The 55,904-nt window shown below is 61.5% G+C and carries 55 protein-coding genes (2 of these 55 only partly in view); 27 read left to right on the forward strand and 28 right to left on the reverse strand.

Annotated elements, in window-relative coordinates:
• The 4 genes from E5K00_RS14055 to E5K00_RS14070 all read right to left on the reverse strand — a co-directional run.
• On the reverse strand, positions 1-733 hold the 5' portion of the coding sequence (locus tag E5K00_RS14055; protein WP_210114321.1) for a hydroxymethylglutaryl-CoA reductase. Its footprint begins 824 nt before the window's first position; the window shows 733 of its 1,557 coding nt (coding positions 1-733); it begins with the start codon at positions 731-733; its stop codon lies beyond the left edge, outside the window.
• Positions 734-825: 92 nt separating this feature from the next.
• A complete protein-coding gene (locus tag E5K00_RS14060) occupies positions 826-1,629 on the reverse strand; it encodes an energy transducer TonB (protein ID WP_135463960.1) in 804 nt (267 codons plus the stop codon).
• A 197-nt stretch (positions 1,630-1,826) separates the two neighbouring features.
• The gene (locus tag E5K00_RS14065) at positions 1,827-2,246 is read right to left on the reverse strand and encodes a hypothetical protein (protein ID WP_135463961.1); all 420 of its coding nucleotides are present in this window, start codon (positions 2,244-2,246) and stop codon (positions 1,827-1,829) included.
• A 350-nt stretch (positions 2,247-2,596) separates the two neighbouring features.
• Positions 2,597-3,397, reverse strand: a complete 801-nt coding sequence (locus E5K00_RS14070) for a WG repeat-containing protein (RefSeq protein WP_135463962.1) — start codon at positions 3,395-3,397, stop codon at positions 2,597-2,599.
• Positions 3,398-3,591: 194 nt separating this feature from the next.
• On the opposite strand from E5K00_RS14070, the gene E5K00_RS14075 reads away from it, so the two are divergent.
• Positions 3,592-4,407 (forward strand): phytanoyl-CoA dioxygenase family protein, encoded by an 816-nt coding sequence (locus E5K00_RS14075; protein WP_135463963.1) that lies wholly within the window; start codon positions 3,592-3,594, stop codon positions 4,405-4,407.
• Between the two features lie 249 nt (positions 4,408-4,656).
• Complete coding sequence (locus tag E5K00_RS14080) at positions 4,657-5,442, forward strand: SDR family NAD(P)-dependent oxidoreductase (protein WP_135463964.1); 786 nt, start codon at positions 4,657-4,659, stop codon at positions 5,440-5,442.
• Between the two features lie 10 nt (positions 5,443-5,452).
• Here E5K00_RS14080 and E5K00_RS14085 read toward each other — a convergent pair whose 3' ends face one another.
• Entirely contained in the window at positions 5,453-6,103 is a 651-nt protein-coding gene (locus E5K00_RS14085; protein ID WP_135463965.1) for a phosphatase PAP2-related protein, read from the reverse strand.
• A 116-nt stretch (positions 6,104-6,219) separates the two neighbouring features.
• Between E5K00_RS14085 and E5K00_RS14090 the strand changes: the two genes are divergently transcribed.
• From E5K00_RS14090 to E5K00_RS14100, 3 genes are all read left to right on the forward strand, one after another.
• Entirely contained in the window at positions 6,220-7,542 is a 1,323-nt protein-coding gene (locus E5K00_RS14090; RefSeq protein ID WP_135463966.1) for an amidohydrolase, read from the forward strand.
• Between the two features lie 63 nt (positions 7,543-7,605).
• Positions 7,606-8,922: an amidohydrolase gene (locus E5K00_RS14095; RefSeq protein ID WP_135463967.1), complete on the forward strand. Its 1,317-nt coding sequence runs from the start codon at positions 7,606-7,608 to the stop codon at positions 8,920-8,922.
• 7 nt (positions 8,923-8,929) lie between these two features.
• Positions 8,930-9,796: an ATP-grasp domain-containing protein gene (locus tag E5K00_RS14100; protein WP_135463968.1), complete on the forward strand. Its 867-nt coding sequence runs from the start codon at positions 8,930-8,932 to the stop codon at positions 9,794-9,796.
• 220 nt (positions 9,797-10,016) lie between these two features.
• Here E5K00_RS14100 and E5K00_RS14105 read toward each other — a convergent pair whose 3' ends face one another.
• Complete coding sequence (locus tag E5K00_RS14105) at positions 10,017-10,781, reverse strand: SDR family oxidoreductase (RefSeq protein WP_135463969.1); 765 nt, start codon at positions 10,779-10,781, stop codon at positions 10,017-10,019.
• 298 nt (positions 10,782-11,079) lie between these two features.
• Here E5K00_RS14105 and E5K00_RS14110 point away from each other — a divergent pair, with 298 nt between their 5' ends.
• Positions 11,080-13,530: a M4 family metallopeptidase gene (locus E5K00_RS14110; RefSeq protein ID WP_135463970.1), complete on the forward strand. Its 2,451-nt coding sequence runs from the start codon at positions 11,080-11,082 to the stop codon at positions 13,528-13,530.
• A 220-nt stretch (positions 13,531-13,750) separates the two neighbouring features.
• Here the strand turns inward: E5K00_RS14110 and E5K00_RS14115 are convergent, their stop codons facing one another.
• Both E5K00_RS14115 and E5K00_RS14120 read right to left on the reverse strand, forming a co-directional pair.
• On the reverse strand, positions 13,751-14,485 hold the full coding sequence (locus E5K00_RS14115; RefSeq protein ID WP_135463971.1) for a hypothetical protein: 735 nt from the start codon (positions 14,483-14,485) through the stop codon (positions 13,751-13,753).
• A gap of 75 nt (positions 14,486-14,560) precedes the next feature.
• Positions 14,561-15,280, reverse strand: a complete 720-nt coding sequence (locus E5K00_RS14120) for a tetratricopeptide repeat protein (protein ID WP_135463972.1) — start codon at positions 15,278-15,280, stop codon at positions 14,561-14,563.
• A 213-nt stretch (positions 15,281-15,493) separates the two neighbouring features.
• On the opposite strand from E5K00_RS14120, the gene E5K00_RS14125 reads away from it, so the two are divergent.
• The gene (locus E5K00_RS14125; protein ID WP_135463973.1) at positions 15,494-16,381 is read left to right on the forward strand and encodes an alpha/beta hydrolase; all 888 of its coding nucleotides are present in this window, start codon (positions 15,494-15,496) and stop codon (positions 16,379-16,381) included.
• Here the strand turns inward: E5K00_RS14125 and E5K00_RS14130 are convergent.
• The 5 genes from E5K00_RS14130 to E5K00_RS14150 form a co-directional block, all read right to left on the reverse strand.
• Positions 16,378-16,887 (reverse strand): methylated-DNA--[protein]-cysteine S-methyltransferase, encoded by a 510-nt coding sequence (locus E5K00_RS14130; protein ID WP_135463974.1) that lies wholly within the window; start codon positions 16,885-16,887, stop codon positions 16,378-16,380. The two genes, E5K00_RS14125 and E5K00_RS14130, sit on opposite strands and share 4 nt — an antisense overlap.
• Before the next feature lie 47 nt (positions 16,888-16,934).
• Entirely contained in the window at positions 16,935-17,657 is a 723-nt protein-coding gene (locus tag E5K00_RS14135; protein ID WP_135463975.1) for a phospholipase D-like domain-containing protein, read from the reverse strand.
• Positions 17,658-17,671: 14 nt separating this feature from the next.
• Entirely contained in the window at positions 17,672-18,898 is a 1,227-nt protein-coding gene (locus E5K00_RS14140; RefSeq protein WP_135463976.1) for a glycoside hydrolase family 1 protein, read from the reverse strand.
• 392 nt (positions 18,899-19,290) lie between these two features.
• A complete protein-coding gene (locus E5K00_RS14145; RefSeq protein WP_167856896.1) occupies positions 19,291-20,259 on the reverse strand; it encodes a cation diffusion facilitator family transporter in 969 nt (322 codons plus the stop codon).
• Between the two features lie 66 nt (positions 20,260-20,325).
• Positions 20,326-21,267 (reverse strand): cation diffusion facilitator family transporter, encoded by a 942-nt coding sequence (locus E5K00_RS14150; RefSeq protein WP_135463977.1) that lies wholly within the window; start codon positions 21,265-21,267, stop codon positions 20,326-20,328.
• A 105-nt stretch (positions 21,268-21,372) separates the two neighbouring features.
• On the opposite strand from E5K00_RS14150, the gene E5K00_RS14155 reads away from it, so the two are divergent.
• Positions 21,373-22,827, forward strand: a complete 1,455-nt coding sequence (locus E5K00_RS14155; protein WP_135463978.1) for an APC family permease — start codon at positions 21,373-21,375, stop codon at positions 22,825-22,827.
• 25 nt (positions 22,828-22,852) lie between these two features.
• Here the strand turns inward: E5K00_RS14155 and E5K00_RS14160 are convergent, their stop codons facing one another.
• From E5K00_RS14160 to E5K00_RS14185, 6 genes are all read right to left on the reverse strand, one after another.
• Entirely contained in the window at positions 22,853-23,359 is a 507-nt protein-coding gene (locus tag E5K00_RS14160) for a GNAT family N-acetyltransferase (RefSeq protein ID WP_245328300.1), read from the reverse strand.
• Between the two features lie 102 nt (positions 23,360-23,461).
• Positions 23,462-24,664 (reverse strand): transglutaminase domain-containing protein, encoded by a 1,203-nt coding sequence (locus E5K00_RS14165; RefSeq protein WP_135463979.1) that lies wholly within the window; start codon positions 24,662-24,664, stop codon positions 23,462-23,464.
• Between the two features lie 115 nt (positions 24,665-24,779).
• Entirely contained in the window at positions 24,780-25,772 is a 993-nt protein-coding gene (hemB, locus tag E5K00_RS14170) for a porphobilinogen synthase (protein ID WP_210114322.1), read from the reverse strand.
• Positions 25,773-25,988: 216 nt separating this feature from the next.
• Positions 25,989-26,540, reverse strand: coding sequence for a hypothetical protein (locus tag E5K00_RS14175; protein ID WP_135463980.1), 552 nt, complete (start codon positions 26,538-26,540; stop codon positions 25,989-25,991).
• 65 nt (positions 26,541-26,605) lie between these two features.
• The gene (gene rocD / locus E5K00_RS14180; RefSeq protein ID WP_135463981.1) at positions 26,606-27,862 is read right to left on the reverse strand and encodes an ornithine--oxo-acid transaminase; all 1,257 of its coding nucleotides are present in this window, start codon (positions 27,860-27,862) and stop codon (positions 26,606-26,608) included.
• 91 nt (positions 27,863-27,953) lie between these two features.
• Positions 27,954-28,469: a DUF2314 domain-containing protein gene (locus tag E5K00_RS14185; RefSeq protein WP_135463982.1), complete on the reverse strand. Its 516-nt coding sequence runs from the start codon at positions 28,467-28,469 to the stop codon at positions 27,954-27,956.
• 133 nt (positions 28,470-28,602) lie between these two features.
• Here E5K00_RS14185 and E5K00_RS14190 point away from each other — a divergent pair, with 133 nt between their 5' ends.
• From E5K00_RS14190 to E5K00_RS14245, 12 genes are all read left to right on the forward strand, one after another.
• Complete coding sequence (locus E5K00_RS14190; RefSeq protein ID WP_135463983.1) at positions 28,603-28,785, forward strand: DUF5522 domain-containing protein; 183 nt, start codon at positions 28,603-28,605, stop codon at positions 28,783-28,785.
• A gap of 97 nt (positions 28,786-28,882) precedes the next feature.
• Entirely contained in the window at positions 28,883-29,122 is a 240-nt protein-coding gene (rpmB, locus tag E5K00_RS14195; RefSeq protein ID WP_022825070.1) for a 50S ribosomal protein L28, read from the forward strand.
• Between the two features lie 92 nt (positions 29,123-29,214).
• Positions 29,215-30,876, forward strand: a complete 1,662-nt coding sequence (locus E5K00_RS14200) for an aminopeptidase P family protein (protein WP_135463984.1) — start codon at positions 29,215-29,217, stop codon at positions 30,874-30,876.
• Between the two features lie 149 nt (positions 30,877-31,025).
• Positions 31,026-31,208 (forward strand): 50S ribosomal protein L33, encoded by a 183-nt coding sequence (rpmG, locus tag E5K00_RS14205; RefSeq protein WP_100337992.1) that lies wholly within the window; start codon positions 31,026-31,028, stop codon positions 31,206-31,208.
• 7 nt (positions 31,209-31,215) lie between these two features.
• On the forward strand, positions 31,216-31,377 hold the full coding sequence (locus tag E5K00_RS14210) for a DUF4295 domain-containing protein (RefSeq protein WP_073105196.1): 162 nt from the start codon (positions 31,216-31,218) through the stop codon (positions 31,375-31,377).
• 220 nt (positions 31,378-31,597) lie between these two features.
• The gene (gene ftsY, locus E5K00_RS14215; RefSeq protein WP_135463985.1) at positions 31,598-32,578 is read left to right on the forward strand and encodes a signal recognition particle-docking protein FtsY; all 981 of its coding nucleotides are present in this window, start codon (positions 31,598-31,600) and stop codon (positions 32,576-32,578) included.
• Between the two features lie 104 nt (positions 32,579-32,682).
• Positions 32,683-33,225 (forward strand): hypothetical protein, encoded by a 543-nt coding sequence (locus tag E5K00_RS14220; RefSeq protein ID WP_135463986.1) that lies wholly within the window; start codon positions 32,683-32,685, stop codon positions 33,223-33,225.
• Between the two features lie 156 nt (positions 33,226-33,381).
• Positions 33,382-34,695 carry a 30S ribosomal protein S12 methylthiotransferase RimO gene (gene rimO, locus E5K00_RS14225; RefSeq protein ID WP_135463987.1) on the forward strand — a complete coding sequence of 438 codons (1,314 nt, stop codon included), beginning with the start codon at positions 33,382-33,384 and terminating at the stop codon, positions 34,693-34,695.
• A 405-nt stretch (positions 34,696-35,100) separates the two neighbouring features.
• A complete protein-coding gene (bshC, locus tag E5K00_RS14230; protein ID WP_135463988.1) occupies positions 35,101-36,681 on the forward strand; it encodes a bacillithiol biosynthesis cysteine-adding enzyme BshC in 1,581 nt (526 codons plus the stop codon).
• A 224-nt stretch (positions 36,682-36,905) separates the two neighbouring features.
• On the forward strand, positions 36,906-37,484 hold the full coding sequence (locus E5K00_RS14235; RefSeq protein ID WP_135463989.1) for a 5-formyltetrahydrofolate cyclo-ligase: 579 nt from the start codon (positions 36,906-36,908) through the stop codon (positions 37,482-37,484).
• A 65-nt stretch (positions 37,485-37,549) separates the two neighbouring features.
• A complete protein-coding gene (locus tag E5K00_RS14240; protein WP_135463990.1) occupies positions 37,550-38,062 on the forward strand; it encodes an ExbD/TolR family protein in 513 nt (170 codons plus the stop codon).
• 21 nt (positions 38,063-38,083) lie between these two features.
• Positions 38,084-38,584, forward strand: a complete 501-nt coding sequence (locus tag E5K00_RS14245; RefSeq protein ID WP_135463991.1) for an ExbD/TolR family protein — start codon at positions 38,084-38,086, stop codon at positions 38,582-38,584.
• A gap of 6 nt (positions 38,585-38,590) precedes the next feature.
• Here E5K00_RS14245 and E5K00_RS14250 read toward each other — a convergent pair whose 3' ends face one another.
• The 4 genes from E5K00_RS14250 to mnmD form a co-directional block, all read right to left on the reverse strand.
• Positions 38,591-39,130, reverse strand: a complete 540-nt coding sequence (locus tag E5K00_RS14250) for a GDYXXLXY domain-containing protein (RefSeq protein ID WP_135463992.1) — start codon at positions 39,128-39,130, stop codon at positions 38,591-38,593.
• Positions 39,127-40,344, reverse strand: a complete 1,218-nt coding sequence (locus tag E5K00_RS14255; RefSeq protein WP_135463993.1) for a DUF2157 domain-containing protein — start codon at positions 40,342-40,344, stop codon at positions 39,127-39,129. Before E5K00_RS14255 ends, E5K00_RS14250 begins: the two co-directional genes overlap by 4 nt.
• A gap of 79 nt (positions 40,345-40,423) precedes the next feature.
• On the reverse strand, positions 40,424-41,311 hold the full coding sequence (locus E5K00_RS14260) for an archaemetzincin (protein WP_167856897.1): 888 nt from the start codon (positions 41,309-41,311) through the stop codon (positions 40,424-40,426).
• Between the two features lie 40 nt (positions 41,312-41,351).
• Positions 41,352-42,062 carry a tRNA (5-methylaminomethyl-2-thiouridine)(34)-methyltransferase MnmD gene (gene mnmD / locus E5K00_RS14265; protein ID WP_135463995.1) on the reverse strand — a complete coding sequence of 237 codons (711 nt, stop codon included), beginning with the start codon at positions 42,060-42,062 and terminating at the stop codon, positions 41,352-41,354.
• A gap of 20 nt (positions 42,063-42,082) precedes the next feature.
• On the opposite strand from mnmD, the gene E5K00_RS14270 reads away from it, so the two are divergent.
• Together E5K00_RS14270 and rlmN are read left to right on the forward strand one after the other, a co-directional pair.
• On the forward strand, positions 42,083-42,508 hold the full coding sequence (locus E5K00_RS14270) for a thioesterase family protein (protein WP_135463996.1): 426 nt from the start codon (positions 42,083-42,085) through the stop codon (positions 42,506-42,508).
• Between the two features lie 263 nt (positions 42,509-42,771).
• Positions 42,772-43,839: a 23S rRNA (adenine(2503)-C(2))-methyltransferase RlmN gene (rlmN, locus tag E5K00_RS14275; protein ID WP_167856958.1), complete on the forward strand. Its 1,068-nt coding sequence runs from the start codon at positions 42,772-42,774 to the stop codon at positions 43,837-43,839.
• A 63-nt stretch (positions 43,840-43,902) separates the two neighbouring features.
• Here the strand turns inward: rlmN and E5K00_RS14280 are convergent, their stop codons facing one another.
• Both E5K00_RS14280 and E5K00_RS14285 read right to left on the reverse strand, forming a co-directional pair.
• The gene (locus E5K00_RS14280) at positions 43,903-44,562 is read right to left on the reverse strand and encodes a spondin domain-containing protein (protein ID WP_135463998.1); all 660 of its coding nucleotides are present in this window, start codon (positions 44,560-44,562) and stop codon (positions 43,903-43,905) included.
• 85 nt (positions 44,563-44,647) lie between these two features.
• Positions 44,648-45,616 carry a YihY/virulence factor BrkB family protein gene (locus E5K00_RS14285; RefSeq protein ID WP_135463999.1) on the reverse strand — a complete coding sequence of 323 codons (969 nt, stop codon included), beginning with the start codon at positions 45,614-45,616 and terminating at the stop codon, positions 44,648-44,650.
• A gap of 143 nt (positions 45,617-45,759) precedes the next feature.
• Between E5K00_RS14285 and E5K00_RS14290 the strand changes: the two genes are divergently transcribed.
• Positions 45,760-46,599, forward strand: a complete 840-nt coding sequence (locus E5K00_RS14290) for a hypothetical protein (RefSeq protein WP_135464000.1) — start codon at positions 45,760-45,762, stop codon at positions 46,597-46,599.
• A gap of 3 nt (positions 46,600-46,602) precedes the next feature.
• On the opposite strand, the gene E5K00_RS14295 is transcribed toward E5K00_RS14290, so the two are convergent.
• Complete coding sequence (locus E5K00_RS14295) at positions 46,603-47,334, reverse strand: DUF3891 family protein (protein WP_135464001.1); 732 nt, start codon at positions 47,332-47,334, stop codon at positions 46,603-46,605.
• Between the two features lie 414 nt (positions 47,335-47,748).
• Here E5K00_RS14295 and E5K00_RS14300 point away from each other — a divergent pair, with 414 nt between their 5' ends.
• Together E5K00_RS14300 and E5K00_RS14305 are read left to right on the forward strand one after the other, a co-directional pair.
• Complete coding sequence (locus tag E5K00_RS14300) at positions 47,749-48,564, forward strand: TerC family protein (RefSeq protein WP_135464002.1); 816 nt, start codon at positions 47,749-47,751, stop codon at positions 48,562-48,564.
• A 222-nt stretch (positions 48,565-48,786) separates the two neighbouring features.
• A complete protein-coding gene (locus E5K00_RS14305) occupies positions 48,787-48,963 on the forward strand; it encodes a hypothetical protein (RefSeq protein WP_167856898.1) in 177 nt (58 codons plus the stop codon).
• A gap of 186 nt (positions 48,964-49,149) precedes the next feature.
• On the opposite strand, the gene E5K00_RS14310 is transcribed toward E5K00_RS14305, so the two are convergent.
• Together E5K00_RS14310 and E5K00_RS14315 are read right to left on the reverse strand one after the other, a co-directional pair.
• Complete coding sequence (locus E5K00_RS14310; protein ID WP_135464004.1) at positions 49,150-52,314, reverse strand: lantibiotic dehydratase; 3,165 nt, start codon at positions 52,312-52,314, stop codon at positions 49,150-49,152.
• On the reverse strand, positions 52,314-53,480 hold the full coding sequence (locus E5K00_RS14315; protein ID WP_135464005.1) for a lanthionine synthetase LanC family protein: 1,167 nt from the start codon (positions 53,478-53,480) through the stop codon (positions 52,314-52,316). Before E5K00_RS14315 ends, E5K00_RS14310 begins: the two co-directional genes overlap by 1 nt.
• Before the next feature lie 565 nt (positions 53,481-54,045).
• Here E5K00_RS14315 and E5K00_RS14320 point away from each other — a divergent pair.
• Both E5K00_RS14320 and E5K00_RS14325 read left to right on the forward strand, forming a co-directional pair.
• A complete protein-coding gene (locus E5K00_RS14320) occupies positions 54,046-55,263 on the forward strand; it encodes a hypothetical protein (protein WP_135464006.1) in 1,218 nt (405 codons plus the stop codon).
• 120 nt (positions 55,264-55,383) lie between these two features.
• Positions 55,384-55,904, forward strand: partial view of a peptidase domain-containing ABC transporter gene (locus tag E5K00_RS14325; RefSeq protein ID WP_317128881.1) — the start only. The gene runs 1,708 nt beyond the window's last position; only the first 521 of its 2,229 coding nucleotides appear in the window; the start codon lies at positions 55,384-55,386; the stop codon falls past the right edge of the window.

Here is a 55,904-nt window from a genome sequence, read left to right on the forward strand (position 1 = left end):
GCTGCATGGCGTCGCCGATGACGGTGCACTTCACGCCCCCGCAGAGGTTGAGCACCTGAATGCCGCGGTTGTAGCTGGCTACCAGCGTGCCCTCGGTGGTGGCCATCGGGATGAGGAAGTCGCCCTGGGCGTGCTCGCCGTTCACGGTCAGGGGGCCGGCCAGGCCCACCGGAATCTGGGCCACGCCGGTGAAATGCTCGCAGTTGCCTTGCAGCAGGTGGGGGTCGAAGGAGTAGTGCTTCAGGTGCTTGAACTCCTGGCCCGAAAACTCCTCGGCGAAGCGCTGCCGGGCCTGGATGGCGGCCTCGGAGTAGTCGTCCTGCTCCTGGCGCGGAATGCGGGTGCGGGTATCGGGAATGTTGACGATGGCGTCTTCCACTTCCACGTTCAGCTCGCCGAAGGGGTCGGCCGAGAACTGCACGGCCACGGTGTGAATGCCTTCCTTGAGGTGCTCGGTGGCCAAATGGAACGTGGCGGCCTGCCCGACGGGCAGCTCGAAGCCCGCGCTGTCGGCGTTGAACACCGTGGCGGGCCGCACGTCGCCCTCGCCCAAATCCAGGGCAATCTGCTCCGTGCCCAGGCGCTGCCCGTCAATCAGCACCGCGTCGATGCGGGTGATGCGCACCGTGTCGAGGCGGTTCTTGATGCTGAAGGCCACGCCCTCGGGCGTGTTGTGCAGGCTGCCGCGGGTATAGAGCAGCTTCAGGAGCATGGGGCTGGGCGTAAAGATCATAAGGCGCGAGGGTAGGGGTTCAGGTGGAACTATAGCGGGAGTAAAGTGCGAATTTTTCGGGGATTCAGCCAGTTCACGCCGACAAATACCGGCTATCGGCCGCCCGCCCGGCGCCTGCCTTTCGCCTTCGGGGCTGCGGCCTCCGCCTCCCGGCTGAAGGTGATGGGCAGGGTGTATGCAACGTTACTGGGCTTGCCGTTGCTTTGGCCCGGCGTCCAGGCGGGCATCTGCCGCACCACGCGCAGCGCCTCCGCGTCGAGCACCGGGTCGATGCCGTGCATGACCTTGGCATTAGCAATGGCCCCGGTGCTGGTGACCAGAAAGGTAATGAACACTTTCCCCGCGGCCTCGACGCTGTCGGGGTAGTGCAGGTTGTGCTGCATATACGCGTGCAGGGCTTTGATGCCGCCGGGAAAGGTCGGCATGAGTTCTATAGCGCCCGTATACACCTTCGTGCATTCCCCCGTGACAGGAAGGGTATCCTTCCGCCGGGCCAGTGGGCTCAGCTCCTCGGGCGTCGTCAGCCGCAGCTCCGTCGTGGGCCGAAACCGGGTGTTCAGTTCCGCCTTGCGCACCTGGGCCACGGCCTCTCGGGCGCTCAGCCCCAGCCCGCACACCAGCGTCAGGGCTACCACGAACCGCCGTAGCCGGGGCCGCAACCGGGGCGAAGCTGCGGGCAGCCCGGCGGCCAGCTGCTCCCGCCGAAACTGCCCGCACACCCGCCCGTCGGGAGAAGCGGCGCGGGCGGCGGCCAGATCGGCCTGGGTGCCGGCGGTGAAGTCGTGCACGGGGCGCTGGCAGCTGGCGCAGTAGTGGCCCTGGGCGGTGGGCGTGAGCTGCTCGGGGGCTACCGGGCAGGCCGAGAGGCGGACGTTGAGCAGGGGCAGGTTGAGCATCGGCGTAGGGAATAGGTAGATAAGCAGCGGTTAGAGGTAACGAAAGAACGGTGTAGAGACGCAACCTTGCGTCTCGTCGTTGAACGGAGGCCGTGCCGTGGCAACGACTATCGTTCAACGCTGGTCGTTCAGCGACGAGACGCAAGTATGCGTCTCTACAATCGTTCTGGCTGACCCGCCAGCAGGAGCGCCGGCCGCTACGGCGCGGCGGGCGGGGTTTCGTTGCGCGCCACGGCCAGCAGCCAGTCTTCGCCGAAGCGGGTGAGGCGGTACTGCCGCCACCGGCCCTGTTGCTGGTAGTGCAGCAGCCCGGCCCGCACCAGGCCGCCGTGGGCCCAGCTGCCCGCCACCCGGCCCACGCCGCCCAGGGCGGCCAGCTGGGGCGCGGTACGGGCCTCGTGGGTCAGAAAGGCGTAGAGCATGCGGGCCTGGGTGTGCCGGCCCCGGCTGTTGCGCTCGGGCAGCAGGCGGGCCAGCTCGGCTTCGAGACGTTGCAGGGTGCGCTGGGGCGTGAAGGTGTGCTCGTCGGCGGGCGGGGGCTGGCCCCGGCGGGCAATGCGGGCTTCGAGCGGGCCGGTGAGGTCGGCGGGGGTGGGCACGGGGGCTGAACTGGGCATCGGGGCAGGGATTAGCTTGCGGAAGATACAGCCGAAGCGGCAACTTCCTGCCCCTGGTTCGCCCCGCCCGCCCCGGTACGGCTCCCGCCGCCTGCCCAGGTCGCTCCTTACGCCTTGGTGTATCATAACCTCGTAAGCGTGTCTATAAACAAGAGGATAATGTGCAGTAAGCTTTTGTGCGTGTGCATACTGTACGCCTTGGCGTAAAGTACTCAATACGGCGTGTCTATAAACAACAGCTTCGCGTATAGTATGCACGAAAGCGTGTGCATAAAACAGGGCTTCGTGTATAGTAAGTAGTACGCACAAGGGCCGGCCGGGGGCTCGGGCGGGCGGCCGGCAAGCGGCGCTTAGTCGAAAAACTCCCGGCCGCGCACGTCGATGTAGCCGGTGCGGCCGTCGGGGGTCGTTACGCGGGCCACGCTGGCCACGAAGGGCTCGGCGGCGCTGTATTTGATGGGCACCAGCAGGCGGCCATCCTCGGCCAGGTAACCGAAGCGGCCCTGCTGCTCCACGATGGCGTAGGCGAAGTTGTTGGCCTCCACGGCCCGGATGGCGTCGTACTCGAGGGGCAGCGTGAGCGTGCCCTTGCTATTGATGACGCCCCACTTGGTGCCCTGGCGCACGAAGAGCAGGCCGTTGTAGTTTTCCTGAATCTCGTCGTAGAGGGCCGGCACCACGGCCTGGCCCACCGTGAAGCGGAAGCCGACCTTGCCGTTTTGCCGCACCATGTCGCCCTGGGTGAGAAACTCGGTTTCGGGCGCGGGCTCGGGCTCCTGCGTGATGCGCTGCCCGCTGGTCGTAATCTGGAAGGTTTCGCCGCCCAGCTCCACCGTGGCCCGGCCCTGCACGAAGGAGCCGGCCCGGGTGAAGTGCACGGGCGTAACGGGGTTGCCGCCCCCGTCGATGTAGCCGTAGAGGCTGCCGATGCGCACCCAGGCCACTTCCTGCACGAAGGGGCCGGCCTCGTCGTAGAGCAGGGGCAGCACCACGCGCCGGCTCTGGTCGGCGTAGCCCCACTTGGTGCCCTTGCGGCACGGAATCAGGCGGGCCGGGGCCTGCTGGGCCCCCAGCGGGGCGGCCAGCAGCAGCCCGAGCAGCAGCACAGACGCCGGTTTGAGGACGGAAGCGGGGAAGAAGAAGCCAGGCATTGCCCCTAAGATACGGCCTTGGCCCGAAACCCGAAACCCGAGTCTTCACGCGGGGTTCACGGCCGCCGCCGACCTTGGGGCCGCCCGGCCAGCGGGCCAACCGGCCTATTTGCCGGCCCACGGTGGTGCGGAGCGGGTTCCGGCGTTGTATCTTTAGCCCGTTACTGCCCCCGATTATCTACGACCCCAGCGCTATGAACCCAACCACACCCTACCCGCGCTTCACGCTGGAAGCCCAGCTTACGCCCGAGCAGCGCAGCTTCTTTCAGCAGTACGGCTTCCTGCACTTTCGCGGCTTTGCCAGCCCCGGGCAGGTGCAGGACATCCTGCGGGCCACCGCCACCATTCAGCAGCAGTGGCTGGCCGAGGGCCGCGAAAAGGTCAACGGGGTGCCCATCAAATACGGTCACGACGTGGATGGCTCCCGCATCGTGCAGCGCTTCGCCTTTGCCTCGCAGTATAGCCCCGTGCTGCACGAGCTGCTCCAGGACCCGCGGTTCGCGGCCCTGTTCCCGCTGCTGGAAGTGCCCGGCGGCCGGGTGGGCGAAAACGAGAAGGACGGCCTGGTTATCAACCACTACGTGAACGTGCCCGGCTCGGAGTTCAGCCAGATGGGCTGGCACACCGACTCGCTGCGCGACGTGTTCTACGGCAAGCGCATCGGGCCCATGCTGAACGTGGGCCTGCACCTGGACGACACCCCGGCCACCAACGGCGGCCTGCGCATCTTGCCCGGCACCCACCACCAGTCGCTGCGCGAAATGATTTTCCGCAAGAAGTACTTCAAGGACAACACTCCCGACCCGCAGGAGCTGGCCGTGGAAACCGAAGCCGGCGACCTGACCGTGCACGACGGCCGCATGTGGCACCGCGTGGCCCGCTCCCCGCTGGTGGGCGAAGCCTCGCGCCGCCGCGTGATGTACGTGCCCGTCATTGCCGGCAAGTACGCCCCCAAGCAGCCCGACAGCCCCACGCCCTTCTACCTGCGCTTCCTGCATCTGGTGAAGTAGTGAATGAGTGAAGTAGTGAATGAGTGAATGAGTGAATGGGTAAGGTGTGTCATTGCGAGCTTGCGAAGCAATCCGTCCTCCGCGCGGGTAGTCCCGCCCTTTTCCCTCCAAGCCTTTTCCCGTTGCAGCACGTAAGGGGCCTACCGGGCCACTCGGCCCCGCCGCGCCCGAACAGCACAGCACATTCCCCCCATCAGCACATCAGCACATTCCCCACATTCCCCACATTCCACACATTAGCACCTTATCATGTCTTACGCTCTTATTACGGGGGCTTCCCGCGGAATAGGCCGGGCGCTGGCCACCGAGCTGGCGCGGCGCGGCTACAACCTGCTGCTCACGGCCCGCAGCGCCGATCAGCTGGCGCAGCTGGCCGCCGAGCTGGGTCCGCGCCACGGGGTGCAAATTCACTTCCTGCCCCTCGACCTGGCCGAAGTGGGAGCTGCCACCCGCCTCGCCGACTGGGCCCGGGCCCAAACCGCCGAGCTGGCCGTGCTGGTGAATAACGCGGGCTATGGCCTGTGGGGCCGGTTTGCGGATTTGCCCCTGGCCGCCCAGCAGAACATGCTCCAGCTGAACATGCTGCTGCCCGTAGAGCTGACCCACCAGCTGCTGCCCCTGCTCCGGCAGCAGCCCAAAGCCTACATTCTGAACGTGGCCAGCACCGCCGCCTACCAGGCCGTGCCCACGCTCACGCTCTACGCGGCCAGCAAGGCCTTCCTGCTCACCTTCTCGCGCGGCCTGCGCTACGAGCTGCGCGACTCGTCGGTGTCGGTCACCTGCCTGAGCCCCGGGGCCACCACCACCGACTTCGCCGACCGCGCCGGCATGAGTGCCGGCCTGCAGGAAGTAGCCGCCAAGCTCTCGATGACGCCCGAGCAGGTGGCCCACGCCGGCGTCGTGGCCCTGCTCAGCGGCCAGGCCGAGGTGATTCCCGGTGCCCTGAACAAGGTGTCGGCCACGCTCACGGGCTTCGTGCCCAAGTCGATAACCGAGAAAATAGCGGCCAACATCTACGAGAAGCACCTGAAGTAGCCCCAGGCCCTCAGCGGCGCACGATGCGCCCCGCCAGCCAGAAGCTCAGCCCGGCAAACAGGGGCGCGGCCGCCACGTCGTAGCTGTAGTGGGCGTGCTGCACCAGCACCAGCAGGCCAATGAGGGCCGCCGCTAGCAGCAGGCCCCGGCGCAGCAGGCGCGGGCCCACGGCCAGGGCCAGCAGCACCACCGTGGCCGTGTGCCCCGAGAAGAACAGGTCTTTGGTAATGGGCGTGGCCGAGGCGTAGAACAGCTGGTCGACTAGCGGGTCGTGGAGCAGCACCAGGCCGGTGGGCGGCTCCAGGGGCAAGAGCCAGAGCGTGAGCAGGCGCAGCAGGTGCAGCAGCCCGTAGGCCCACAGAGCTCGCAGCAGCCGCAGCGGCCGGGGCAGTAGATACACCACGGCCACGGCCACGCTCACGTAAATCACCCCGAACGTCAGCCACGACACATCGTGGGCGGGCAGCACGGCCAGCAGCGGGTCGGGGAGCCGCACGCCGGGCCGGGCCTGAATGAAGGCGAAAAAGCGCGGAATGCTGGCCCCCAACGCCAGCAGCGCCGCCAGAATGCCGAGCAGGCGCCACCGGAAGGCGGGCTGCCGCCACAGCTGGGGCCAGGAGGAGGGAGAAGCGGGCGAAGAAGGAACGGCGGAGGAAGTCATGGAGGAAAGCGGGCCTTGGTACCTATAAAAGTAGGGCCTGCCGGGCAGTTTATAGGTGGTGGCTCTGGCTCCGGCATTGTACCTTGCCCGCTTATCATCGGCCTGCTTTTTTTCGGATGAAACAATCTTACCTGTTTGTGGCCGCCCTCGGCGTGGTGGGCACGCTAGCCGCGGCTCCCGCCGCCACGGCCCAGAATGCCGCCCTCGACGCCCGTATTGCCCAGCTGGCCGCGGCCGAAGAAGCCAAAGTCATTGCCTGGCGGCGCGACTTGCACGCGCACCCCGAGCTGGGCAACGAGGAAACGCGCACAGCGGGCATCGTGGCGGCCCACCTCAAAAGCCTGGGTCTGGAAGTGCAGACCGGCGTGGCCCGCACCGGCGTAGTAGGCATTTTGCGCGGGGGCAAGCCTGGACCCGTGGTGGCCCTGCGCGCCGACATGGACGCGCTGCCCGTCACGGAAGCTTCCGGGGTGCCCTTCGCCTCGACGGTGAAAGCCACTTACCTGGGCCAGCCGGTGGGCGTGATGCACGCCTGCGGCCACGACGCGCACGTGGCCATGCTGATGGGCGCGGCCGAGGTGCTCAGCCAGGTGAAAAAGGACTTGCCCGGTACCATCAAGTTCATTTTCCAGCCCGCCGAGGAAGGCTCCCTGCCCGGCGTGGAAGGCGGGGCCAAGCTCATGGTGAAGGAAGGCGTGCTCGATAATCCCAAAGTTGACGCCATCTTCGGCCTGCACATCAACGCCCAGACCGAAGTGGGCAACCTCTCGTTTCGGCCCGGCGGGGAAATGGCTTCCTCCGACCGATTCACCATTAAAGTCATCGGCAAAGGCGCGCACGGGGCCCGGCCTTGGAGCAGCGTCGACCCGGTGGTGACGGCCGCCCAGATTATCGTGGGGCTGCAAACCATCGTCAGCCGGCAGGTGAACCTGACCGACGACGCGGCCGTCGTGACGGTGGGCACGCTCAAGGGCGGGGTGCGCTACAACGTTATTCCGGCCGACGTGGAGCTGAGCGGCACCATCCGGGCCTTCAACAAAAAGGCCCAGGAGCAAATCTGGGCCGCTATCCGGCGCACGGCCACCGGCATTGCCGAAAGCGCCGGGGCCACGGCCGAAGTCGACATCGTGCCCTACGTGCCCGTGACCTTTAACGACCTGCCCCTGACGGCCAAGATGCTGCCCACGCTGCAAGCCGTGGCGGGCGGGGCCGCCCACGTGCAGGAAGTGAAAGTGAATACCTGGGCCGAGGACTTTTCCCTCTACCAGGAAAAGGTGCCCGGCGTGTTCGTCTTCGTGGGCGGCATGCGCAAGGGCGGCGACGTGGCCACCACCGCCGACCACCACACGGCCGGCTTCACCCTCGACGAAAGCGGCTTCACGCTGGGCGTCAAAACCCTGGCGACCCTGGCCGCCGACTATCTGAGCCTGAAAAAGTAGCGGGTTGGCAACTTTCCGCGCCCTTTCGTTTCTATCCCCCGATTCTCCCTGACCTTTCCGCCGATGAAACTAACCCATTACGCCCTGCCCGCCCTGTTGCTCAGCGCCCTGCTGCCGCCTGCCGCCACGGCCCAGAACGCCGCCCTCGACGCCCGTATTGCCCAGCTGGCCGCGGCCGAAGAAGCCAAGGTCATAGCCTGGCGGCGCGACCTGCACGCGCACCCCGAGCTGGGCAACGAGGAAACGCGCACGGCCGGCATCGTGGCCGCCCACCTCAAAAGCCTGGGCCTGGAAGTGCAGACCGGCGTGGCCCGCACCGGCGTGGTGGGCATTCTGCGCGGGGGTAAGCCCGGCCCCGTGGTGGCCCTGCGCGCTGATATGGATGGCCTGCCCGTGACGGAAAAGAACGAGCTGCCTTTCGCCAGCAAGGCCCGCACCACCTACAACGGGCAGGAAGTAGGCGTGATGCACGCCTGCGGCCACGACACCCACGTGGCCATGCTGATGGGCGCGGCCGAGGTGCTGAGCCAGGTGAAGAAAGATTTGCCCGGCACCATCAAGTTTATTTTTCAGCCCGCCGAGGAAGGCTCGTTGCCCGGCGTGGAAGGCGGCGCCAAGCTGATGGTGAAGGAAGGCGTGATGGAAAACCCCAAGGTGGATGCTGTGTTTGGGGTGCACATCAACGCCCAGACCGAAGTGGGCACGCTCAAGTACCGGGCCGGGGGCGAAATGGCGGCCTCCGACGTATTTACCATCAAGGTGAAGGGCAAGTCGGCCCACGGAGCCTACCCCTGGCTGAGCGTGGACCCGGTGGTGGTGGCGTCCCAGATTGTGATGGGCCTGCAAACCATCATCAGCCGCCAGACCCTGCTCACCGAGGATGCCGCCGTCATTACCGTGGGCATGATTCACGGCGGGGTGCGCAACAACATCATTCCCGAGCAGGTCGAGCTGACCGGCACCATCCGGACGCTCAACAAGGACATGCAGCGCAAGATCTGGGAGGACATCCGGCGCACGGCCACCAACATTGCCGAAAGCGCCAGCGCCACGGCCGAAGTCGACATCACCAACTACACGCCCGTGACCTTCAACGACCTGAAGCTGACCGAGCGGATGCTGCCCTCGTTGCGCACGGCCACCGGCAGCGCCGATAAAGTGGTGCAGCAAAAGGCCGTGACCGGGGCCGAGGATTTTGCCTTCTACCAGGAAAAAGCGCCCGGCCTGTTCGTCTTCGTCGGCGGCATGACCAAGGGCACCAACCCCGCCACCACCGCCCCGCACCACACGGCCGGCTTCCGCATCGACGAAAGCGGCCTGAAGCTGGGCGTAACGACCCTGGCCACCCTGGCCGCCGACTATTTAACCCTGAAAAAGTAAGCTGTAGATGAACATTGCCCTGGTTACCTGCGAAAGCCTCGCCCAGTACGCCGCGCCCACCGTCGAAGATGAAGATACCCTGCTCACGCGCTACCTGCGCCAGCAGGGCCATCAGGTAGCGCCCCGCGTCTGGACCAACCCGGCCGTCGACTGGGCCGGCTACGATAAGGTGGTCGTGAAGTCGCCGTGGGACTACTTCGACCGGGTCGACGACTTCTACGCCTGGCTCGACCGGATGGACGCTACCGGCATCGAGTTGCTGAATCCCTCGGCCATTATCCGCTGGAATGCCGACAAGAAGTACCTGCGCGACCTGGAGCAGGTCGGCGTGAAGATCGTGCCCACGCACTGGCTGCCCAAGGGCAGCACCGTGGTTATCGACGAGCTGTTCGACATTTTGCACAGCGACCAGCTGGTGGTGAAGCCGGCCGTGAGCGGCGGGGCCAAAAACACCTTCACCCTGACCCGCCCCGAAACCGCCGAGCGTCTGCCCGAGCTTACTGAGCTGGTGCAGCACGAAGACTTTCTGGTGCAGCCCTTCCAGCCCGAAATCCAGACCGAGGGCGAATGGTCGCTCATCTACCTGGGCGGTAAGTACAGCCACTGCGTGCTGAAAACCCCCAAGTCGGGCGACTTCCGGGTGCAGCACTACCTGGGCGGCGGCATCGAGCCCCGCGAGGCCCCGGCCCACCTGCGCCAGGCGGCCGACCAGATCGTCGCGCAGTTTGCCCAGGGCTGCCTCTATGCCCGCGTCGATGGCGTAGATGCCGGCGGCGAGTTCCTGCTCATGGAGCTGGAGCTCATCGAGCCCTTCCTCTACCTGGATTCCAGCGAGGGTGCCTTTGCCCGCTACGAAGCCGCTTTGCACCAGTAGCGTAGCTCTTGAGTCTGGTGTAATTGCGAGGCCGAAGCAATCCGTCCTCTGCGCAGTACGAAGTGACCTTTTATCAGAAAGCCCTTTCCCGCATGCGCAGGAAAGGGCTTTGCACTTCAGGACACTCGGCACATTTTAGAGGAAGAATTGCTTCGGCCTTCGGCCTCGCAATGAACGGGGGAAAGAAAGCCGTCCTCAACATCTGTCTAAACTTCTTGGGTTAGAAGCCATTCACGCTGAAGCCGCCGTCCACGCTCAGGGTTTGGCCGGTGATGTAGCTGGCGGCGGGCAAGCACAGGAAAGCCACGGCGCTGCTCACTTCGTCCGGCTCGCCGACGCGTTGCAGGGGTGTGCGGTCCAGCACCTGCTGTAGGTACTGCTCGTTGCTGAGCACCCCGGCGGCCAGCGGCGTGCGAATGTACCAGGGCGCAATGCAGTTCACCCGAATGTGGTCGGGGGCCCATTCCACGGCCAGGTTGCGGGTCAGCTGGATGATGGCGGCCTTGGTCATGCCGTACACCGAGCCGGTGCGCAGGTGGGTAAGGCCCGCCACCGACGACACGTTGACGATGCAGCCCTGGGCCCGCTTCAGCAGCTCGTAGGCCCCCTGGCACATGCCAAACACCGATTCCAGGTTGGTTTCCATCACGTGGCGGTAGTCTTCGGCGCTGTACACGGCCGTCGATTTGCGGATGTTGGTGCCCACGTTGTTGACCAGAATATCGAGGTGGGGCCACTGCCGGCTGAAGGCGTGCAGCAGGTTTTGGCGGTCGTCGGCCCGGCTCACGTCGGCCGTCAGGGCGTGGGCGTCCAGGCCCTGGGCGCGCCACTCGGCTACTTTGGCTTCCAGGTCGGGGGCGTGGCGGGCTACGGCAACTACGGTAGCGCCCAGGCGCAGCAGCTCCTCGGCCACAGCCGCGCCAATGCCCTTGGAGGCGCCCGTTACCAGGGCCGTGCGGCCAGCCAGATTCCAGCGGTTCGTCATACGTCAGAAAAAGAAAATGAGGGTGAAAACAGGCGGGAGAGTATAAGATTTTGGCATTCGTAAGCCGGTTGCCTAATCAGATAGGCAGCAAGTAAAACGGTTAAGCAAATGAAAATCTATATGTTGATGCAATACTGTTGTTTTAGGATATTATTGAAGCAATTGTAAATTATTACAAATTATTTGATGATATTGGCAGTAGAATGCGCCCTGACTTAGTAAATCGTCATCCGCTTTGTTGCTGGTGCAATGATCTGAGTTCCGTCCTTTTTTCTACCACTTCCAAACCACACAGTACATGACAAAAACTTACTCGGCTGCAGCCTTGCTGCTGCTCGGCGGTCTGGCTACGTCCTCTGCCTACGCCCAGGATTACTCCCGCGTTCAAAACAAAGTCCTTTCCGAGAAAGGCACGCCCGAGCTGATTGCCTTCCGCGCCGACGCGCCGGCCTACACGCTCAACGAGGCCCGCAAGGCCCTGGCCGACCAGCTCCAGCTGAGCACCAACGACCAGATGCTGCGTACCAAAACGGAAACCGACCCGCTGGGTTATGCCCACGAGCGGTACGAGCAGTACTACAAAGGCGTTAAAGTAGAGCACGCCTCCTACACGCTGCACGCCAAGAACGGCGCCGTGCAAAGCATGTCGGGCAGCTTCGAGCGCATCAGTGACCTGAACGTGACGCCCGCCCTGAGCGCCCTGACGGCGCTGCGCGCGGCCCTGCAGTTTGTGGGCGCCACGAAATACATGTGGCAGGATGCCCGCGAGGAAGCCGGCCTGAAAGAGCAGGAAAACAACCCCGCCGCCACCTACAAGCCCCAGGGCGAGCTGGTCATCGTGAACAGCCAGGAGTCGGGCAAGCCCACGCTGGCTTGGAAGTTCAACGTCTACGCCCAGCAGCCCCTGAGCCGCGCCTTCATCTACGTCGATGCCGTGAGCGGGGCCGTGGTGCTGCAGGATGCCATTATCAAGCATGCGGCCGCTACCGCCACCTTCGCCACGGCCTACAGCGGCACCCGCTCGTTGGCCAACGAAACGGTGGTAGCCGGCCAGTACCGTCTGCGCGAATACACCCGCGGCCTGGGCATTGAAACCTACAACTGCCGCAAAGGCAACAGCTACACCTCCGCCGTCGACTTCACCGACGCCGACAACAGTTGGACCGAGTACAACAACGCCAACTTCGACAACGTAGCCGGCGACGCCCACTTTGGCGCCCAGGCCACCTTCGACTACTGGAAGCTGGTACACGGCCGCAGCTCCTACGACAACGCCAACGCCAAAATCAAGAGCTACGTGCACTTCGACGATACTCCCGGCGACGGGGTGGGCTACGAAAACGCGTACTGGAACGGCTCGGTGATGACCTACGGCGACGGGGCCTCGCGCTTCCGCCCCCTGACGGCCCTCGACGTGTGCGGCCACGAAATCGGCCACGCCGTGTGCGAAAAGACGGCTAACCTGACCTACCAGAACGAGTCGGGCGCCATGAACGAAGGCTTCTCCGACATCTGGGGTGCCGCCATCGAAGAGTACACCGCCGCCAAATACGGCCTGACCAAGTCGACCTGGCTCATTGGCGAAGACATCGACAAGCAGCGCCCCGGCCTGCGCTCGATGAGCAACCCCAACGCCGAAGGCCAGCCCGACACCTACAAGGGCACTTACTGGAGAGCTACGACCACCTCGCCTACCTCTTCCAACGACTACGGCGGAGTACACACCAACTCGGGCGTGCTAAACCACTGGTTTTACCGCGTAGTAGCTGGTGGCAGCGGCACCAACGACATCGGCAGCGCCTTCAGCGTAACCGGTATCGGCATGGACGCTGCCGCTAAAATTGCCTACCGCACCGAAAGCGTGTACCTGACGGCTTCGTCGAACTACGCCTCGGCCCGCACCTATTCCATCCAGGCCGCTACCGACCTGTATGGAGCCGGCTCGGCCCAGGTGCAGGCCGTGACCAACGCCTGGTACGCCGTGGGCGTCGGCGCGGCCTACGGCGGCGGCGGTGGCGGCACGCCCACCACGCCCACGTACTGCACCTCGAAGGGCAGCAGCGTCGCCTACGAGTACATCGACTACGTAGCCCTGGGTACCCTGACCCGCACTTCGGGCGCCGACGCCGGCTACTACAACGGCACGGCCCTGACCTCGCCCACCCTGACCGGTGGTACCTCGCAGACCGTCAGCGTTAGCGCTGGCTTCACCGGTACGGCTTACTCGGAGTACTTCAAAGTGTACATCGACTACAACCAGAACGGCTTGTTTACCGATGCCGGCGAGCTGGTGGTAAACGCGGCGGCCAGCACTTCGACGGCCACCCGCGCCTTTGCCTTCACCGTGCCGACTACGGCCAAGAATGGCAAGACCCGCATGCGCGTCGTGATGAGCGACGCCTCGGCTACCACGAGCTGCAACGCCTACAGCTACGGCGAAACCGAAGATTACAGCGTGACCATCTCGGGTGGCACCGCCTTTGCCGGCGTCAGCGGCATCTCGGCCGGCAGCGTGTCCAACCGGTTCGACGTGTACCCGAACCCCGCCACGGACCGCCTCAACATTGCCCTGCCCAATAATGCCGAAGTACTTTCGGTGCAGGTGATGGACGTACGCGGCGCCCTGAGCACCGCCGCCCGCTACGAGGGCAACGGCCAGCTCAACGTGTCGGGTCTGGCCAAGGGTATGTACACCCTGACCGTGAGCGACGGGCAGACCACCTACCGCCAGCGCTTCGTGAAGGAATAACCCACGCCAGGTTTCTGGTAACCAGAAAAGGCCCGTCATCCGACGGGCCTTTTTTTGTGGATATGTTGCGGTAGGCAGTGTGCTGAGCAGCCGAGTGCCCAAGCTTTGCTGTTGCCGCAAAGCCGGAGAAAAGGGCTGTGAAGAGTTAAAAAGAACCGCCGCCGAAGCAGCTCTAGGCGGCTCCGGCGGCGGTTTTGGGTAGTGGACTCTGGTACCGGGCTTACCGCCAGGGCGAGTACTCGAGCTTGAGCTCCAGCAGGCCGTAGCCGTCGTTGCGGGTGGCGTTGCCGCGCTGGCTGATGTCGTCGAGGTGGTCGGTGGTGGTGAAGTAGTAGCTACCTTCGGCCGTGGCGTTCAGGTTGGGCAGCAGGCGAAACACGAAGCCCAGGCCCACCGGCGCTACCAGGGCCGTGGCCGGGTAGTCGTTGCGCTCCGAGGTCAGGAACACGGTGGTGGGCACCGGGCGGCCGTCGCCCATGTAGGCTTCGGGGGTGTAGAGCAGGAAGCCGCCGCCCACTTTCACGTAGGGCTTGATGAGGGCCCCGCCGCCCCGGGAATCGGCAAACTCGGCTTCGTCCCGAATCAGCTCGTAGCGCATGAAGGCCACCAACGAGCCATTGCTGCCCCGAAAGGCGTAGCCGCGCTCCGGAATCTGGTCTTTGGCGCCCAGCTTAAACAGGGAAAGCTCGGTGCCCAGCACCACGCGGGGCCGCAGCATGTAGAGCACGCCCACGCTGCCGCTGGGGCCGGGCAGGTTGTCGCCCAGGCTTTCGGCCAGGTCGCCGTTGTAAAAGGCCGCCCCGCCGCCCAGCGTGAAATAGACCGGGCCCCGGTGGTAGGGACGGGCCGTATTGGTAAAATGCCGGCGCCGCCGCTCGGGGCCCTGGGCCTGCGCGGTTTCAGCCAGAAAAGAGAAAAGCAGCAGGCTGCCAAGGAAAATCAGTCGAAAATTCACGGCCGGGTACAGTTGGTGAGCAGCCGGAATACGAACACCGGCGCGGTACCGTTGCTAACGGCCCCGGCCCCGGCTTTATTTGAACATGCCCTGCGGGTCGGGCATTTTGGCCGTCAGGTCGCTGATCAGGTCCAGGTCGAGGCTGCCTACGTTCAGGCTCCGGCCTTTGTGCACGGCTTCCCAGGCTTTGAGGTAGTCTTCGCGGTAGTACTGGATGCGGGCCATCTGCTGCCAGGCAAAGGCGTTGGTGGTGTCGGCGGCCAAAGCCTGCTCCAGGTGTTTCTGGGCCTGCTCCAGGTCTTTCTTTTTCTTGGTTTGCTGGTAGCGAATCAGGTAGCTGGTGCCCAGGTCGCTGAGCAAAAGCGAGTTGGTGGGGGCCAGCACCAGGCCCTGGGTCAGCAGGCTGATGGACTCGTCGGGCGTTTCGTTGCGGCTGGCCACGATGCCCAGGCCCCGGTAGGCATCGGCGTTTTTCTGGTCGAGCAGCCAGGCCAGGTTGAAGCGGTACAGGGCCGTGTCGGGCTTGTTTTCGTTGATGTACTCGTAGCCCTTATTGGAAAAGAACTTGCTGGCCTCGGCCCGGGACGGAAAGCTCTTATCGATGCTGGCCAGGAAAGCCGGGCCCATGAGCTGCTGGGCCGCCTCCGCCGACAAGCCCCCGAACAGCGGCAGCAGGCGGTTGGCGGCCGTGCCGGCCATGTCCGACTTGACCTTCACCTTGGTTTTGCGCTGCGCCTGCGCCGGGGCCGCCGCGAGAAGAACGCCACAGGCCAGGAGCACCAGATACTTTTTCATAGGAAACGCGGAAATAAAAACGGGAGTACGACGGGCCGCGGCGGGTTGCGCGGCTCCGGACAAATATAGCGCGGCCCTCGGCAACCCGGGCCGCCGCCGCCCGTTCGGGAAAGCGCGGGCCCGCCCCTGGGCAATCCGGGGGCGGGCTTATAAAGTATATAAGCGGGCGCCGGGTTCCGGTGCCGGCCTATAGCTTCGCCTTATCCCCTTTGCATGACGTTTTTCCGCTTGCTGGCCTTGCCGGCCGTTTTAGTTTTTGTGCTGCTGGCCCTGGTGGCCAACGAGTACGCCCAGGCCCGCCCCAGCCGCCGCACTTCTGATATTGCCTACGTGCCCACTTCCGAAGCCGGCTTCGACGCCAAGCGCCACCGCCTCGACGTGTATGCCCCGCGCAAAAAAGCCGCCGCGCCTTACCCGGTCGTGGTCTTCATTCACGGCGGCAACTGGGACAGCGGCAACAAGAACATCTACTCCTTTATCGGGCGGCGCCTGGCTAAGCAGGGCGTGGTGGCCGTGGTTATCAACTACCGCCTGGCCCCGCAGGTGCAGGTGCCCGCCATGGCCGACGACTGCGCCCGCGCCGTGGTTTGGACCTACCAGCACATAGCTGAGTACGGCGGCGACCCGAAGCGCCTGTTCACAATGGGCCACTCGGCCGGGGGCGGCCTGGCCGCGCTATTGGCCGCCGACAACCAGCTGTTCGCGCGCCGGGGCCTGGCGGCTAACCCCGTGCGCGGCGCCATCCTCGACGACCCCGCCGGCCTGGACATGTACGACTATCTGCGCAAGATGCAGTACGGCGGCGACGAGCAGTACCTGGTGCCCTTCGGCAAAGAACCCGCTGGCTGGAAAGCCGTGTCGCCGATGTACTTCGTGACGGCCCAGACGCCGCCCTTTCTCATTTTCGTGGGCGGCGAAACCTACCCGTCCATCAGCAGCAGCAGCGCCAAGTTTCGGCAGAAGCTGCAGCAGTTGGGCCGGGAGCCACAGTTCGCGGTATTGCCGGGCAAAAAACACGTGCCGATGGTGCTGCAGCTCTACTGGAAAAATAACGTGATATACCGGGAGCTGCTGAAGTTCGTGGGAGTTCCGGCCGCCTAGCCAAACAGCTCGGTTTGGGCGGCGGGCTGCTCGTGGGCCAGCAGCCAGCGTTTGCGCGGCAGCCCACCGGCGTAGCCCGTGAGCTGCCCGCTGGCCCCAATGATGCGGTGGCAGGGCCAGACGATGGCCAGCGGATTTTGCCCGTTGGCCGCGCCCACGGCCCGCACCGCGCCGGGGTTGTCGAGCAGGCGGGCCAGGTCGAGGTAGGAAGCCGTGCGGCCGTAGCCTACCTGCTGCAATACCTGCCACACCCGCTGCTGAAACGCGGTGCCGCCGCACACGTCGTAGCGCAGGGAAAAGTCGCGCAGCTCGCGCCCGAAGTAGGCTTGCAGCTGCCGGTGCGCCTCGCGTAGGCAGGTGGGCACGTCGGAGAGGGCCGTTGCCGAACGGACTCCGGGCTCGTCCAGAAACGTCACGGCGGCCAGGCCCGCGTCGGAACCTTGCAGCTCGAGCAGGCCGATGGGGGTGGGCAGATACGAAAAGGCGAAGTCGGGCGGGCTGGTCATCGGGTCGGGGGCAGAGGCAGCCGCAAGATACCCCGCCGGCCGCTGACTTACACGCCCCGAAACACGGCCATGTCGGCCCAGAGCCGGTCGAACTCGGTGCGGTAGCGCTGCACGGCGGTGGCGTCGTCGGTGATGAGCAGGTTTTCCAGGTTGTACATGGCCGCCGAGCGGGTCCAGTTGTAGCTGCCCGTCAGCACCAGGCGGTTGTCGGCCAGAGCAAACTTGTGGTGCATGTGGTTGGTCGAGCAGTCGGTCCGGATGCTCAGGCCGCTGGCATGCAGCTGCACGATGTCGGAGCCCTTGTCGTGCAGCTTGTCGTCGTCGGTGAGCAGGCGGATGGCCACGCCGCGCCGGTGCGCGGCCAGCAGCGAATCGGTAATCCGGTCGTCGGAAATGGTGAACACGCACACGTCGAGCTGGTGCGCGGCTTGGCTAATAAAGGTGCGGATGGCTTCCACGCACTCGGTGCCGGGGCTGAAATGCACGGTGGTATGGGCGGGCTGGGGCGGGGCCAGGGGCAGCAGCAGGGCGCTGGCCGCCTCCAGCCACTCCACCACGGCCTTGTCTTCGAAGGAGTTGAACCGCTCCCGGGCCATGGCAAACAGCTGCTGGCGCAGCGTGGTCAGCTGGGCGCCCTGCTGGCCGTGGGCCGCCAGCTTGGCCCGCAGCTCCCGGGCCTCGGCGGCCGACAGGGTGGAATCGGCAAAAGCTTGTTCGAAATGGCGCAGCAGGCCGGTGGTGTCAGCGGAGTTGGGCACAGAAGAGCTCATGCGTCAGGTTAGGTCTAGATCAAAGACAGGGAAAGCGCCGCCTCCGGCTCGGTAACCACCGGGTGGGGCGTGGGAATGGCGGCCGCCACGGTTTCCTGGGCTGCCAGCAGGGCCTCGGCGTAGGCGCGGTCCAGCACGCGGGTCAGGCCGGGCTCGGGGGCCGTGGTGTCCGCGTCCCAGAGGCCGGCGCGGTGCCAGGGCGTGAGGTGGTCCCAGTCGGGCCGGTCGATGATGGGGTAGAGGCAGGCCCCGAACACCGGCACGCCGGCCCGCAAAGCCGCCGCGCACTCCCGGCCGATCATGTCAATCCAGACGGGCCGGTCGATGCCGGGGTGGCTGGTTTCGGTGAGCACCACGGGGCGGTGGTAGCGCTGCCAGGCCCGGGCCAGCAGGAAGCTCAGGGGCCGGAAGCGCGGGTCGTTGAAGTCGTTGGCCCAGGGCAAGGTTTGGCGCGGCTCGAGCTGCCACTGGTTGTCGTAGTAATAGTTGAAACCCAGCAGGTCGAGGTATTCTTCGCGCCCGCCCAGGTCGGGGCAAAGGCGGCCGGCCAGCATGTCGACGGCCTGAAACTGGTTTTCGTCGAACTCCCGAACCCGCTGCCGGTGGGCGCGCGGGGCATTGGGCGCCGCCACGATGTGAATCAGGGGCTCGGTGGTGAGGATGCGGATGCCGGGGTCGGCTTCGCGCAACGCCGCCACGCCTTCGATGTAGGCCCGCATCAGGCCGCGCTTCACTTCCCAGCCCTGGCCCACGCAGTAGGGCGAGGTGCCGCGCACGTCGCCGCCCAGCCAGCTCATAAAGCTCACCTCGTTGATGGGCGTCACGATGAGCACGTCGTCGGGGCGCTGACTGCGGTAAAACTCCACGAAGGCCCGGCACAGGTGGGCAAAGCGGCGGGCAAACATCGGGTGCAGGGGCGTCAGGTCGTCGGGGTAGCCGAAGTGGCACAAATCCCAGATCTGCTGAATGCCGTTGCGCTGCCCCGCAGCCAGCATCTCCCGCACCGTGCTCCAGTCGTACTGATAGGCCGTTTTTTCCACCTGGCTCCAGCGGATGCCTTCCCGGACGGTGCCGATGTTGAAGGGCTGCAAATCCTGGTAGTCGGCGTCGAGGCGGTGCAGGTGGCCGGTCACGTGCAGGAAATCGACCCGGTGGCCAAAGGCGTTCAGCTGGTCGGTGCATTCGTAACCGCCCATCCAGAAGGTGCGAAAGGGGTTGACGTGCGTAGCGGAAGAAGTCATGGGCGCGGTAGGTTAGCTGGCAAAAAAAAGCAGCCGCCACCCCCAGCCGGGCGCGGCTACCACCTACTGTACCTCAAAACGGCGGCATAGGTTGGGCCTGGCCTGGCCCGGTAGCCCGCCGGGTGGCCAGCTGCCAGCCTCATCTTGCCCGCTTGCCAGCTCCGGCGCGGAACCGAAAAGCTCACCAAGTATTCAGGTATACAGCAATAATATCTGTGTAAACTGTATACCTGTCCTGGTATACAGTATTCGTAATTATACAGAGTGTATACCAGATGGGTAGACAACTAAGCAAAAATCCGTGCCTTGTATACTTATTAGGTATGCAAGAGACGGATTTTACGATGGTTGTCTACCCGCCCGCCAGTTGGCGCGGCGCGTTACTGCGGCGCTTAAATCTGCGGGGTGACCTGGTTGGTGGGCTGTACCGTGTCGCGTGATTTCTCCGTCAGGCTCTTGGCTTCCACGAAAATGCGCTTGAACTCGGGATGCTTGGTGCGCAGCGTATCCTGCATGGCGGCCACGGCCTGCTCCACCTCCACGGCCGAGAGGTGGTCGTGGAAGTCCACGTCGAGGGCCAGCACCACGTCGGTGGGGCCCAGGTACATGGTCAGCGGGGGGCGCACCTGCTCTACGCCAGGCTGCTGGCCCACCAGGCGCATCACGCTGTCGATGGTGGCATCGTCGACGCCGGTGCCCACCAGCAGGCTGCGCGTGCGGCTTACCAGAAACACGGCCACCAGCATCAGCAGCAGCCCGATGGCCACCGAGGCGCCGCCGTCGAAATAGGGGTTGTTCAGGGCGTGGCCGAAGTACACGCCCAGCAACGCCAGCACTAGGCCGACCAGGGCCGCCAGGTTTTCGAGCACCGAGGCGAATACCGCCGGGTCTTTGCTGGTGCGCAGCTGGCCCCAGAAGCTTAGCCCGGTGCCGCTGCCGGCCTGGCGCAGGGCTTTGGCCGCCAGCCAGAAGGCCCAGCCCTCGAACAGGATGGCCACGCCCAGCACGATGTAGTTCCAGAGCGGATCGGTGAGGGGCTCGGGGTCCAGGATGTGCTTGATGCCCTCGTAGAATGACATGCCGCCGCCGATGGCGAAGATGAGCACGGCCACGATCAGGCCCCAGAAATACTGCTCCTTGCTGCGCCCGAAGGGGTGGCGCTTGTCGGCCGGCTTCTGGCTTTGCCTGATGCCGTAGAGCAGCAGCACGCCGTTGCCGCTATCCACCAACGAGTGAATGCCCTCGGACAGCATGGCCGACGAGCCGGTGAAGTAGGCGGCCACGAATTTGCTGACTGCAATGCCGACGTTGGCCGCTATGCCCCCAAACAGGGCGGTTTTGGACGAGTTAGGATCTGCCATGGAAGGTGATAGTAGCTGCGGGCCCGGCAAATGGGCCGGCGGTGAAAGTAGGGAGGGCCCGCCGAACTACGCCCGGTCGGGGGCGGTTGGCGCGGGGTGGGCGGCCAGGGTTTTGGCTTCGATGAAAATGCGCCGGAACTCGGGGTGGGCGGCCCGCACCGCGTTCTGCAGCCGCTCCACGGCCTGCTCGACCTGGGCCACGCTCAGCTCCCGCCGAAACTCCACGTCCAGGGCCAGGAAGGCGTCGGTGGGGCCCAGGTACATGGATAGCGGGTTGCGCACCTGGGCCACGGCCGGGTCGGCGGCGGCCAGGGCGCTGAGGCCGGCCAGCGTGGGCGCGTCCACGCCTTCGCCCACCAGCAGGCCCTTGGCTTCGCGCAGCATGAAGATGGCCATGAAAACCAGCAGCAGGCCAATGGCCATCGATGCCACCCCGTCGAGGTAGAGGTTGTGGAGCAGATGCCCGAAAAACACGCCGGCCAGGGCAATGACCAGGCCCACCAGGGCGGCCAGGTCTTCGAGCAGAATGGCGAATACCGCCGGGTCTTTGCTGGCCCGCAGCGCCTGCCAGAAGCCGACGTTGCCCCGGGTTTTCTGAAACTCGCGGAAGGCCAGAAAGCAGGCAGTGCCCTCAAACACCATTGCCAGGCCCAGCACCCAGTAGTTCCAGGTGGGGTCGGTGAGGGGAGCGGGCTCCTTGATATGCTCCCAACCTTTGTAGAGCGACAGGCCGCCGCCCACCGAAAACACCAGCACGGCCACGATAACCGTCCAGAAATACAGCTCCTTGCTGTGGCCGAAGGGATGCTGGGCGTCGGCGGGCCGCTCGCTACGGTGCAGGCCCCACAAAATCAGCAGGCCGTTGCCGCTGTCGACCAACGAGTGGATGCCCTCGGAGAGCATGGCCGATGAGCCGGTGAAGAAGGCCGCCACGAATTTGGAAATAGCAATGGCTACATTGGCGCCAATGGCCCCGTACACTACCAGCTTAGACGAGCTACCTGCCATTATCAGGAATGAGGAAAAAAGGAAGTACCGGTGGTACGCGCCCCGCCGAGCCGGGGTTGGTGCCGCCGGCTGAACATTCTGCTTTTATCCGACTTTTACGCCCCTATGACCTCTACTTCTACCGACTCCACCACCACCGCGCCCCCGCTGCGCCGCCGCCTGGGCCTGGTGCAGGCCACCGCCCTGAACATGATTGACATGGTCGGCATCGGGCCCTTCGTGACGCTGCCGCTGGTCATGGGCTTTATGGGGCCCTACTTCCTGCTGGCCTGGCTGGTGGGCGCGGGCCTGGCCGCCGTCGACGGGCTGATCTGGAGTGAGCTGGGGGCGGCCTACCCCGAGGCGGGCGGCAGCTACAAGTTTCTGAAGCTGGCCTACGGCGAGAAGAAGTGGGGCCGGCTCATGTCGTTTCTCTACGTGTGGCAAACCCTGATTCAGTCGCCGCTGGTGCTGGCCTCGGGGGCCATTGGCTTTGCCCAGTACTTCAGCTACCTGGTGCCCCTGCCCCAGTGGTGGCAGCCCAAGCTGGTGGCCGGCAGCGTGGTGCTGCTGCTCATCGTGCTGCTCTACCGCCGCATCGAAGACATTGGCCGGCTGGGCGTGGCCCTGTGGGTGGGCGTGCTGGGCTTGATGGCCTGGCTGATTTTCGGGGGCGTCACGCACCCCAACCACGAGGTGGCCATTCTGCCCGCGGACGGCTTAAGCAGCCTGCTTTCGTGGCAAGACGGGCACCTGACGGGCCTGCTGGTGTCGGCGGCCATGGGGCAGGCGGCCGTCAAAACCATCTATTCCTACCTCGGCTACTACAACGTGTGCCACCTGGGCGGCGAAATCGTGAATCCCCAGCGGGTGATTCCCCGCAGCATCTTTCTGAGCATTCTGGGCATTGCCGCTCTGTACCTGCTGCTAAACTGGAGCGTGGGCACCGTTATTCCGTGGCAGGAGGTGCAAGCCTGGCAAACCGGGGCCGGCGACAAGTCGCAGTTTATCATCAGCGTGTTCATGGAGCGCCTCTACGGGCCGGTGGCCGCCAATGCCGCCACCGGCCTGGTGCTGCTGGTGGCCTTTGCGTCGCTGTTTGCGGTGCTGCTGGGCTACTCGCGCATTCCCTACGCCGCCGCCGCCGACGGCGAGTTTCTGCCCGTCTTCGCCAAAACCCACCCCACCAAGCACTTTCCGCACGTGTCGTTGCTGCTGCTGGGCGGCGTGGGCTTCGTGTTCAGTCTGCTCTTCAAGCTGGGCGAGGTTATTTCCGCCATCCTGGCCATGCGCATTCTGGTGCAGTTCGTGGGCCAGGCCGTGGGGCTGATGCTGCTGCGCCGCCGGCGCGGCACGGCCTCCCTGCCGTTCAAAATGCCGCTGTACCCGCTGCCGGTGGTCGTGGCTATTGTGGTGTGGCTGGCCGTTTTCGGGGGCATCGCGCCCGCCGAGGTGGCCTGGGGCGGGCTGCACTTCAAGCTCTACTTTCAGCTGGCCGCCCTGGGCATGATGACGCTGGGCGCCGGCGTGTTTCTGCTCTGGAGCCGGCGGCTGAAGCGCTGGCCGTTCGAGCGGGTGTAGAAGCACGACTAGAGGCCAGAAGCCCTTAATCCAGCCGCTTCTCGTAGCAGAAAAACCGCAGCCCCGGCCGAAACGCCAGCGTAATTTTCCCCGCAAACCGGTAGCCCAGCTTCGGGAACAGCCGCTGGGTGGCCGCGTTTTCCGAGTTGGTATCTACCCGCAGCGACGCCAAGCCCCGCGCCCGGGCCAGCGCTTCGGCCTGCCCCAGCAGAGCTGCCGCCACGCCCTGGCCCTGGGCGGCCGGGTCCACGGCCAGCCGGTGCGTCACGATGGCCGTTTCGGTGGGGTCCCAGTCGGCCTGGGCGTACTCCGCGTCCTGGTCCTGGGTGAGGGCCGCCACGCCCACCACCTGCCCCGCCAGCTCGGCCACCCAAAGCTGGTCGTGGGCAATGTCCTGGCGGAAAACCTCCGCGTTGGGGTAGTCGGCCGACCATTGCTGGTTGCCGCTGGCCTGCATCAGCGGCACCACCCGGCGCACCAGGTCGAGGATAGCGGGTAAGTCGAGGACAGAAGCGGGGCGGATATGCAGCATGGTAAAGAGCAGTAAGCAAAATAGGAGGCCAAAAAAAGAACGCGCCCCGGCGCGTTCCTAATTTTTCGGATGAAAACCCGGCCCAGCCCGGAGCGGCTTCTTTTAGCGCATCATTTCGTGCTGTCCGTTCAGCGTGCTGATGTTCATGAACAGGGTAGGCCGCAACAGTTTGCCGGTGCGCAGGTATCGGGCCATAAACTCCTGGCTGTTCTGCAGCTTGCCTTCGGCTTCCCGCAGCAGCTGCTCCAGTTGCCTGGCCGAGGTTTTATACGTCGCGTCGTGGAAGTGGACGGCGCTCAGCCGCGTCCGGGCCTGGGCGAAATTATCGGCAATGGGCGGCAAAATCTGTTGCAACTCGGCATCCGTTTTCTTGGGCTGAAACTGCCGATTAAAGTAATCATAGAAGCCGGAGAGCGTATTAACCCCGTCGTTGTAGAAGTTTTGCGCCTGGTTCAGCAGCCCGATGTTGTAGTTTTCTTCCAGTATGATATTAGCAGCCAGGTAGCTGTAAATATGGTCGTTCCGCACCCCGTTGTGCTCGATGCGGCGGTTGCTGGCGTGCAGGCGCTCAACAAAGCCTTGCTTCTCGTACACCGCTATGGAATCGGCTACTGCGAACGGCCGGGCTGCCGGCGCCGGGGCCAGACCCTGGTAAAAATGCTGCGCCGTGCGGGGCGTGGGCAGCAGCTGCCACAGCGGATCGAACGGCATGTGGGTCCGAATAAAGGCCGTGGGCTTGGCGCGGTAAAAATCGTTGCTGAAATAGGCCACGAATCGGTTATTGTCGACGTAGCCCGAGCTCCAGGTTGGGTCCATCAGCGTCCATTGCCCGTCGATGCGGGTGGCGCACCAGGCGTGCTGAAGCGGGGAGGCCACCCCAACCGTGTGGCGCACAAAGCCCGTCACGACGTAGGTTTTTACGCCTACCGCGTTGGCCAGAGCGCTGTAGAGCTCCGCGTAGTGCCGACAGACGCCCACGCGCTTGGTCAGGGTTTCCTGCACCACTGCGTCCGATTCGCGGGTGAAGTCCAGCGAATACATATTGGCCACGTCGTAGCGAATGTTGCGGGCCACCCACCCGAAAGCAGCGCGGGCTTTATCGGCTTCCGTGGTAAAAGCGGCATTGATGTAGCGTACCAGGCCCCCTACCGTGCGCGCCGATGAGTCGGGTACCTGCTTCATTTTGGCATCCACGGCCTGGTAGATGTCGACGGCGGCGGGCCTGGGCTTGGCCTTCTGGGCCCGGGCAGCGGCGGTGCTCAAGCCCAACAGCAACGCAACCAGCAGATAGCGGTAGAGAGTCATAGAATAGGCGGCCAATTCATTAAGTATCAATTGGCCAACAACAAAGTTGGGCAAATTCCGCGGAACCGGCCGCGAAATTTGCCCACCACTTGCAGCCGATTACGCCGGGCTGCTTCTACCCGCGGCGCAGCACTTCGGCGGCTTCCTTAGCGAAGTAGGTCAGGATGGCGTCGGCGCCGGCCCGCTTGATGCTGAGCAGCACTTCCATCATGGTCTTTTCGCCATCGACCCAGCCGTTCTGGGCGGCGGCCTTAATCATGGCGTACTCGCCCGAGACGTTGTAGGCCGTCACGGGCAGGTGGGTGTGCTCTTTCACCGCGTGGATTACGTCGAGGTAGCTCAGGGCGGGCTTCACCATCACCATGTCGGCGCCTTCCTGCTCGTCGAGGGCCAGCTCGCGCAGGGCCTCGCGCTTGTTGGCCGGGTTCATCTGGTAGCTTTTCTTGTCGCCTTTCTTCGGGGCCGAGTCCAGCGCGTCGCGGAACGGGCCGTAGAAAGCCGAAGCGTACTTGGCCGTGTAGCTCATGATGCTCACGTGCGAAAAGGCGTTGCGGTCCAGCACGTCCCGGATCCAGGCCACGCGGCCGTCCATCATGTCAGAGGGGCCGATGATGTCGGCGCCGGCGCGGGCCTGGGCCAGGGCCATCTGGCCCAGCACTTCCAGGCTGGCGTCGTTCAGGATTTCGCCCGACTCAGCATCGACCACGCCGTCGTGCCCGTCCGAGGAGTAGGGGTCCATGGCCACGTCGGTCATAATCACCACGTCCGGGAACTGCCGCTTGATGTCGGCCACGGTTTTCAGGTACAGCCCCTCGGGGTTGGCCGATTCCTTGGCCAGCCGGTCCTTCAGTGCGTCGTTGATGCTGGGGAAGGGCGCAAAGGCTTTGATGCCCAGCGCCACGGCCTGCCCGATTTCGTCGATGAGGCGGTCGGCGGTGAAGCGGTAAATGCCCGGCATCGAGCTTACTTCTATCGTCTGGTTCTGGCCCTCAATCAGGAACAGCGGGTAGATGAAGTCGTTGGTAGTCAGGTTGGTTTCCTGCACCATGTTGCGAATGACTTCGGACTTGCGGTTACGCCGAGGGCGGTGAGTGGGGAGAATAGCCATGGATACGTTTGGGAAGATTCAACCGGGCAAAACAACGCCGGCAAAGATAAGGTTGCGGCAATCAGGAATTGGCTCTGGCCTCAGGTGAAAGCAGCGGCGGTGCCGGCGCCGGAATCTGCCGGCTGACATTCAGCGGTTCGGGCCGAAACACAAACGCCACTTGCTCACTGCGGCCGCCCGCCAGCAAGGTCGGAAACAGCAGTAAGCCCGCTCCGGCTACATATTGAAAAACTCCTGGAAGATTTCCAGCCAGGCGTGCGGCCCGCCGAAGCTCAGCACCAGGAAGTAGTAGCCGGCAATAACCACGGCCGCGCCCACGCCCAGCCCCAGCCAGCCCCCGATCAGCAGCCCCAGCGTCACCCCGCCAATAATAAGCAGGGAGCCCAGGATGGCGTGGAAAATATCGGAGTCGTCGGCCACCGGCCGCTGCTTGCGCCCGGGCTTGTGGGCGCGGCGGCCCTGGGTTTCCGGCTTGGCCACGCGGGCCAGCAGCCGGGCCGGGTGTACGCGGGGCAAGGCTCGGGAACGGGCGGGTACCGGCTTTGCCGCCGGGGCCTGCGCTGCCGCCGCTTCGGTAGCTGCCGCCGCCGACTCGGAAGCAGCCAGCGTGGTTTCGGGTGCGGGTGCGGGGGCGACAACCGTAGCAACGGCAGCGGCCGAACCCGGACCGGCGGCCGGCTGAAAGTCGAAGGCAGTCTTTTCGCTGCGGCAGCCCAGCAGCAGGGCGAAGGAAAGAAGTAGGAAGCGGCTTCCGGAAAGTAAATTCATCGGCAAAAAATAAGCGGACCGCCAAGATAAGGCGGTCCGCTCGGGTTTACGGGAAAGCCGGGCGCTTAGAAGGCCAGAATCACCTCCTCGATAATGTCGCAGGCCTCGTGCATCTGCTCCTCGGTAATCACCAGGGGTGGGGCAAAGCGGATAATGTCGCCGTGGGTGGGCTTGGCCAGCAGGCCCCGCTCCATTAGGCTCACGCACACGTCCCAGGCCGTGCGGCCGTCGGCGTGGGGCTTGATAACCACCGCGTTGAGCAGGCCCTTGCCGCGCACCAGCTCCACTACCTCCGGGCGCTTGGCCATCACCCGGCGCATTCTTTCGCGGAACACTTCGCCCTGGGCCTTGGAGTTGCTGATCAGGTGCTCGTCGTGCAGCACGTCGAGGGCGGCGCGCAGCACCACGCAGGCCAGCGGGTTGCCGCCGAAGGTAGAGCCGTGCTGCCCGGGCTGAATGGTGAGCATAATCGTATCCGAGGCCAGTACCGCCGACACCGGCATGGTGCCGCCCGACAAGGCCTTGCCCAGAATCAGAATGTCGGCGTGCACGCCTTCGTAGCACACGGCCAGCAGCTCGCCGGTCCGGCCCAGGCCGGTCTGGATTTCGTCGGCAATGAAGAGCACGTTGTGCTGCTTGCACAGGGCGTAAGCGTGGGCCAGATAGCCATCCGAAGGCACCATTACGCCGGCCTCACCCTGAATGGGCTCCACCATGAAGCCGCAGACGTGCGGATCTTTCAGGGCTTCTTCCAGGGCCGTGAGGTCGTCGTAGGGCACCACCTGGTAGCCGGGCATGTAGGGCCCGAAGCCGCCGGTGCTGTCGGCGTCGGTGCTGAAGGAGATGATGCCGGTGGTGCGGCCGTGGAAGTTGTGCTCGGCCACCAGAATGCGGGCCTGGTTGGGGGCAATGCCTTTTTCCTGGTAACCCCACTTGCGGGCCAGCTTCAGGGCCGTTTCCACGGCTTCGGCCCCCGAGTTCATCAGCAGGGCCTTGTCGTAGCCAAACAGCTCACAGAGCTGCTTTTCGGCCGGGCCGAGCTGGTCGTTGAAAAAGGCGCGCGAGGTCAGGGTCAGCTTCTGGGCCTGCTCCACCATGGCCCCCACGATGCGCGGGTGGCAATGGCCCTGGTTCACAGCCGAGTAGGCCGAGAGGAAATCAAAATACTGCTTGCCTTCCACGTCCCACACGTGCACGCCCTCACCCCGGCTGAGCACCACGGGCAGGGGGTGGTAATTGTGGGCGCCGTAACGGTCTTCCAGGGCCATTAGCTCCTGGCTGCGGCTGGTGGTGGAGGCGGGTGAGGTGGGAGTAGCGTGCATGGTGGGAGGGAGTTAAGCCAACGAAAGAAATTCAGCTAGCCCAAAACTACGCAAAAGCCCGCAAGGCGTTGAAAGCCCGCCAAGAAGCGGCTTACTCACCCAGCCGGTCGAGCCGGCTCTGAATGTCCAGAAACTTGCCTACGTAGTTGCCTTCCTCCGAGCCTTCGGCCCGCACGATGGTCCAGTCGTACACGGCGCTGGTCGTAAATTCCAGGGTTTGGCCGGTGCTGTAGCCTTGCACGGTCTGCAGGGTGTTGGCAATGGTGCCCTGCACGTAGGTGTCTTCCCATTGCGTGACCTGCACGAACACCTGCTCAAACTTGCCGTCGGCGTCCACCACGCGGGTCGTCAGGTAGAAAGTTTCGCCCGGCTTGAGGCCCGCCTCGAAGCGCTTCTTAGCCTGGGGCAGGGTGCGAAGGGCCTCCTTCATGGGCTTGGCAATGAGCTGGTCAAACAAGGCCATCGACTGGGCCGGGTCGACCGAGCCGGCCTCGGCTCCGGTGGCCGCGGCTACGGGTTTGTCGGGTTGCATCTGCTGGGCCCGGGCCGGCAACCCAAGGCCGGGCAACAGCAACAACGACAGAAGAGCGGCGCGGAGGAAAGACATGGCGAAGCCGGCGGAAGTCTGATTCTGGCGGGTGTTCCAAGGTACGAAAAGAGCGTCGTTTTGGCTGGCCCCGGCCGGTCCGCGCCGCGCGCCGCCTGGGCCGGCGGCCGATTTGGTGGTACCTTGCCGGCCTATGGCCCTCCAACCCCAACCCCTGCAGCCGGGCGACTATTACCTCTCGCCGGAAGGTTTTATGGTGTTTACCGAACAATATCATTTACGCCGCGGATTCTGCTGTAAAAGCGGCTGCCGGCACTGTCCGTGGGGTTTTGCCAAGGCCCGCAAGGCTGCCTCCGGGCCGGGCCGCCGGGGCTAACCGCTTATTTTTCAGCGCGCCGGTTTGTTACTGTCGTACAAATACCGATATTTGCGTCCCTTTTTCCAGCATTGAAACCTCTAAGTCCCTCGATATCATGGCACGAGTTTGTGATCTGACCGGCAAGCGTACCCGCGTAGGCAACAACGTTTCGCACGCCAACAACAAAACGAAGCGCAAGTTCTATCCGAACCTGCAGAAGAAGCGCTTCTACATTCCCGAGGAGGATTCCTGGGTTACGTTGAAAGTAGCTACGAGCACTATCCGCACCATCAACAAGAACGGCATCATGTCGGTCCTGAAGAAGGCAAAAGAGCAGGGCTTCATCGTTTACTAGATTTTTCCGGAAGCCCGGAGTAGTATCTTACGGCCAATCCGCTGATTGCCGCGCACGCAACGTGCCGGTGCGTTCAGCGTCTTTGCTGCCGTATGCTCTACTCGCTTCTGTCTAAATCGTCCCGGGTTTCCCTGGCCGTCGCCCTGACGGTTTCATTGGCTGGCTTTCCGTCGTCGGTAGTGCGCGCTCAGCGGGCTGCCGCTCCCGACCGTCCCACTGATTTCCTGGACCCCGCATTTCACCGGCAACGGAGAGAGCTGCTGCGCCAAGCGCTGCCGGCCCGCTCCGTTGCCGTTTTGTTTGCGGCCCCGGTCCGCAACCGGGCCAATGATGTGGATTTTATCTACCACCAGAGCCCCGACTTCTACTACCTGACCGGCTACACCGAGCCCCATTCGGTGCTGGTCCTGTTCAAGGAGCCCCAGACCATCGGGGGGCAGAGCGGCGTCACGGAAGCCCTGTTTACCCAGCCCCGCGACCCGCAGCGTGAATCCTGGACCGGCCGCCGCCTGGGTGCGGAGGGCGCTAAGCAGCAGCTCAAGCTCCAGTACACGGCCGACAACAAGGCCTTTGCCGAGTCGGGTATCAGGTGGGCCGACTTCAGTCAGGTGCTGTTCTCGGATATTCCTGCCGACGTGCGCGACGACGCCCGCGACCCGGCCGACCTCTACAACCTCGTGGCCGACTTCCGTCGCCAGGCTGGCATCCCCACCGATTACAACCCGGCCGTGGCGGAAATGCGCACCCTGATTCAAAAGTACGGGGCCATCAACGCGGCCAACTTGGTGCCGTATGTGGAAAGCCAGAGCAAAGCCATTACGGCCGTCGCCCAGGACGCCTACATCCAGGCCTACCGCCAGGCCACGACCGATGCCGAGCGGCAGAAGGCCATTGCCAACAAGCCCGCTGCCGGCCGCTACGACGGGGCTACCTTGGGTGACGAGCTGAGTAAGCTGCGCGAAATCAAGACGCCCGAGGAAATAAAGCTGCTGCGCCGCGCCGTGCAGATTTCCGCCACCGGCCAGCAGGAAGTAATGAAGGCGCTGCGGCCCGACCTGTCGGAAAACGCCGTGCAGGGCATCCACGAGTTTGTGTACCGCACCTACGGGGCCGAGTTTGAGGGCTACCCCAGCATCGTGGGGGCCGGGGCCAACGGCTGCATCCTGCACTACGAAACCAACGACAAGCCCCGCCTCGGCAACGACCTGATCTTGATGGACTGCGGGGCCGAATACCACGGCTACTCCGCCGACGTGACCCGCACGGCCCCGCCCAGCGGCAAGTTCTCCCCGGCCCAGCGCCAGATTTACGATCTGGTGCTGGCCGCCCAGGACGCGGCTTTCAAGGAGTGCAAGCCCGGCAGCGAGTTTCAGGCCCCCCACAAGGCGGCCCTACAAGTCATCACCGACGGGCTGCTGAAACTGGGCCTGATTAAGGACGCGGCGGAGGTGCGCCGCTACTTCCCCCACGGCACCAGCCACTACCTGGGCCTCGACGTGCACGACCGGGGCACCTACCAGCCCTTGCAGCCCGGCACGGTCATTACCGTGGAGCCCGGCATCTACATTCCGGCCAATAGCCCCTGCGACCCGAAGTGGTGGAACATCGGCGTGCGCATCGAAGACGATATTCTGATTACCAAATCGGGCTACGAAAACCTGTCGGCTGGGGCCCCGCGCACGGTGGCCGAAATCGAGGCGACGATGGCCAAATCCAGCGTACTGGATAATTTCAAGCTGCCGGTTTTGAAGTAGCTGCTGCTGAGCGGATAGCGGAATACAAGAGGGTTAGCGCAGATTTCGAGGTAAAATCGGAAAAATCTATGCTACTATTTGGTTGATGGTTTGACAATTCCGAAAACACTTGTACCTTTGCAGTCCTTAATCCAAAACCCCAAGTCGAGATGGCTAAGAAAGGAAACCGGGTGCAGGTAATCCTGGAGTGCACCGAGCACAAGAACTCGGGTATGCCGGGCACCTCGCGCTACATTACCACCAAGAACCGTAAGAATACGCCTGAGCGTGTTGAGTTGAAGAAGTTCAACCCCGTGCTCAAGAAAATGACCGTCCACAAGGAAATCAAGTAATTGAGCGATGGCTAAGAAAGTAGTAGCAACCCTGAAAGTAGCAGGCGGCAAAGACTGGGCAAAAGTCATCCGCGCTGTAAAGTCGCCCAAAACCGGCGCTTACACCTTCCGCGAGGAGATGGTACCCGTTGACAAAGTGCAGGAGTTTATTGCCTCCGGCACGAAGTAATTCGGCGCCTCCGGGCTGCTAGAATGAAGTGAAGAAGTCCCGCCGCCGTGGGACTTTTTTGCGTGTTAGGGTTTTTATGGTGCGTAGTGCTTCGTTGGTAGTGCTTGGTACGAAAGCGCGCGGAAAGAGCGAGCTTGCATCAGCAAACGCCCGCTTGAGGGCTACTGCCCGGCCGGGTATCAACACTACGCACTAAGCACCACGCACTAAGCACCACTAAATGGGACTTTTCGATTTCTTTAAGAAGGACAAAGAGAGCAAGGAACAGCAGGAGTCGCTGGACAAGGGGCTGGAAAAAACCAAAACCAGCTTTTTCGACCAGCTCAGCAAGGCCGTAGTCGGCAAGGCGACGGTCGACGAAGCCGTGCTCGACGACCTGGAAAGCGTACTGGTGCACGCCGACGTGGGCATCGAAACCACGGTGAAGGTCATTGACCGCATCGAGAAGCGCGTGGCCCGCGACAAGTACGTGAGCACCTCGGAACTGGACCGCATCCTGCGCGAGGAAATTGCAGGCCTGCTCGACGGCAACAGCGGCGCTACCGGCTCCCGCGCCATCCTCGACCGGGCCGACAACACCGGGCAGCCCTTCGTGATTATGGTAGTGGGCGTGAATGGCGTGGGCAAAACCACGACCATCGGCAAGCTGGCCCACCGCTTCCACTCGGCCGGCAAGAAAGTCGTGCTCGGGGCCGCCGATACCTTCCGGGCCGCCGCCGTGGATCAGCTCATCATCTGGGGGCAGCGCGTGGGTGTGCCGGTTATTTCGCACGGCATGAACACCGACCCGGCTTCGGTGGCCTACGACGCGGTACAGAAAGGCGTGGAAATGGGCGCCGACGTGGTCATTATCGACACGGCCGGCCGACTGCACAACAAGGTGAACCTGATGAACGAGCTCAGCAAGATCAAGCGGGTGATGCAGAAGGTGATTCCCGATGCGCCCCACGAAGTACTGCTGGTACTGGACGGCAGCACGGGGCAGAATGCCTTTTTGCAGGCCAAGGAGTTCACCAAAGCCACCGAGGTATCGGCTTTGGCCATTACCAAGCTCGACGGCACGGCCAAGGGAGGCGTGGTGATTGGCATTTCCGACCAGTTCAACATTCCGGTGCGCTACATTGGGGTGGGGGAGAAGATGACCGACTTGCAGCTCTTCGACCGGCATACCTACGTCAACTCCCTGTTTTCGAAGAAGTAAGAGTTGTTGTAAGCCAGAAACCAGTATTTTGATGCCCTGTCGGTTTTATCCGGCAGGGCATTTTCTTTTATCCGAGTGTCTATCTACCCCTATCTGTATAATCCATGCCGCGTATTTCTCCTTCTCCTTTCAAATGGATGCTGACACTTATTCCAGTGTTGTTCAGCGCCTGTCTGCCTTATACCAATCGGACAAGCTACTCCGCGCACACCATTATGCCAACTACGGCAACGGTGGCAGACTCCACGCAGCCGATTGTGGCGTTTGATCTACGTCGAGAGTTAACCTCCAAAGTCTATCCGCTTGTGGGCTACCTGGGAGAAAAGGGAGATTTTTCCTTGAGCGTACAGCTCTTCGGCGCCGGAGCGAAGCGTTACAACGCATTCGTACTAAAGAGCATGGAAATAGCGTCGGGAGGGAAGGTACATTTTGCTACTGCTGACTCCAGCTTTATTCACTTCCAGCTTTTCCGGGAAGAAGATAATATGCGGTATCATAAGTCAGGCTACGTTATTGCGCTGGCAGATACCGTAAAGAAGCCATCACTTCGGGTAACGTATGAGTTGGTTAGCAATAACGGGCGGAAGTTGTACGAGTTCAACGGACGTTTATCAATAGATAGAAAAAGAGGACTGGATGGCTACTAATAATCAGCAGTAGTGGCCTGAGCACGAAAGGAACGTTCACAGTAGGAAAAGGCGTTGTCGGGTTCGTACCTTTGCGGTCCGAATTTCGCTGCGGGCCGTAGCGGGCAAGTTTCTCACCTCTAAGAAATTGCCCAGCCGCCCGCCTACTCTACGCATATGAAAGTAAGAAGCCAGCTGGCCAATAAAGTCAACGTCATTACCCTGGGCTGTTCCAAAAACCTCGTCGACTCGGAGGTGCTGATGGGGCAGTTGCAGGCCAATAACTTCGAGGTAACCCACGAGGCCGAGAAATCGGATGCCAACATCGTGATTATCAACACCTGCGGCTTTATTGACAACGCCAAGCAGGAAAGCATCGACACCATCCTGCGCTACGCCGACGAGAAAGAGGCCGGCCGCCTCGACAAGCTCTACGTGACGGGCTGCCTCTCGCAGCGCTACAAGGACGACCTGGAAGTGGAAATTCCGCAGGTCGATGCCTACTTCGGCACCCTGGAACTGCCCCAGCTGATGAAAACCCTGGAGGCCGACTACAAGCACGAGCTGGTGGGCGAGCGGCTCATCACCACGCCCCGGCACTACGCCTACTTCAAGATTGCCGAAGGCTGCAACCGGCCCTGCTCGTTCTGCGCCATCCCGCTGATGCGCGGCAAGCACGTGGACCGGCCCATCGAAGATCTGGTGAAGGAAGCCAAGCGCCTGGCTGGCATGGGTACCAAGGAGCTGATTCTCATTGCTCAGGACTTGACTTACTATGGGTTGCAGCACTACGGGGAGCGGAAACTGGCCGACCTGCTGCGCAACCTCTCCGACGTGAACGGCATCGACTGGATCCGGCTGCAGTACGCCTATCCGTCGCAGTTTCCGCTGGATGCGCTGGACGTGATGGTGGAGCGCGACAATATCTGCAAGTACCTGGATATGCCCTTGCAGCACATCAGCGACAACATGCTCAAGACCATGCGCCGCGGTATCAGCAAGCGCCGCACGGTGGAGCTGGTGGATACCATCCGGCAGCGGGTGCCCGATATTGCGCTGCGCACCACGCTCATTGCCGGCCACCCCGGCGAGACGCAGCAGGATTTCGAGGAGCTCTACGACTTCGTGGAGCAAACCAAGTTTGAGCGCCTGGGCATTTTCACCTATTCGCACGAAGAAAACACCCACTCCCACACCCTGGCCGACGACGTGCCCGCCGAAGTGAAGCAAAACCGCGCCGACCAGATTATGGAGCTGCAGCAGGGCATTTCGATGGAGCTCAACGAGCAGAAGGTGGGCAATACCTACAAGGTGCTGTTTGACCGCAAGGAAAGCGGCTACTTCGTGGGCCGCACCGAGTTCGACTCGCCCGAAGTCGACAACGAAGTGCTGGTGCCGGCTACGCCTGATACGTACGTGTCCATCGGCGGCTTTGCCAACGTGCAAATCACCGACGCTTCCGACTTCGACCTGTACGGCAAGCTGGTATAACGACTGCCGTTTCCCGCGCGACAGAAAAAAGCTGCCTTCTCAGGCAGCTTTTTTTCGTCTGGACCGGCGGCGGCGGTGGCCCCGCGTCCAGTAAAGCACCAGGCCGATAACGGGCTGAGTGAGTACGGTATGGAACCAGCGGCGCTTTTCCCAGCGTCCGGGAAACTGGCCCCGTTGAATGTAAAGGAGCGTGTATAGCCAGGGCAGGGGCACTACGATGAGCAGCCACAACCCCAGGAGCTGAAACAGATTCATGCGGCTGCGGTTTGACACCTATTCAAGACGGACGTAAAGCCTGGTGAACAGCAAAACCTGCCGCCAGGTGCGCCCGGCCGCGCCGGAACCTGCCGCTGTGCTGTACTTTTTTTCCGGACCTTGCACCGCCAATAGTCTTCCTCCTGCCTTATGCCCCTGCATCATCTGAGCTACGCCGCCACGGGCGCGTTTTCATCCTTTCTCGCCGATTACATAAGCCAGAAGCCCGAGCTGCAGCCCTATTATCACCGGTTTCCGAAGCTGGAGGAGTTTGGGGCCCAGATAGCGGAAAAGCAGGCCGCTTACTCTCCCGAGGCCCGGCAGCGGCTGGTAGCGGCCCTGCGCGAGCAGTACCAGGGCCTGGGCGACATCAACCCCGCCGTGGTGGCCAACCTGGAGCTGCTGGGCAAGGAAACGACTTTCACCGTCACGACCGGCCACCAGCTCAACCTGCTCACCGGCCCGCTGTACTTTATCTACAAGATTGCCACGACTCTCAAGCTGAGCCGGCAGCTCAAGCAGCAGTACCCCGAGTACGACTTCGTGCCCGTGTACTGGATGGCCACCGAGGACCACGACTTTGCCGAAATCAACCACTTCCACCTGTTCGGTAAAAAGCACGAGTGGAATAGCGAGCAGGTCGGTGGGCCGGTGGGCCGCCTGCGTCTGGATGGCCTGCAAGAGCAGGTGCTCGACCAGTTGCCCGCCGACGTGCCGGCGGCTTTCCGCGCAGCCTACGCGGCCGGCGGCACCCTCGCCGAGGCCACCCGCCGCCTGGTGCACGCCCTGTTTGGCGAGTACGGCCTGGTTAGCATCGACGGCGACAGTGCCGCGCTGAAGCAGGCTTTGGTGCCGGTGCTGGAGCTCGAAATCCGGGAGCAGGCTTCCAATAAGGCGGTGCAGGCCACGAATGCCCGGCTGGAAGCGGCTGGCTACAAGCCCCAGATCTACTCCCGCCCGCTCAACCTGTTTTTCCTGACCCCGGAAGGCAAGCGGGAGCGAATCGAGCAGGAAGGCGACTGTTACGCCGTGCGCAACACCGAGCTCTGCTACACCCAGGACGAGCTGCTGACCCTGGCCCGCACCCAGCCCGAGTGTTTCAGCCCCAACGTGGTGCTGCGGCCCCTGTACCAGGAGCTGCTGCTGCCCAACCTGTGCTACATCGGCGGCGGCGCGGAAGTGGCCTATTGGTTTCAGCTCAAGCAGGTGTTCAGCGACAACCACGTGCCCTTCCCGATGCTGCTGCTGCGCAACTCGGCCCTGTACCTGGGCAAGGCCAACGCGGGCAAGCTGCGCAAGCTGGGCCTCACGCCCACCGACGTATTTCGGCCCCTGCCCGAGCTCAAAAAGCAGGTGGGCGCCGCGCTGGGGCAGGAGGAAATCAGCCTGCGGGAGCAGCAGCAGGCCCTGGCCGCCGCTTTTCAGCAGATAACCGAGCTGGCCCAGCGCCTCGACCCGACGCTGGTAAAAACCGTGGCCGCCGAAGCCCAGAAAACGGCCGGGGGCGTGGCGGGCCTCGAAAAGCGCCTGAGCAAAGCCGCCGAAGCCAAGCACGAAACTGCCTACTCCCAGCTCACGGCCCTCAAAGACAAGCTCTTTCCCGGCGGCGACCTGCAGGAGCGCGTCGACAACGTGCTGTCCATTCTGATCAACAACCCCGGGTTTATTCAGCAGCTGCTGGACGCCTTCGAGCCGCTGGCGCTGGAATTCGCCATTGTAGAGGAGGAGTAAGCCCCCGCCCGGCCCAAACTTTACGACAGGCGCCTCCGGTACTTCCGGGGGTGCCTGTTCTGCGTTATATTAGCCCGGATTTATCCAGTACCGCTCCCCGCCACCCGTGTGCATTGCTTTTCCGTTTGGGCGATGCTGCTGCCTGATGCGCAGCTAAAACCATTTTTTACGTAACAGATCCAGACGGATTTCCTTTCCCGCACCTTTTAGCGCCCTGCTTTTATATGTTGAAAAGTGAACTGCGCCGGCAGATGCTCTCCTGGCGGCGGGCCATGTCGGACCTGGAGCTGGTGAGCCGGAGCCAGCAGGTGGCTGCCCGCCTGTTCAAGGAAACCTACCTGACGCAGCTGCGGACGGTGCACGTGTTTCTGCCCATTCAGCGGCAGCGCGAGCTGGATACCTGGGGCATCATCCGCCGCTTCTGGCGCGACTTTCCCGAGGTGCGCGTGGTGGTGCCCGTGATGCAGGAAGACGGCCTTTCGCTGCGCCACTACCTGCTCACGCCCCAGACCGAGCTGGTGGAAAACGCCTGGGACGTGCCCGAGCCGCTGCATGCCACGGAAGTAGCGCCCGAGGAAATCGACGCCGTGCTGCTGCCCCTGCTGGCCTTCGACGAGGCCGGCAACCGCGTGGGCTACGGCAAAGGCTTCTACGACCGGTTTCTGCAGCAGTGCCGCCCCGACGTGCTGCTCATCGGCCTGTCGTTGGAAGAGCCCGTGCTGCGCATCGCCGACGCCTGGGAGGGCGACGTGCGCCTGCACTGCTGCGTGACGCCCACCCGGGTGTGGCGCTTCGAGCGGTAGCCGCCTACAACAAAGCAGGTCCGCCGGCCGTTGCCCGAACGTCAGGTTTCTCTATCTTCCGAGCTATGGCCAACGTCCCCACCACCTTGCGCTCTGCGCACCGTAATTTCCGCCGTATCCTGCACCCGGATATGACCCCGATGGTGGGCCTGGGCTTTCTGCTGGTCACGTTTTTTCTGCTGGCCGCTGACTTCGTGAAGCCCACGGTCATGCAGCTGACGATGCCAATGAATTATCCCCGGGATGCCAATGATTCATTCTGTCCTGGATTCGATAATAGCCTCTCGCTCATCCTGGGTAAGAATGGGCGGGTACATTACTACCGGGGAGGGCTGTTTTCGGACGAACTGCCTGAGCTACATACTATCCTTGGCGGGGCGGCGGGGCTGCGGCGGTTTTTGCTTGATGCTCGCCAGAAAGACCCAAGAGTCCTTGTTCTTATCAAGCCGTCGGATAATGCCACATACCGCGACTTGGTGGATGCGCTGGACGAAATAAATATTACCGACCAGAAGCGCTATGCAATAGTTGATCTGTATGATCTTGACTATGCCCTACTGAAGCAGTATAATCTGTAATTTGAGTTTACTCACGTCGATATGAGTCCCAACTCTCTAAGGCTACCAAAACGGCGCGGCATCCTGCACCCGGATATGACCCCGATGGTGGGCCTGGGTTTTCTGCTGGTGACGTTCTTTCTGCTGGCCGCTGACTTCGTGAAGCCGACCGTGCTGCCGCTGGCAATGCCCGTGAAGCCGAAGATGGATGAAGAACAAACGCAGTGGGGGCCCTGTGGTGGAGCAATGACGGTAATCCTGGGCAAGGACAACAAAGTGTATTATTACTACGGCCTGCTGTCGGTAGATGGCAAGCCCGAGCTGCACTCTACCGACCTGACGGCTACCGGGCTGCGGCAGGTTTTGCTGAAGGCAAAGGCGCAAGAAGGCAAGTTTGTGGTATTAATCAAGCCGTCGGATGAGGCCCAGTACCGCAATATGGTTGACGTACTCGATGAGATGAGCATCACGGAGCCATACCGCTACGCGCTGGTAGACATGGCTCCGGGTGACTACGACCTGCTCCGGCAGCACAATTTGTAGCCGCCGCTACTTCCTCACTTCCCCGACCTGCGTAATGCGGGCCTGCCCCCAGGGCGCCACGCTGACGCGCACGAGCAGGGGCCGCCGGGCACCGGCTTTTTCCAGAGCCGCGCCCGAGTTTTCGGGCACGTAGTACCGCTCCAGGTTGTAGCGCAGCCGGATGCCCTGCCGCCAGCTGTCCGTGACCCAGCCGCGCAGTACGGCCTGGTCGGGGGCGGCGGGCGGCTCGGTGGCATACACGCCGGCTGCTTCGTAGGCGCCATTAGTAGGCTGGAGCAGCACGTAGACTGCCTGGTGCTTTTGTGGGGGCTCCGGGCCGCGCCACAGAGCGGGCTGCACCTGGCTGATGGTGTAGTTCAGGCGCAGGTAGTCGCCGTAGAGCAGGTCGCGCGGGTCGACGGGGGTGGTGCGCAGCGTGATGGTGCGGCCCAGCGCGGTGGTGGCGTAGCCGGCCCCGGCCACGGCCAGGATGAACAGCATCTGGGCGGCTACGGCCAGCCCTACCAGGCGGCGGTGGGTGAGGAAGGAGGTCGTCGGGTCCGTCATGGCTGGGGCTGTTTGGCCGATAGGGCCCGGGCGTTGCGGCGGCGCAGAAACCAGCTCAGGCCCAGCAGCAGCGCCCCGCCCAGCAGGAAAAACAGCGACTTATCCATAAAGGCCCAAGTCAGCTTGAAGTAGGCCACCATCGTGGTCAGAATAAACAGCACGGTGCCCAGCGTCACGCGGTCCGCGTTGTTTTCCTGGTGGGCCCGCCACAGCACCGACCCCGAATAGGCATAGAGCACCACCAGCGTGGCCACGGCCAGGGCCAGCCCACCGTGCAGATAGAAGCCCGGTAGCAGCAGCAGCCAGTCGGTGGCACTGCCTAGGCGGCCGCGCCGGTACTTGCCGGCCAGGGAAATGGCCAGCACCAGCAGTAAGGCGCCGATATACGCCAGGAAAGGCGGGCGCAGCATGCCGGCGTAGGTGTCGGCCTCGCCATAGAGGGCTAGGCCGAGCGTAAACAGAAACGCCGCCGCCAGGGGGGGCGTTTGCAGGCCCCGGGCGGCGGGCCGGTCGGGCTGCCAGTCGCCCAGGGCGTAGGTGAGCATAGCCGGAATAAAGAACCAGGTGATTTTGGCGTGCAGGTGGCCAATGAGCAGGCCCGCCTGCCAGAGCAGGCTGCTGGCCAGCACCAGGCCCAGCAGGCCGTCGGGGCGGCGCCACCAGTAGTAGCCCAGGCCCCACACCGTGAGGGCGGCCGTGAAGTAGCTGAAGCTGCCCAGCTGTCCGGTACTGTAGCCCTGCACGATGCCGCCGATGCAGGCCGTCAGAATGAACAGGGTGCGGCTGCGGTAGAGGTAGGTAAGCACGGTGCCGGCCAGCACCCAGGCCAGCAGCCCGGTGGCGTCGTAGCCGATAAGCTGGTACAGCTGGCTGGTCAGGATGATGCCGCAGCCGAACAGCACCAGCCCCAGCCCGACGAGGCCCATGCCCAGGGCTTCGTTGCGGCGGCGCAGGAAGTATTCGCCGCCGGCGTAGGCCCCGCCCATACTACCCAGCAGCAGCAGGAGCCGCAGCCACTCGGGCAGGCCCTGCCAGTTGGCCGCCACCACGCTCAGGGCACTCAGGCCCAGCAGCAGGCTGCCCAGCAGCGGCAGCAGCCCCACCACGCGCTCCTCCTCGGGATACAGCGCCAGGAGCTGCTCCCGCTGCTGCGGGGTGATAATGCCCTGCGCGACCCACTTCGGGCCTTCCGTTTCCAGTAGTTTACGACTCATACTCAGGGGTAACTTACGCAGAAAGCCGGGGATGGTCGAGGCCTTGCCCCAAGCAGTCGGAAACCGGGCCGGAAAGATGTCAGAGCGCTTTTCGGAGGTCCTGGCTGGTTAGCGCATAGTCGCGCCGCAACTCGTTCCGGCGAAAAAAGGCCGCTAGCTCCTGTAGCCGGCGGAGATTGTCATACTGAAAATTCCAATGCAGCTTCCGTTGGCACTCCGAGCAGAGGCGGTTAGGTGTCGTGTCGGTTTCGGGCAGGCTGTTGGTGCCATTCATCACGCAGTGGGCGTAGGTGCAGTGGCGCAGGGAAAACATGTGCCCGATTTCGTGCGACGAAATGTTGACTAGACGGCTCAGACAGCGGGTGTAATTTTCTGTTGTGAGGCTCTGATCCTGCAAGCGGTAAATGGATGTAACGCCCACCCGGTCCGGGTACGAAGCCAGCCCAAACACATAGTTCCAGTCGGGCCGGGGATACAGGTCTTTGGCGCTAATAGCCATCAGCGCTAGGCCCGAAGCGGGTAGGCGGTTTTTTAAATAGGCGTCGAGCAGGTAGGGCGCTAATAGCTGCACCTGCCCCTGTTGCTTGCGCCGGGCCGAAGGTGGCACTAGGGTATCGGCCACCGCTGGCAAGAGCACTACCCGGCGTTGAAAGAAAATATGCAGGTATTCCTGGGTTGCCTCCAGCGCCTTCCATTGGAGGACAGTAAACCGGCCCACGGGCTGCAGGTAGATGGTGTTCTTCAGCGAATCGGGTCGGAAAGGAGGGAGTTGCTGGTAGGCGGCAAGATTCTGCCCGGCTTCTTTGTGCTCGTACAGCCATTCTCCCGGGCGCGGTCTTTTCAGCGGAATGTCGTTTTTCGCTATAGACTGGAAGTAGCTTTCAGCCCCCTGGGCAATCGGGTCAGACAGTAGATTTCCGCCACCAGAAAAGAGAAAAATAAGTAGCGCAACCAGAGAAGAAGCCATAGCAAGCAGCCGGGGAAGAGGCATGGATAAATTACGGCCGCTACCGGCTCCCGCCTTCCTTCCGCGCCCGGGTCATTTCGCGCTTGCCGGGCGGGCCGGGCAGCTTCTCGACCAGCCAGCCGGCCGCCTTCAGGCTGCGGCGGAAGCTGCCCTTGGCGCAGTAGCTCACCAGCGCGCCGCCGGGCGCGGTGGCCCGGTGGAGCTGCTCGAATACGGCCTCGGTCCACATATCCGGCTGCTTTTCGGGGGCAAAGGCGTCGAAGTACACCACGTCGTAATGGTCATTCGGGAGCGAAGTTTCCTGTAGGGCCGCGTGCAGCTTGCGCAGGCGGAAGTGCGGGGCTACCGGCACCGGCTCGTTCCAGGGGGCCGTGTGCAGCTGCTCGTGGTAGGCCAGCAGCTCGGGGTTCAGCACGTAGCGCTCCACGCCCAGGCTCTGAATAACGGCGGGCGGCAGCGGGTATTTTTCCAGCGTGTCGTACTCGATAAACGGGCTGGCGCTCAGACTGCGCTGCAAGGTCAGCAGGGCGTTCAGGCCGGTGCCAAAGCCGATTTCCAGCACCCGCACGGCGGCGGCGGCCGGCGTCAGGGCGGGCTCCAGGCCGGCGGCCAGGTACACGTGCCGGGCTTCGCGCAGAGCCCCGTGGGTGGAGTGGTAGTGCTCATCCAGGGCCGGCACGTAGAGGGTGCTCGAGCCGTCTTCCGTGGTGCGAACCTCTACTTTTACGCCGCCTTCCGTTTCGTGTATCATACTGTTTAATTTTCTTGCCAATGGCCCGCGTAAAAGTAGCGTTACCCGCCGCATATTCCCTGACCGTGCAGATTCCGGTCCGCATCACCGACCTCAACTACGGCGGCCACCTCGGCAACGACGCCCTGCTCAGCGTGCTGCACGAGGCCCGGGTGCAGTTCCTGCAGCACGTGGGCCTGCGGGAGGTAGACCCCGCCACCGGCCTGGGCACCATCATGGCCGACGTGGCCATCGAGTACAAGGGCGAAGCCTTCTACGGCGACGTCCTCCACATTCAGCTGGCTGCCACCGAGCTCAGCAAATATGGCTTCGACGTGGTGTACTGGGTGAAAAACCAGGCCGGAAAGGAAATTGCCCGCGCCAAAACCGGCATGCTCCTCTTCGACTACAACACCCGCAAGCTGCGCAGCATGGACGAGGAAACCGCCCAACTTTTAATGTGCTAATGTGCTAATGTGCTAATGTGAGGAATGTGCTGATGTGCTAATGTGTTCTTAATGTGCTAAATGTGTTTGAATGTGGGGAATGTGCCTCCTCGCAATGACCCATTACCTACACCTCTCTACAGTAGCCCTTGGGCCCATGCATAAAGAGGCACTATTCCCGGCCTGTATATGTTGGGGACCAGCAACATGGTGAGGGGCCTGCCAACCTAAAACTCACTAAATCACTATTTCACTAAATCACCTGTCGTATCTTTGCCGCTATGATGATTGACCTGCCTGTTGTTTCGAAGCGCGACATTCGCAAACTCACCCCCGACGAGCTCAAAGCCTTTATGGTGGAGCACGGCGAAAAGCCGTTCCGCGCCAAGCAGGTGCTGGAGTGGCTCTGGAAAAACACGGCCGGCTCGTTTGAGGAGATGAACAACATCTCCCTGGCCACCCGCGAGCTGCTGGCCAAGCACTTCGTCATCAACGGCGTGGCGGTCCAGAACCAGCAGCTCAGTAACGACGGCACCATCAAATCGGCCTTCCGGCTCTATGATGGCAACATCGTGGAGGGCGTGCTCATTCCGCACGACACGCGCATGACGGCCTGCATCAGCTCGCAGGTCGGCTGCTCGCTCACCTGTAAGTTTTGCGCCACGGGCTACATGGAGCGCAAGCGCAACCTCGACGCGGCGGAGATTTACGACCAGGTGGTGCGCATCCGGGAGCAGTGCGAGGCCCAGTACGGCACGCCGCTCACCAACATCGTGTACATGGGCATGGGCGAGCCGCTGCTCAACTATGCCAACGTGGTGAAAAGCGTGGAGCGCATCACCGCCCCCGACGGCCTGAACATGGCCCCGCGCCGCATCACCATCAGCACTGCCGGCATTGCTAAGATGATCAAGAAGCTGGCCGACGACGACGTGAAGGCCAACCTGGCCCTGAGCCTGCACGCCCCGAACGATACCAAGCGCAACGAAATCATGCCCATCAACGAGGCCAACTCCCTGGCGGCTTTGAAGGACGCGTTGCAGTATTATCACCAGAAAACCGGCCGCAAAGTCACCTACGAGTACATCGTGTTCGACGGCTTCAACGACACGCTGGAAGACGCGGCCGAGCTGTACGTCATCAGCAAGTGGCTGCCCTGCAAGGTGAACCTGATTGAGTACAACCCCATCGAAAACGCCAGCTACCAGAACGCCGAAGCCGACAAAATCACGGCCTTCCACAAGTACCTGGCCGACCGGGGCGTGCAAACCAACATCCGCCGCTCCCGCGGCAAAGACATCGACGCGGCCTGCGGGCAGTTGGCGGTGAAGGAAAAAGCCGAAGTGGCGTAAGCTGCTTTTCGAGCAAACAACAAAGGCCCGTTGGAAGTACTTCCAACGGGCCTTTGTTGTTTGCTATTTTATTCTTTCCAGCCGGAAATACCCAACGGGCGCGGCCGGGGTCAGCGCCGCCCTGATGGGCTGGGCGGGCGTAGTGGGCTGGTCGGGGGAGGTGTAGTCGGGGCCGCTGTCGGTGCCAGCGTCGTAGAACGTGGCCGGCACGCGCAGGCTGGCCGTCCAGCCGGTGGTGGTGAGCAGGTCGTGGGTTTCGAGGGCGGCAAACCAGTCGGGGCTGGGCGCTATCATCGTCACGACGGTGAGGGCCGGGTGGCTGCGGCTCAGGCGAATCGTATCGGTGAGGGAGCCGGGGGAAGCCGTGGCCGCGCGGCCGTCGAGCAGGCGAAAGGCTTTGCCCTGGGTGATGAGCGTGTTGATTTCGGCCCGCAGGGCGGTGTTGTTGCCAATTTCCGCCATGTTTTTGATACCGGTGCTGGCGGCAAGGCCCGGGCGAAACAGCCCTGCCTCGGCGTCGTGGGCGTGCGAGGCCCCCATCAGCGGGGAGAAGTGGGCACCGACCGGGTAGCTGCCCGGGTGGGTGGCGGCGCTCCAGGTAGCTTCGAACGTAACGCGGTAGAGGGCCGTGGCCGTAGCCTCGTCCGACTTGGGCTCTACATCGGGAATCGGGCCACATGCCGCTAAGCTCATGGCCAGCAGCAAAGTCGAGAAGTGCTTCATGTGGTATTGCCTTGGCAGTGATAGTCTACCAACGCAACGGCCGGGGCAAACGGTTTGGTATGCGCCGGTAAATAAGCGCCGCCGGCTACGCCCGGAACCGGCCTGTGGAGCGGGGCCGGCCGGTGCTGATTTCCTCCTTGGTTTCGCCCTCGGGCACTTCCCGGGTTTCGATGCGCACGGCGTGGGCCTTGGGCTGCACTTTCTGGCCGAAGGCGTCGGCAAACTCCTGGGTAAACTCGGCCCCGAAGAAGATGATGAGGGAGGAGTAGTTAACCCACAGCAGTAGCACGATGGCCGAGCCCGCCGCCCCGAAGGCCGAGCCGGGGTTCGCCTGGCCGATGTAGAATGCAATCAGGTATTTGCCGATCAGAAACAGCAGGGCCGTAATGACGGCGCCGATGCCCACGTCGCGCCAGCGGATGATGGCGTCGGGCAGAAACCGGTAGATCAGGGCAAACAGCAGGGAGGTGATGAACAGGGACAGCACGAAGTCGACGATGTGGATAACGACCACGGCCACCTCCGGAAACCAGGCCTGAAGCTGGTCGGTGAACACGCTGAGCAGGGCGCTAATCACAAAGGAAATCAGCAGCAGAAGGGCCACGCTCAAAATCAGGCCGAAGGACAGGAGCCGGTCGCGGATGAACTGCCAGATGCCGTTGCGGGGCTTCACCTTCAGGTTCCAGATGTCGTTGATGCTTTCCTGCAGGGTCACGAAGAAGGTGGTGGCCGCGAAAATCAGGGTGCCGATACCGATGATGGAGGCCACGCCGGTTTTCTGCTGCTTGGTAAACTCGGCAATGGAATCTTGCAGGAACTTGGCCGAGTCGGCGCCCAGAAAGCCCCGCATCTGCCCGTAGATCTGGCCCGTTACGGCTTCGGCCCCATACACCGAGCTGGCGACGGTAATGACGATGAGCAGCAGCGGGGGCAACGAGAAAATGGTGTAGTACGACAGCGCCGCCGCGTGGCGGAACGAGTTGTTGACCATGAACTCGCTGGCCGTGGTTTTGAGAATGTTCAGAATGTCGGAAACACGGTAGTGCGTGGCCATAGGGCAAGGAGCTGGTGCGGATAAGTACCCGGTAGTACGGCCCGAAGCCGGGGGCGTTTGGTTGAGCTGACCAAAACCATTCGTTTGCGCCTACAGTTGCTAGCTTTGGCGGGGCGCAGCTGCCCCGTTTTACCCCTCGCTCCATGGTCCTTTCCCGCTACGTTCTGTCTTTGCTGCCCGGCGCCGGCCTGGCCCTGCTGCTCACCGGCCCCAGCGGCTGCACCACCACCAAAGCCACCTCATCGTCGGCGGCGTCGGCTACCGGCAATACCGTGGTGGCCTACCCCGTGGCCCCGGGCTTCGACCAGGCCGGCTCCGACGCCCGCGCCCAGGCCTGGGCCGATACGGTGATGCACAGCATGGGCGGCTACAGCGCCTGGCAGCAGACCCGCCTGCTGGGCTGGGACTTTCTGGACGGCTCCTACCAGCTCTGGGACAAGCAAACCGGCGACTTCCGCTGGCAAAAGGACACGCTCGTGGCCGTGTATAACCTCAACACCAGGCAGGGCCACACCTACAGCAAGGGCCAGGATATTTCCTCGACCGAGAAAGGCAAGAAGCTGCTCGACCGGATGTACCCCATCTGGGTCAATAACTCCTGGTGGCTGCTGATGCCCTTCAAGCTCAAGGATTCGGGCGTGACGCTGACCTACAAGGGGCCCGGCCAGCTGATGGACGGCAGCCCGGCCGAGGTGCTGAACATGACCTTCAAGAACGTGGGCGTCACGCCCGACAACAAGTACGAGGTCTACGTCAGCCCCCGCACCAAGCTGGTGGAGGAGTGGGCCTATTTTCCCAAAGCCACCGACGCCCAGCCCGCCTTCCGCCGCCGCTGGACCGAGTATAAGCAGTACGGCCTGCTGAAGCTGGCCGCCGACCGCACCGACGGCAAAGACGGCCGCCGCCTCAACCACATTTCGGCCCGCACGGCGGTGCCCGCCGGCGTACTGCAAAACCCCGCGCCCATTGCGCGGCTGGAGTAGCGGCTAGCGGGCAAAGTCCCAGCGCAGGGTCAGAATCGGGGCTTCCCGGATGGCCTGGCTGAGCTCCTCGTCGTCCCGGAACTGCAATTGGCGCAGCTGGCAGGCTTCCACGCTTACGCTGAACGCCTTGGCCCCGAACGGCCAGGGCGTGACCTGCACCGGGGTATCGGGCCCGTCGGGCTGCACTACCTCGTGGCGCTGCCCGTCGGGCCCGGTGCTGATTTCGAGGTGGCGGCCCATTTCGGGCAGCTCCTGCCGGCACAGAATCAGGCTGAGCCGGTCGCACCACTGCATCAGGTCGTAGGCCTGCTGGGCGTCGGCTTTCTTGATTTTCAGGGCTTTGCGCCACTGCTGCTGCCCGGCCTTCTGCTCGTCGAGGAAGGCATCCAGCTCGGATTGCTGGCCGCGCAGGCTTTCGTAGAGGAAGCTCAGGTGCATGCTGGTCAGCAGGCTGCGCCACTGGCCCTGGAAGCGGGCGGCCCGCATCACGCCGGTAGCCTGGGTCAGGGAAAATTCCTTCATGGTGAAGTTGGCCGGGGCCCCGGCGGGCGTCAGGCCGTAGTGGCCGTCCCAGCGCTCCTGCTCGTCGTCGTGCTGGGCAATGGCGGCCAGCAGCCCCACCCACCGGTCGGTAGGCCCGAAGGGCTGCCACTGCCAGGCCAGCTGGGCCGCCAGCAGGGCGTGGGCCTGCTGGTAGATGATTTGCCAGCCGTCGGGAGTCAGGTTTACAATCATGGGAAGAAAAGCAGTGAGCGGGACGTTCTGACGAGCTTACGGAGTTGGTTGTTGGTTGTTGATAGGTGGTAGGAGCTATCTGGCGCACGGTAGGAGATGTCTGGCGCATGGTAGGAGCTATCTGGCGCACGGTAGGGAATGTCTGGCGTATGGTAGTAGCTATCTGGCGCACGGTAGGAGATGTCTGGCGTATGGTAGGAGCTATCTGGCGCACGGTAGGAGATGTCTGGCGCACGGTAGAGGTGTCTGGCGCATGGTAGGAGATGTCTGGCGCACGGTAGGAACTATGTGGCAGGCGGTAGGGGACAAGTGGCGGGTGGTTTCTGTTCTTGTCATATACCTTTGCCTGGGCCGGCAACCGCGTAGCTACTTGGTGCCGTATCAGGGAAGCCGCAAGCATTTTTACTTTTTCGTATGAATCCTCACCTTCAGCAAATTCTCGATAACCCACTGGCCGCGGCGGCTATTGTCGGCAACCTGGTCATCATCGAGAGCCTGCTGTCGGTGGATAACGCGGCGGTGCTGGCCACCATGGTCGGCGACCTGCCCAAGGAGCAGCGGCAAAAGGCGTTGCGCTACGGCATCATCGGGGCCTACGTGTTCCGGGGCATCTGCATCCTGTTTGCCTCCTACCTGATTGAGTTCTGGTTTCTCAAGCCCCTGGGCGGCCTCTACCTGGTGTATTTGGCCTACGCCCAGTTCAAGCCTCGTCGCGCCGCTACCCACGACGAGGACGGCAACGAAATCGACAAGGAGAAAAGCTGGCTCTACAAGCGCACGTTGGGCGTGTTCGGCAAGTTCTGGGCTACCGTGGCCCTTATCGAGCTCATGGACCTGGCCTTCAGCATCGACAACGTATTTGCCGTGGTGGCTTTCACCGACAACCTGATTCTGATCTGTCTGGGCGTGTTTATCGGCATTCTGGCCATGCGCCTAGTGGCCCAGGCCTTCGTGCTGCTCATGGCCAAGTACCCGTTCCTGGAAACGGCCGCCTTCCTGGTTATTGGCATTCTGGGCTTGAAGCTGATGCTGAGCTTGTTCGAGCATTTTCAGCCCACGCACCCGTTCAGCGTGTTTCTGAGCAGCCACGCCGCCGACGTGGGCCTCACGCTCCTTACCGTGGGCATGTTCCTGGTGCCGCTGCTCACCTCCTGGCTGTTCAACGTGCCCCGCCACATGACCATGCCCAAGCTGCCCAAGCGCAAGCCGGATGAGAAGCAGAAGGCCTGATGAGGCCACAATCAGTGTAGGATGAGGCTTCAGTAATCGTTTGACTGCCTATTTCTAATGCCTTGGCGGGGGGGGTAAAGCACTGATAAGTAACTATTTGTATAAAATAGATTATTTTTTGCTATAATTTTTTTTGAAAAATTGTATGTTTTAATTGAAATGATTAACCTTGCAGAGTAAGTATATTATTAACCACTCCAAAAAAATTTTCTAATGAAAGACATGAAGAAATCATTATCCCTGAACAAGCTGAAGCTTGGTGCACTCACTGAAAAGATGATTGCTAATGCTGATGCTGTTAAAGGCGGCCTTATGGCTGACTGCCACTTGAAAGTTCCTACGCCTACCAGCGGCGGTGGTTGCGACAACCTTTCTGGTAACGGTGGCTTCACCGGTTAGTCAATAGCCTAGCTACAAGACATTTAAAGGCCATTCCAATTCTATTGGAATGGCCTTTTTTATTGCCGGTACGCACTTTGTGACTTCTATGCTTAAATTATTTATCACTCCTAATTAGTTGCGCATTTTATTGCAGAATAAATGGTGCAGCTAATTAGGAATGATAACCAACCAGTGCCACAAGATCTATATTTTGCTCATTTTATTACTTAGTATTAAGGCAGTCTTGTAGCTGTTGTACATAAAATTATAAAACACCATTTCATGCTGACGGGGCTGCGCCTGAAATATTCGGTTTAATAGCATGTGAATGTGACTGCTCAATATGCCTGATAACTGTGGATACAGAAGGTCCGCTGTCGCTGCTTCACAAAGTGTCGCTACGGCTGCCTTGGTCGTGTGGCTTCGGGCTGTCAACAAAGCATCAACTGGCTGCAAGTACTCCGGCAGCGACTTCTCAAGGTCGAGCACCTGAGCGAATTCCTGCCGAATACTACGGAATTTGTTCGTTATTCCGCTCAGCATCGCAGAGCCAGCGGCAAACTCTTCGTTGAAGCTTGCCCGCACTTGCTCGATTAACTCAAATCGCTGCGTTGTGCTCATGCCAAAGTCCCGGAGCAAGGCATCTACGGAACAAGCGGCGTACAGCCAGCGGGTTGATTCCGGCAGCGCATTTTCAGAGAGTATTGCCAGAAATGCCAGGGTGGCTTCACTATCGCGGAAGAATATACACTCCGAACTATCGATGTAGCGGAAGGAGTACCGGGACAACTCGCGCTTGTAGGTGTCGCTCTGAATATTCCAGACAAGGTCCAGACCCTCCCAGCGGGTAAGATGCGCGGTAAGCAGTTGTTGGAATGCGGCTTGTGCTACGGAAGAGACCAAGTGAAAGCGTATCCGCAGGTGAAAATCCGGGTCTTCGTATCGCAGAAAAAACCATTGGTCAATCAGCCCGCTTGCCTGCAGTTCTTTCACTAACGGCGAAATACACTCGCGTAGCAGGCGCTCGGCAGTTACTTCCCCGCAGTAGAATTTATAGTATTGCCATTCTGCAAAGGGGGGGAAAACGGCAGCAGTAGAGTCGCTTAGTCCGCCGACCAGCGCCGCAATATTGGCTGCGCGCCGCCTGACAGGCTGCGGCTGACGGAGCAGGGCCACAAATTGCGCGTTGTACTCGCCCCCGGCGCTATCCATTGCCACCGATTGGTAAGGAGTATGCTCCAGAAAAGACTCCATCAGCCGCAGCCGCAGGTGTTTTTTGGTTTCGCGGGCCAGGGTTAGCAGACTGAGCTCATTTTCCCAATCAATGAATAGCTCGTTGTCGCCTTCCAGCAGCAGCACCCGGCGCGGGAGCCCGTGGGTCTGCCGAAGGGTTTGAGCCATGGCCAGCAGCTCGCTGGTGGGGGCCGTAGCCCAACCCTGGAATTCGGTGGACGCCAGGCTCCAGATTGCCGGCGACAGAATAACGTCTTTATAGGTAATGCGGGGAATAAAGTCCTCGTTTTCGGCTATACCCAAGCTGGAAGGGCTGAAAAGAAGATGGTTGCGTTTGCCCTGGTTTTGCAGGTCGCACAGAAACTGGAATATGGGCAACGTGCTGCGGCTGTATAAGAATGCATTATTTAGCCGAGGAATAATCTCCCTCTCCAGCTTCCGTGAAAACAACACTACCTGACCATCCCTGACGGTTAGATACAGATCGGAGAGGGCAATGTTCTTGGACTCCTCACTCAGCACATTTGAGATGACCCGGATGGTGTAGTCGCCCGAAGCGGGGCCGCTTATCACATTGCTGGCGCGCTCGAAGGGCAGATGCGCCACTTCTGCCACCAGCGCCTCGGGGTGTAATGCCTGGTCATAAGTATGAATCGTGGACGCCAACGCCGCTACATCGGGAAAAGAATGGCCAAACCGGGTGATGAAATTGGCGGCTGTGGGGCCGTTAAACCGCTCAATCAGAATTTTCTGCCGGGTTTCGCAATGCACAATTCGGAAAACCGAATACAGCGTAGGAGGCAAGTCGCTCCAGACGGGGGCCATGCCGGCAACCATCGACGCAGGAAGTTCAAGGCTCTGCTGCCCGGCGAGTTGCGCCTGCTTCCACAACTGTTGCAGCGTAGCTGCTTCGGGGGGCAGGCTGCGTCGGGGGCGGGTAGGGGGAGCGGTGAAAAAGGGTAGGTCGTCAATCAGGGGAGTGTTGCTGGAGCGCATCAACTCGCCGTAGGCGATACCGGATTCCATGTCCAGCGCCTGCAACAGTGGTACGCTGGCATGCCCGTAGCGCTTCACAAACTGCTGGGTGAAAGACGGTATAGGACTTTCAGAGGGCTGTTGAAAGTAGTTGAATATCTTCAGCGCTTCCAAAAGCGGCGTTTGCCATTGCTTCGACAAAACCTTGCTGTCGGCGCTTGCGGGCGAGATTGCCGCGTTTACCAGAAAGTAAGAGTCATTCGTGTAGCCCGGCAGCAGGTGCTGCATCTGCTGCTGCAGGGCTTGGTACTCGCTGTGCGTGGCTACTTGAGGCAAACGCTGTTGCAGTGCCAGCAGCGCTGCCAGCAGCGGAGCCACTGCCGGGTCACGCGAGGCAGCTGAACCGGCAATTCGGGTGATACGGGCCGTGATTTCCGTCAAATGCGGCAGACCAACGACTGGGTTTTCCAGCTCGCTGAGCAGTAGGCGAGACGCAATGAGCTCCTGTACAAAGTCGGCGGCCTCCTCTTGCTCAAACCCGGCGCTGGTTATCGTCAGCACAATATCCTGAAACGACTGGCCGTTCCGTGCTGCTTCCAGTAGTGTGAGTAGCAGTGGTGTAGCCTCCACGGCGGTGGCCTCGTAGCGCCGGTTGCCCCTGGCGACATGATATTCGAAGTAGCGCACCTGTCCACCCGCAACCGAACAGGTTGGATTGGTAAAGTATAACAGGTATGGCTGAATCCAGGGCAGTTGTTCTAGGTGCTGCGCCAGGGCACTGACGTATGTTCCGTCTGGTTGAGTATTGAGCCACAGTGCAGGCTTGCGAACCAACTTGCTATGTTCCCCCCAAGTCAGCAGCATCATTCCCGAAAAGGCCCCAAAGGGGGTGCTACGGGTCGTCATTCGGCTCAGATACTTATAAAGCGTGTGAAACAAACGCTCGGTGCGCTCAGCGGGCAACTCGCCGGCTGCCAGCTTTTCCACTTCGGCAAAAAGCTGATTTGAAGCTATATATAGCGGCGTTGCAACATCGGTCAGGCGGGCGGTGATGGCCTGCTCGTTGAGTTGCTCAAGATAATGTAGGGGCAGCGCCGGCATACGCACCACCAGCTCATCGAAGAACTCATAGACAGCAGGCTTTTTCAGGGAAGAGTTCATTATAGGTACAGGAGTCGTTGGGCAAGGGAATAATCCTGGGACAAGTAGGCGTGAAAGGCAACGCCTATGCCCGCAATACCACTGATGATACCCCAGTCGGCACCATTACCCCGGGTGGGGTAGGCCGCTCGGAAGCCGCATGCCGGGTTGTGCGCGGAGATGAAATCACTACTGCGGGCCAGGCATTGCTCTGCGAAGGACAGAAAGGCCGGAGTACCCGATAGTTGAGCCAGGGCGTGAAACAGTACCGCTGAGCCTGTACAGCCATAAGCCAGCCCCGCATCGGGCCAGGCCCCGGGCTCGCCTATTCTGTTTCCCAGCGAAAGCGCCCGACTAACAGCAAGCTGACAGCCCGGCACGTGCCCCAGCGCCTGGCTGGCCACGAGCAGACCGTAGCAGACTCCCAGGTCGCCGTAGGCCCAGCCCAGGGTAGCGAATTGTGGCTCGTGCCCCACGATAACCGGAAATGCAATTGAACTGTCAGGCCGGTACTGCGCCAGAACGTAGGCTACGCCCTCTGCTAGGAGCCGCCGACATACAGCGGGCTGCCGGCCGGCTTCCAAGGCCTTGGCCAAAAAAACCAGGATGCTGGCTGAGCCATGAGAAAGGCCCAGGTAAATTCGGGGCTCCGGAAAAATCGTAGAATACCAGCACGCTTGGCCTGTAATGGCCCGTGTGGCCAGAGTGTCAAGTTGCAGAATGAAATCATCCAATGGCTTGGTCAGCGAAGGACACTCGGTGGCGCGGGCCAGCAGATAGTGAGCTGGTGCTAGTGCCCCCGCTACCAAATCCAGGTTGCCCAAGGTGGCGCAGGTCGTGAGGTACGTCAGGAGAAAGGGGTCGAGCTCGGCTAATAGGTCTTCCGCGTCGAAAGCCAGTCGGCTGTTTTGCCGGAGAAAGTGAATTATTCCGGCAAGGTCACTAAGAATCTCTCCTAACCCACTTTCCTCCGCTAGGTCTTCTACGCCAGCGACTCCTGCTTCGAATAGACGAAGCGTAATGGCTTGTGCCGCACTGTCGGAACTGTTGAAAGTCAACTGGTTCAAGAAAACAGCAAGCCCAATTTTGCCCCATTTTAGACTAGGATCTTGCAGTGTAAAGCCGCCCGCTTGGATAAAATAGTATATGGCATTCAGATTTCCTTGAAAATAACTATCGTTTTTCACCTAAGTATATAGTTAGACAAGCCATGAAGCAGGGGAGAAAAGGCTCCAGCTGGCTATAGACGTGAGCATAGTATAGCGGTTCAATAGATAAGAAAAGCGCTGACCGGCCACAATGGCCGCAGATTAGTCGGTCTTGTACTAGCAAGTTATTGATTCACCACCTGCCATCCAACGATAGCAGGAATCACGATGACCGGTTATAGGTTTAGTGCTATCAGCAGGAAGCTGTAATTTGGGAGCACGTCCGGACTATTGCATTGAACTATAGTCATATTTAGGGTAAGATAATGCTTGCGACAGGGAGCCAATGTGGCGCCCCGGGCATACGCCCCACCATGGTGAGCGAAGCACAATGAATGCTGCCGCGTACTTGAACAGCACACTATATAGGCCTGAACCCTTACCACGAATGATATACCCGCTTACTTTTGTAATGTTTTATGTCGCTCTAAACCAATGCTGAAGCTACTGGTTGCACGCGTTGGCTATCGCCTTTTTCTGCGTGTAAAGCGCCAAATTTGTAAGTTTAGTCGATAATCCCATTTCCTTTGATACTAGTCAATTTATGAAAATCATTGAGTTTGAAATAGATGAAAATCTGATGCTGACCGGTATGACTCAGCTTGCCAATCTTAGCCGGCTTGAAGTATGCCACGAGAATGAGGATATATTTGAAGTCTTGGACTTTGACGATGAGCGGGTCTTTCTGGAGCCGACGCTAATCTTCCATCAGGCCCGGAAAGGCCGCGAAGGAGTTAGTTTGCCACTAGAGCAGCTGCTGTGGGGAGCTGTGCCGGCAGAAGAGCGCCCATTACAGGTGCGTGTTCAAACCTGTGCGGAAGGATGGGTGAAATTACCTGGCTGGGGAAATCTCAAAACGGAGCTAGCCTCTGCGGCGCTGAACCTGAGTGGTACCACCCCGGATGACCTACAGCTATTTACTCTACAAGGCAATAGAGTGCCAGCCCAGTTCTATCCGGAAGTGTTCTTGCCTAACAGTTCCATCCGCGTTACTCGCTACCGCCCCGATATATATCGTTGTCTGGGTGCCCATTTGCACGAAAACGTGACAACTACCTTTACGAAGTGGGTCCGGCCGTTGCAAAATGCTTTCTCAATTATTCAGCAAGCGGTTCCTGAATATTGCCAGTTAATTGCAAAAAGCAGTCAGGAGATTTCACTTTTCAGCAGCGATAACCAAAACTCATTCGCGGCCATGGAGCATTTTGGTACAGGATTCATCAATGTAGATGACCAGGGCTATGATGAAGTTTTCTTTGTGGATGATATTGCACATCAATGTGGTCATACCATATTTAATGCGCTTACGCTCATGACGAGCCATTATTTGAGTATCGACCCCAATACTACTCTGGTATCCTTGGTAGATGATGCGGTGCATGGTGAGCACCGAACGGTTTACGGAGCCTTTCACGGGCTCTTTACTTACACCAGCACCCTGCATTGCCTCGATCAAAGCCTGAAGAAAGGCCTGTTCAAAGGCCAGCAAGTAAAGGATGTTATTGGGCGTATCGGGTTCTACATGAGAAAGTTTAATTACGATTTAAAACAATTGAGCCGGCCCGGTGTTTTCACCGACCATGGATTGAAATACTATGCAATGTTTAAAGCCAGTTACGAATCAGTATTAAATAAATACAGGGTGTTGCCGCCTGTTACCTACGTCGGGCAGCCGTATACATTCCGTTTGGAAATGTTTATTAATGCTAACCCTGAGTATAAACTCATAAACGAAGATGCACTTGTGATATACGGTCTGTGATTTTTATGATCTTGCGCAAGATTTTCGGTTTAATGAATCTAACGTAATGCGTATTTAGAGTTGTGAATAGTAGTGAGTGTAGTTTGCTGATATAGCAAGCATGTCTATCATGTTTTCTGCTTGAATAACAAATTCTTTGTAATGATTAGAAAAAGCTTTCCTTTTTATAAGCAATTTGATCGGGAAGATTGTGGGCCTACTTGCCTGCGTATGATCGCCAAGTTTTACGGAAAAGCATATTCTCCGGAATTTTTGAAAGAAAAGGCCAGTATAACCCGTGAAGGAGTTTCTTTGGCGGGCATTTCTGAAGCGGCTGAAGCTATAGGTATGCACACGCTAGCGGTGAAGATACCGTATGCTACTTTAGAAGAAGATATACCACTGCCTTGTGTAGCATATTGGAAACAGCGGCATTTTATCGTTGTTCATAAAATTAAAAATAATAAAGTGTACGTAGCTGATCCTGCTCATGGATTAATAACGTATACCAGGGAGGAGTTTTCTCGCGGCTGGCTTGGAGTAAAAAATGCTCAGCCAGATCAGGAAGGACTCATTCTGGCTATGGAGCCAACCCCAGAATTTTATGAGCTGGATAGCGTTGATGAAATAAACAGGCAGGGGTTTAAATTCCTGTGGCCTTA

Origin of the sequence: Hymenobacter aquaticus, assembly GCF_004765605.1 — a bacterium.
GTDB classification, from domain to species: domain Bacteria; phylum Bacteroidota; class Bacteroidia; order Cytophagales; family Hymenobacteraceae; genus Hymenobacter; species Hymenobacter aquaticus.

Coding starts and splice junctions, on each gene's coding strand:
- E5K00_RS14060 (WP_135463960.1), bottom strand. CDS start 1,629: ATGCTCAACCTGCCCCTGCTCAACGTCCGCCTCTCGGCCTGCCCGGTA.
- E5K00_RS14065 (WP_135463961.1), bottom strand. CDS start 2,246: ATGCCCAGTTCAGCCCCCGTGCCCACCCCCGCCGACCTCACCGGCCCG.
- E5K00_RS14070 (WP_135463962.1), bottom strand. CDS start 3,397: ATGCCTGGCTTCTTCTTCCCCGCTTCCGTCCTCAAACCGGCGTCTGTG.
- E5K00_RS14075 (WP_135463963.1), top strand. CDS start 3,592: ATGAACCCAACCACACCCTACCCGCGCTTCACGCTGGAAGCCCAGCTT.
- E5K00_RS14080 (WP_135463964.1), top strand. CDS start 4,657: ATGTCTTACGCTCTTATTACGGGGGCTTCCCGCGGAATAGGCCGGGCG.
- E5K00_RS14085 (WP_135463965.1), bottom strand. CDS start 6,103: ATGACTTCCTCCGCCGTTCCTTCTTCGCCCGCTTCTCCCTCCTCCTGG.
- E5K00_RS14090 (WP_135463966.1), top strand. CDS start 6,220: ATGAAACAATCTTACCTGTTTGTGGCCGCCCTCGGCGTGGTGGGCACG.
- E5K00_RS14095 (WP_135463967.1), top strand. CDS start 7,606: ATGAAACTAACCCATTACGCCCTGCCCGCCCTGTTGCTCAGCGCCCTG.
- E5K00_RS14100 (WP_135463968.1), top strand. CDS start 8,930: ATGAACATTGCCCTGGTTACCTGCGAAAGCCTCGCCCAGTACGCCGCG.
- E5K00_RS14105 (WP_135463969.1), bottom strand. CDS start 10,781: ATGACGAACCGCTGGAATCTGGCTGGCCGCACGGCCCTGGTAACGGGC.
- E5K00_RS14110 (WP_135463970.1), top strand. CDS start 11,080: ATGACAAAAACTTACTCGGCTGCAGCCTTGCTGCTGCTCGGCGGTCTG.
- E5K00_RS14120 (WP_135463972.1), bottom strand. CDS start 15,280: ATGAAAAAGTATCTGGTGCTCCTGGCCTGTGGCGTTCTTCTCGCGGCG.
- E5K00_RS14125 (WP_135463973.1), top strand. CDS start 15,494: ATGACGTTTTTCCGCTTGCTGGCCTTGCCGGCCGTTTTAGTTTTTGTG.
- E5K00_RS14130 (WP_135463974.1), bottom strand. CDS start 16,887: ATGACCAGCCCGCCCGACTTCGCCTTTTCGTATCTGCCCACCCCCATC.
- E5K00_RS14135 (WP_135463975.1), bottom strand. CDS start 17,657: ATGAGCTCTTCTGTGCCCAACTCCGCTGACACCACCGGCCTGCTGCGC.
- E5K00_RS14140 (WP_135463976.1), bottom strand. CDS start 18,898: ATGACTTCTTCCGCTACGCACGTCAACCCCTTTCGCACCTTCTGGATG.
- E5K00_RS14145 (WP_167856896.1), bottom strand. CDS start 20,259: ATGGCAGATCCTAACTCGTCCAAAACCGCCCTGTTTGGGGGCATAGCG.
- E5K00_RS14150 (WP_135463977.1), bottom strand. CDS start 21,267: ATGGCAGGTAGCTCGTCTAAGCTGGTAGTGTACGGGGCCATTGGCGCC.
- E5K00_RS14155 (WP_135463978.1), top strand. CDS start 21,373: ATGACCTCTACTTCTACCGACTCCACCACCACCGCGCCCCCGCTGCGC.
- E5K00_RS14160 (WP_245328300.1), bottom strand. CDS start 23,359: ATGCTGCATATCCGCCCCGCTTCTGTCCTCGACTTACCCGCTATCCTC.
- E5K00_RS14165 (WP_135463979.1), bottom strand. CDS start 24,664: ATGACTCTCTACCGCTATCTGCTGGTTGCGTTGCTGTTGGGCTTGAGC.
- hemB (WP_210114322.1), bottom strand. CDS start 25,772: ATGGCTATTCTCCCCACTCACCGCCCTCGGCGTAACCGCAAGTCCGAA.
- E5K00_RS14175 (WP_135463980.1), bottom strand. CDS start 26,540: ATGAATTTACTTTCCGGAAGCCGCTTCCTACTTCTTTCCTTCGCCCTG.
- rocD (WP_135463981.1), bottom strand. CDS start 27,862: ATGCACGCTACTCCCACCTCACCCGCCTCCACCACCAGCCGCAGCCAG.
- E5K00_RS14185 (WP_135463982.1), bottom strand. CDS start 28,469: ATGTCTTTCCTCCGCGCCGCTCTTCTGTCGTTGTTGCTGTTGCCCGGC.
- E5K00_RS14190 (WP_135463983.1), top strand. CDS start 28,603: ATGGCCCTCCAACCCCAACCCCTGCAGCCGGGCGACTATTACCTCTCG.
- rpmB (WP_022825070.1), top strand. CDS start 28,883: ATGGCACGAGTTTGTGATCTGACCGGCAAGCGTACCCGCGTAGGCAAC.
- E5K00_RS14200 (WP_135463984.1), top strand. CDS start 29,215: ATGCTCTACTCGCTTCTGTCTAAATCGTCCCGGGTTTCCCTGGCCGTC.
- rpmG (WP_100337992.1), top strand. CDS start 31,026: ATGGCTAAGAAAGGAAACCGGGTGCAGGTAATCCTGGAGTGCACCGAG.
- E5K00_RS14210 (WP_073105196.1), top strand. CDS start 31,216: ATGGCTAAGAAAGTAGTAGCAACCCTGAAAGTAGCAGGCGGCAAAGAC.
- ftsY (WP_135463985.1), top strand. CDS start 31,598: ATGGGACTTTTCGATTTCTTTAAGAAGGACAAAGAGAGCAAGGAACAG.
- E5K00_RS14220 (WP_135463986.1), top strand. CDS start 32,683: ATGCCGCGTATTTCTCCTTCTCCTTTCAAATGGATGCTGACACTTATT.
- rimO (WP_135463987.1), top strand. CDS start 33,382: ATGAAAGTAAGAAGCCAGCTGGCCAATAAAGTCAACGTCATTACCCTG.
- bshC (WP_135463988.1), top strand. CDS start 35,101: ATGCCCCTGCATCATCTGAGCTACGCCGCCACGGGCGCGTTTTCATCC.
- E5K00_RS14235 (WP_135463989.1), top strand. CDS start 36,906: ATGTTGAAAAGTGAACTGCGCCGGCAGATGCTCTCCTGGCGGCGGGCC.
- E5K00_RS14240 (WP_135463990.1), top strand. CDS start 37,550: ATGGCCAACGTCCCCACCACCTTGCGCTCTGCGCACCGTAATTTCCGC.
- E5K00_RS14245 (WP_135463991.1), top strand. CDS start 38,084: ATGAGTCCCAACTCTCTAAGGCTACCAAAACGGCGCGGCATCCTGCAC.
- E5K00_RS14250 (WP_135463992.1), bottom strand. CDS start 39,130: ATGACGGACCCGACGACCTCCTTCCTCACCCACCGCCGCCTGGTAGGG.
- E5K00_RS14255 (WP_135463993.1), bottom strand. CDS start 40,344: ATGAGTCGTAAACTACTGGAAACGGAAGGCCCGAAGTGGGTCGCGCAG.
- E5K00_RS14260 (WP_167856897.1), bottom strand. CDS start 41,311: ATGGCTTCTTCTCTGGTTGCGCTACTTATTTTTCTCTTTTCTGGTGGC.
- mnmD (WP_135463995.1), bottom strand. CDS start 42,062: ATGATACACGAAACGGAAGGCGGCGTAAAAGTAGAGGTTCGCACCACG.
- E5K00_RS14270 (WP_135463996.1), top strand. CDS start 42,083: ATGGCCCGCGTAAAAGTAGCGTTACCCGCCGCATATTCCCTGACCGTG.
- rlmN (WP_167856958.1), top strand. CDS start 42,772: ATGATTGACCTGCCTGTTGTTTCGAAGCGCGACATTCGCAAACTCACC.
- E5K00_RS14280 (WP_135463998.1), bottom strand. CDS start 44,562: ATGAAGCACTTCTCGACTTTGCTGCTGGCCATGAGCTTAGCGGCATGT.
- E5K00_RS14285 (WP_135463999.1), bottom strand. CDS start 45,616: ATGGCCACGCACTACCGTGTTTCCGACATTCTGAACATTCTCAAAACC.
- E5K00_RS14290 (WP_135464000.1), top strand. CDS start 45,760: ATGGTCCTTTCCCGCTACGTTCTGTCTTTGCTGCCCGGCGCCGGCCTG.
- E5K00_RS14295 (WP_135464001.1), bottom strand. CDS start 47,334: ATGATTGTAAACCTGACTCCCGACGGCTGGCAAATCATCTACCAGCAG.
- E5K00_RS14300 (WP_135464002.1), top strand. CDS start 47,749: ATGAATCCTCACCTTCAGCAAATTCTCGATAACCCACTGGCCGCGGCG.
- E5K00_RS14305 (WP_167856898.1), top strand. CDS start 48,787: ATGAAGAAATCATTATCCCTGAACAAGCTGAAGCTTGGTGCACTCACT.
- E5K00_RS14310 (WP_135464004.1), bottom strand. CDS start 52,314: ATGAACTCTTCCCTGAAAAAGCCTGCTGTCTATGAGTTCTTCGATGAG.
- E5K00_RS14320 (WP_135464006.1), top strand. CDS start 54,046: ATGAAAATCATTGAGTTTGAAATAGATGAAAATCTGATGCTGACCGGT.